56 protein-coding genes and 1 pseudogene (2 of these 57 cut by a window edge) are annotated in these 57,242 nt (G+C 68.0%); 24 read left to right on the forward strand and 33 right to left on the reverse strand.

Annotated features, from left to right (window positions below; genetic code table 11):
* The 4 genes from mptB to AU187_RS09850 all read left to right on the forward strand — a co-directional run.
* Nucleotides 1–1,498, forward strand: partial view of a polyprenol phosphomannose-dependent alpha 1,6 mannosyltransferase MptB gene (mptB, locus tag AU187_RS09835; protein ID WP_059099997.1) — the 3' portion only. The gene continues 197 nt to the left of window position 1, outside the view; only the last 1,498 of its 1,695 coding nucleotides appear in the window; its start codon lies off the left edge, out of view; it ends in the stop codon at nt 1,496–1,498.
* Nucleotides 1,499–1,530: 32 nt separating this feature from the next.
* On the forward strand, nt 1,531–2,439 hold the full coding sequence (locus AU187_RS09840; protein ID WP_059099996.1) for an ABC transporter ATP-binding protein: 909 nt from the start codon (nt 1,531–1,533) through the stop codon (nt 2,437–2,439).
* On the forward strand, nt 2,436–3,206 hold the full coding sequence (locus AU187_RS09845) for an ABC transporter permease (RefSeq protein WP_059099995.1): 771 nt from the start codon (nt 2,436–2,438) through the stop codon (nt 3,204–3,206). Before AU187_RS09840 ends, AU187_RS09845 begins: the two co-directional genes overlap by 4 nt.
* A gap of 82 nt (nt 3,207–3,288) precedes the next feature.
* Nucleotides 3,289–4,218: a COX15/CtaA family protein gene (locus tag AU187_RS09850; RefSeq protein ID WP_172800227.1), complete on the forward strand. Its 930-nt coding sequence runs from the start codon at nt 3,289–3,291 to the stop codon at nt 4,216–4,218.
* Here the strand turns inward: AU187_RS09850 and AU187_RS09855 are convergent.
* Nucleotides 4,168–5,109, reverse strand: coding sequence for an ATP-grasp domain-containing protein (locus AU187_RS09855; protein WP_059099994.1), 942 nt, complete (start codon nt 5,107–5,109; stop codon nt 4,168–4,170). The genes AU187_RS09850 and AU187_RS09855 overlap by 51 nt on opposite strands.
* 29 nt (nt 5,110–5,138) lie before the next feature.
* Between AU187_RS09855 and AU187_RS09860 the strand changes: the two genes are divergently transcribed.
* Nucleotides 5,139–6,110, forward strand: a complete 972-nt coding sequence (locus AU187_RS09860; RefSeq protein WP_059099993.1) for a quinone oxidoreductase family protein — start codon at nt 5,139–5,141, stop codon at nt 6,108–6,110.
* 3 nt (nt 6,111–6,113) lie between these two features.
* Here the strand turns inward: AU187_RS09860 and AU187_RS09865 are convergent, their stop codons facing one another.
* Nucleotides 6,114–7,025, reverse strand: a complete 912-nt coding sequence (locus tag AU187_RS09865) for a heme o synthase (protein WP_172800228.1) — start codon at nt 7,023–7,025, stop codon at nt 6,114–6,116.
* 209 nt (nt 7,026–7,234) lie between these two features.
* Here AU187_RS09865 and tkt point away from each other — a divergent pair, with 209 nt between their 5' ends.
* The 8 genes and pseudogenes from tkt (at nt 7,235) to AU187_RS09900 (ending at nt 15,742) form a co-directional block, all read left to right on the forward strand.
* On the forward strand, nt 7,235–9,328 hold the full coding sequence (tkt, locus tag AU187_RS09870) for a transketolase (protein ID WP_059099991.1): 2,094 nt from the start codon (nt 7,235–7,237) through the stop codon (nt 9,326–9,328).
* Nucleotides 9,329–9,346: 18 nt separating this feature from the next.
* Nucleotides 9,347–10,465 (forward strand): transaldolase, encoded by a 1,119-nt coding sequence (gene tal, locus AU187_RS09875; protein ID WP_059099990.1) that lies wholly within the window; start codon nt 9,347–9,349, stop codon nt 10,463–10,465.
* Nucleotides 10,462–11,988 carry a glucose-6-phosphate dehydrogenase gene (zwf, locus tag AU187_RS09880; protein ID WP_059099989.1) on the forward strand — a complete coding sequence of 509 codons (1,527 nt, stop codon included), beginning with the start codon at nt 10,462–10,464 and terminating at the stop codon, nt 11,986–11,988. Before tal ends, zwf begins: the two co-directional genes overlap by 4 nt.
* Before the next feature lie 25 nt (nt 11,989–12,013).
* Entirely contained in the window at nt 12,014–12,925 is a 912-nt protein-coding gene (gene opcA, locus AU187_RS09885) for a glucose-6-phosphate dehydrogenase assembly protein OpcA (protein WP_059099988.1), read from the forward strand.
* A complete protein-coding gene (gene pgl / locus AU187_RS09890; protein WP_059099987.1) occupies nt 12,922–13,659 on the forward strand; it encodes a 6-phosphogluconolactonase in 738 nt (245 codons plus the stop codon). Before opcA ends, pgl begins: the two co-directional genes overlap by 4 nt.
* Nucleotides 13,660–13,794: 135 nt before the next feature.
* Nucleotides 13,795–14,622: pseudogene (locus AU187_RS25910) on the forward strand (DUF222 domain-containing protein); the annotation flags it as partial.
* A 172-nt stretch (nt 14,623–14,794) separates the two neighbouring features.
* Nucleotides 14,795–15,157, forward strand: coding sequence for a hypothetical protein (locus AU187_RS25915; RefSeq protein WP_286131901.1), 363 nt, complete (start codon nt 14,795–14,797; stop codon nt 15,155–15,157).
* A 213-nt stretch (nt 15,158–15,370) separates the two neighbouring features.
* Nucleotides 15,371–15,742, forward strand: a complete 372-nt coding sequence (locus tag AU187_RS09900; protein ID WP_059100172.1) for a hypothetical protein — start codon at nt 15,371–15,373, stop codon at nt 15,740–15,742.
* A 6-nt stretch (nt 15,743–15,748) separates the two neighbouring features.
* Here AU187_RS09900 and ppc read toward each other — a convergent pair whose 3' ends face one another.
* Nucleotides 15,749–18,547 (reverse strand): phosphoenolpyruvate carboxylase, encoded by a 2,799-nt coding sequence (gene ppc / locus AU187_RS09905; protein ID WP_059099985.1) that lies wholly within the window; start codon nt 18,545–18,547, stop codon nt 15,749–15,751.
* A gap of 128 nt (nt 18,548–18,675) precedes the next feature.
* On the opposite strand from ppc, the gene AU187_RS09910 reads away from it, so the two are divergent.
* The gene (locus AU187_RS09910) at nt 18,676–19,041 is read left to right on the forward strand and encodes a hypothetical protein (protein ID WP_059099984.1); all 366 of its coding nucleotides are present in this window, start codon (nt 18,676–18,678) and stop codon (nt 19,039–19,041) included.
* 12 nt (nt 19,042–19,053) lie between these two features.
* On the opposite strand, the gene secG is transcribed toward AU187_RS09910, so the two are convergent.
* The 5 genes from secG to AU187_RS09935 all read right to left on the reverse strand — a co-directional run bounded on the left by secG (nt 19,054) and on the right by AU187_RS09935 (nt 23,087).
* Nucleotides 19,054–19,287, reverse strand: a complete 234-nt coding sequence (gene secG / locus AU187_RS09915) for a preprotein translocase subunit SecG (protein WP_019348649.1) — start codon at nt 19,285–19,287, stop codon at nt 19,054–19,056.
* A 31-nt stretch (nt 19,288–19,318) separates the two neighbouring features.
* Nucleotides 19,319–20,104 (reverse strand): triose-phosphate isomerase, encoded by a 786-nt coding sequence (gene tpiA / locus AU187_RS09920; RefSeq protein WP_059099983.1) that lies wholly within the window; start codon nt 20,102–20,104, stop codon nt 19,319–19,321.
* 14 nt (nt 20,105–20,118) lie between these two features.
* Complete coding sequence (locus tag AU187_RS09925; protein ID WP_059099982.1) at nt 20,119–21,333, reverse strand: phosphoglycerate kinase; 1,215 nt, start codon at nt 21,331–21,333, stop codon at nt 20,119–20,121.
* Between the two features lie 4 nt (nt 21,334–21,337).
* Nucleotides 21,338–22,360, reverse strand: coding sequence for a type I glyceraldehyde-3-phosphate dehydrogenase (gene gap, locus AU187_RS09930; protein WP_059099981.1), 1,023 nt, complete (start codon nt 22,358–22,360; stop codon nt 21,338–21,340).
* A 79-nt stretch (nt 22,361–22,439) separates the two neighbouring features.
* A complete protein-coding gene (locus AU187_RS09935) occupies nt 22,440–23,087 on the reverse strand; it encodes an ABC transporter substrate-binding protein (RefSeq protein WP_059100171.1) in 648 nt (215 codons plus the stop codon).
* A 49-nt stretch (nt 23,088–23,136) separates the two neighbouring features.
* Between AU187_RS09935 and AU187_RS09940 the strand changes: the two genes are divergently transcribed.
* Complete coding sequence (locus AU187_RS09940; RefSeq protein ID WP_156425372.1) at nt 23,137–23,535, forward strand: hypothetical protein; 399 nt, start codon at nt 23,137–23,139, stop codon at nt 23,533–23,535.
* Here the strand turns inward: AU187_RS09940 and whiA are convergent.
* The 4 genes from whiA to uvrC are packed head-to-tail and all read right to left on the reverse strand — an operon-like array spanning nt 23,532 to nt 28,409.
* A complete protein-coding gene (gene whiA / locus AU187_RS09945; RefSeq protein ID WP_156425383.1) occupies nt 23,532–24,509 on the reverse strand; it encodes a DNA-binding protein WhiA in 978 nt (325 codons plus the stop codon). The two genes, AU187_RS09940 and whiA, sit on opposite strands and share 4 nt — an antisense overlap.
* Entirely contained in the window at nt 24,506–25,519 is a 1,014-nt protein-coding gene (gene yvcK, locus AU187_RS09950) for a uridine diphosphate-N-acetylglucosamine-binding protein YvcK (RefSeq protein ID WP_059156939.1), read from the reverse strand. The genes whiA and yvcK overlap by 4 nt, the downstream gene beginning before the upstream one ends.
* Entirely contained in the window at nt 25,516–26,415 is a 900-nt protein-coding gene (gene rapZ / locus AU187_RS09955) for an RNase adapter RapZ (RefSeq protein ID WP_172799489.1), read from the reverse strand. Before rapZ ends, yvcK begins: the two co-directional genes overlap by 4 nt.
* An 11-nt stretch (nt 26,416–26,426) precedes the next feature.
* Nucleotides 26,427–28,409 carry an excinuclease ABC subunit UvrC gene (uvrC, locus tag AU187_RS09960; RefSeq protein WP_059099976.1) on the reverse strand — a complete coding sequence of 661 codons (1,983 nt, stop codon included), beginning with the start codon at nt 28,407–28,409 and terminating at the stop codon, nt 26,427–26,429.
* 98 nt (nt 28,410–28,507) lie between these two features.
* On the opposite strand from uvrC, the gene AU187_RS09965 reads away from it, so the two are divergent.
* Together AU187_RS09965 and AU187_RS09970 are read left to right on the forward strand one after the other, a co-directional pair.
* Nucleotides 28,508–30,352, forward strand: coding sequence for a gamma-glutamyltransferase family protein (locus AU187_RS09965; RefSeq protein WP_502687751.1), 1,845 nt, complete (start codon nt 28,508–28,510; stop codon nt 30,350–30,352).
* Nucleotides 30,349–30,816, forward strand: coding sequence for a GNAT family N-acetyltransferase (locus AU187_RS09970; RefSeq protein WP_059099975.1), 468 nt, complete (start codon nt 30,349–30,351; stop codon nt 30,814–30,816). Before AU187_RS09965 ends, AU187_RS09970 begins: the two co-directional genes overlap by 4 nt.
* Here AU187_RS09970 and AU187_RS09975 read toward each other — a convergent pair.
* The 5 genes from AU187_RS09975 to AU187_RS09995 form a co-directional block, all read right to left on the reverse strand.
* Nucleotides 30,803–31,252 (reverse strand): PH domain-containing protein, encoded by a 450-nt coding sequence (locus AU187_RS09975; RefSeq protein WP_059099974.1) that lies wholly within the window; start codon nt 31,250–31,252, stop codon nt 30,803–30,805. The two genes, AU187_RS09970 and AU187_RS09975, sit on opposite strands and share 14 nt — an antisense overlap.
* Nucleotides 31,245–31,724: a 6,7-dimethyl-8-ribityllumazine synthase gene (gene ribH / locus AU187_RS09980; protein ID WP_059099973.1), complete on the reverse strand. Its 480-nt coding sequence runs from the start codon at nt 31,722–31,724 to the stop codon at nt 31,245–31,247. Before ribH ends, AU187_RS09975 begins: the two co-directional genes overlap by 8 nt.
* Entirely contained in the window at nt 31,721–33,040 is a 1,320-nt protein-coding gene (locus AU187_RS09985) for a bifunctional 3,4-dihydroxy-2-butanone-4-phosphate synthase/GTP cyclohydrolase II (RefSeq protein ID WP_059164099.1), read from the reverse strand. Before AU187_RS09985 ends, ribH begins: the two co-directional genes overlap by 4 nt.
* A 115-nt stretch (nt 33,041–33,155) precedes the next feature.
* Nucleotides 33,156–33,449: a DUF732 domain-containing protein gene (locus tag AU187_RS09990; RefSeq protein ID WP_082691799.1), complete on the reverse strand. Its 294-nt coding sequence runs from the start codon at nt 33,447–33,449 to the stop codon at nt 33,156–33,158.
* 29 nt (nt 33,450–33,478) lie between these two features.
* A complete protein-coding gene (locus AU187_RS09995; RefSeq protein WP_059099971.1) occupies nt 33,479–34,087 on the reverse strand; it encodes a riboflavin synthase in 609 nt (202 codons plus the stop codon).
* Nucleotides 34,088–34,157: 70 nt separating this feature from the next.
* Here AU187_RS09995 and AU187_RS10000 point away from each other — a divergent pair, with 70 nt between their 5' ends.
* On the forward strand, nt 34,158–34,859 hold the full coding sequence (locus AU187_RS10000; protein ID WP_059099970.1) for an LppX_LprAFG lipoprotein: 702 nt from the start codon (nt 34,158–34,160) through the stop codon (nt 34,857–34,859).
* Nucleotides 34,859–36,466, forward strand: coding sequence for an MFS transporter (locus AU187_RS10005; RefSeq protein WP_059166772.1), 1,608 nt, complete (start codon nt 34,859–34,861; stop codon nt 36,464–36,466). The genes AU187_RS10000 and AU187_RS10005 overlap by 1 nt, the downstream gene beginning before the upstream one ends.
* On the opposite strand, the gene AU187_RS25640 is transcribed toward AU187_RS10005, so the two are convergent.
* On the reverse strand, nt 36,463–36,618 hold the full coding sequence (locus AU187_RS25640; protein WP_172800208.1) for a hypothetical protein: 156 nt from the start codon (nt 36,616–36,618) through the stop codon (nt 36,463–36,465). The two genes, AU187_RS10005 and AU187_RS25640, sit on opposite strands and share 4 nt — an antisense overlap.
* 169 nt (nt 36,619–36,787) lie before the next feature.
* Here AU187_RS25640 and AU187_RS10010 point away from each other — a divergent pair, with 169 nt between their 5' ends.
* From AU187_RS10010 to AU187_RS10020, 3 genes are read left to right on the forward strand one after another with little or no spacing between them, the layout of a single operon-like run.
* Entirely contained in the window at nt 36,788–37,342 is a 555-nt protein-coding gene (locus tag AU187_RS10010) for a type 1 glutamine amidotransferase domain-containing protein (protein WP_172800209.1), read from the forward strand.
* 46 nt (nt 37,343–37,388) lie between these two features.
* Nucleotides 37,389–38,438 carry an ABC transporter permease gene (locus AU187_RS10015; RefSeq protein ID WP_059166661.1) on the forward strand — a complete coding sequence of 350 codons (1,050 nt, stop codon included), beginning with the start codon at nt 37,389–37,391 and terminating at the stop codon, nt 38,436–38,438.
* 3 nt (nt 38,439–38,441) lie between these two features.
* Nucleotides 38,442–39,458, forward strand: coding sequence for an ATP-binding cassette domain-containing protein (locus AU187_RS10020; RefSeq protein WP_059099968.1), 1,017 nt, complete (start codon nt 38,442–38,444; stop codon nt 39,456–39,458).
* Here AU187_RS10020 and ribD read toward each other — a convergent pair.
* The 8 genes from ribD to AU187_RS10060 are packed head-to-tail and all read right to left on the reverse strand — an operon-like array spanning nt 39,439 to nt 48,536.
* Nucleotides 39,439–40,440, reverse strand: a complete 1,002-nt coding sequence (gene ribD, locus AU187_RS10025; protein ID WP_059099967.1) for a bifunctional diaminohydroxyphosphoribosylaminopyrimidine deaminase/5-amino-6-(5-phosphoribosylamino)uracil reductase RibD — start codon at nt 40,438–40,440, stop codon at nt 39,439–39,441. The genes AU187_RS10020 and ribD overlap by 20 nt on opposite strands.
* Nucleotides 40,437–41,114 carry a ribulose-phosphate 3-epimerase gene (gene rpe, locus AU187_RS10030; RefSeq protein WP_059099966.1) on the reverse strand — a complete coding sequence of 226 codons (678 nt, stop codon included), beginning with the start codon at nt 41,112–41,114 and terminating at the stop codon, nt 40,437–40,439. Before rpe ends, ribD begins: the two co-directional genes overlap by 4 nt.
* Nucleotides 41,115–41,118: 4 nt before the next feature.
* Entirely contained in the window at nt 41,119–42,501 is a 1,383-nt protein-coding gene (locus tag AU187_RS10035; RefSeq protein WP_059099965.1) for an RsmB/NOP family class I SAM-dependent RNA methyltransferase, read from the reverse strand.
* Entirely contained in the window at nt 42,498–43,427 is a 930-nt protein-coding gene (gene fmt, locus AU187_RS10040; RefSeq protein ID WP_059099964.1) for a methionyl-tRNA formyltransferase, read from the reverse strand. Before fmt ends, AU187_RS10035 begins: the two co-directional genes overlap by 4 nt.
* A gap of 45 nt (nt 43,428–43,472) precedes the next feature.
* Nucleotides 43,473–44,009 carry a LemA family protein gene (locus AU187_RS10045; RefSeq protein WP_059099963.1) on the reverse strand — a complete coding sequence of 179 codons (537 nt, stop codon included), beginning with the start codon at nt 44,007–44,009 and terminating at the stop codon, nt 43,473–43,475.
* Complete coding sequence (locus AU187_RS10050; protein WP_059166662.1) at nt 44,003–45,763, reverse strand: DUF2207 domain-containing protein; 1,761 nt, start codon at nt 45,761–45,763, stop codon at nt 44,003–44,005. Before AU187_RS10050 ends, AU187_RS10045 begins: the two co-directional genes overlap by 7 nt.
* Before the next feature lie 37 nt (nt 45,764–45,800).
* Nucleotides 45,801–47,747, reverse strand: a complete 1,947-nt coding sequence (locus tag AU187_RS10055; RefSeq protein WP_082683873.1) for a primosomal protein N' — start codon at nt 47,745–47,747, stop codon at nt 45,801–45,803.
* Between the two features lie 54 nt (nt 47,748–47,801).
* Nucleotides 47,802–48,536, reverse strand: coding sequence for a lysoplasmalogenase (locus AU187_RS10060; RefSeq protein ID WP_172800210.1), 735 nt, complete (start codon nt 48,534–48,536; stop codon nt 47,802–47,804).
* On the opposite strand from AU187_RS10060, the gene AU187_RS10065 reads away from it, so the two are divergent.
* Nucleotides 48,535–49,494, forward strand: a complete 960-nt coding sequence (locus AU187_RS10065; RefSeq protein WP_059099960.1) for an alpha/beta hydrolase — start codon at nt 48,535–48,537, stop codon at nt 49,492–49,494. The two genes, AU187_RS10060 and AU187_RS10065, sit on opposite strands and share 2 nt — an antisense overlap.
* Before the next feature lie 86 nt (nt 49,495–49,580).
* Nucleotides 49,581–51,062, forward strand: a complete 1,482-nt coding sequence (locus tag AU187_RS10070; RefSeq protein WP_059166663.1) for a flavin-containing monooxygenase — start codon at nt 49,581–49,583, stop codon at nt 51,060–51,062.
* Between the two features lie 62 nt (nt 51,063–51,124).
* On the opposite strand, the gene metK is transcribed toward AU187_RS10070, so the two are convergent.
* The 7 genes from metK to carB all read right to left on the reverse strand — a co-directional run.
* The gene (metK, locus tag AU187_RS10075) at nt 51,125–52,333 is read right to left on the reverse strand and encodes a methionine adenosyltransferase (RefSeq protein WP_059100165.1); all 1,209 of its coding nucleotides are present in this window, start codon (nt 52,331–52,333) and stop codon (nt 51,125–51,127) included.
* Nucleotides 52,334–52,444: 111 nt separating this feature from the next.
* Nucleotides 52,445–53,692: a bifunctional phosphopantothenoylcysteine decarboxylase/phosphopantothenate--cysteine ligase CoaBC gene (gene coaBC, locus AU187_RS10080; protein ID WP_059099958.1), complete on the reverse strand. Its 1,248-nt coding sequence runs from the start codon at nt 53,690–53,692 to the stop codon at nt 52,445–52,447.
* A gap of 30 nt (nt 53,693–53,722) precedes the next feature.
* On the reverse strand, nt 53,723–54,040 hold the full coding sequence (rpoZ, locus tag AU187_RS10085; protein WP_059099957.1) for a DNA-directed RNA polymerase subunit omega: 318 nt from the start codon (nt 54,038–54,040) through the stop codon (nt 53,723–53,725).
* Between the two features lie 60 nt (nt 54,041–54,100).
* Nucleotides 54,101–54,676, reverse strand: a complete 576-nt coding sequence (gene gmk / locus AU187_RS10090) for a guanylate kinase (RefSeq protein WP_059099956.1) — start codon at nt 54,674–54,676, stop codon at nt 54,101–54,103.
* 9 nt (nt 54,677–54,685) lie between these two features.
* Nucleotides 54,686–55,003, reverse strand: a complete 318-nt coding sequence (gene mihF / locus AU187_RS10095; protein ID WP_003889986.1) for an integration host factor, actinobacterial type — start codon at nt 55,001–55,003, stop codon at nt 54,686–54,688.
* A gap of 440 nt (nt 55,004–55,443) precedes the next feature.
* A complete protein-coding gene (gene pyrF, locus AU187_RS10100; RefSeq protein WP_059099955.1) occupies nt 55,444–56,262 on the reverse strand; it encodes an orotidine-5'-phosphate decarboxylase in 819 nt (272 codons plus the stop codon).
* Nucleotides 56,259–57,242 carry the 3' portion of a carbamoyl-phosphate synthase large subunit gene (gene carB / locus AU187_RS10105; RefSeq protein WP_059099954.1) on the reverse strand. 2,364 nt of this gene lie beyond the right edge of the window, so 984 of the gene's 3,348 nt are visible here — the last part of the coding sequence; its start codon lies off the right edge, out of view — the gene reads right to left on this strand; it ends in the stop codon at nt 56,259–56,261. Before carB ends, pyrF begins: the two co-directional genes overlap by 4 nt.

A 57,242-nucleotide genomic window follows, 5' to 3' on the forward strand; every position in this document is an offset into this window, starting at 1 on the left:
CGGCGTGCGACTGCTCAACCTGCCGTCCCGCATCCAGACGGTGTCGCTGACCATGACCACCACCGGTGCGGTGATGATGGCGTTGGCCTGGCTCATGCTCGGCCGGTTCGCGCTGGGAGACCGGCGCATGTCGCGCAGTCAACTGGACCGTCTGCTGTGGCTGTGGGTGCTTCCGCTGCTGATCGCCCCGCCGATGTACAGCCGCGACGTCTACTCCTACCTGGCACAGAGTGAGATCGGTATCAGCGGCCTGGACCCCTACCGGGTGGGTCCGGCGACCGGTCTCGGCCTGGACCACGTGTTCACGCTGTCCGTTCCGAACATGTGGCGCGAGACGCCGGCCCCGTACGGTCCGCTGTTCCTGTGGATCGGCCAGGGCATCTCGGCGTTGACCGGCGAGAACATCGTGGCCGCGGTGCTGTGTCACCGGCTGGTCGTGCTGTTCGGCGTCGGCCTGATCGTCTGGGCGACGCCTCGCCTGGCCCGTCGCTGCGGTGTTGCGGAGGTGAGCGCGCTGTGGCTCGGCGCCGCGAATCCGCTGTTGATCATGCATCTGGTGGCGGGCATCCACAACGAGGCGTTGATGCTGGGGCTGATGCTCGCCGGCACCGAGTTCGCCCTGCGCGGGGTCAGCAGCATCGGCGCCGCCATGCCCCTGGTTCCCAGGCCGCTGACGTGGCCGCAAGGCCGCGCGCAGTGGGCGCAGTGGTGGCCGCTGGCGATGCTGTTGCTGGGTGTCGTGCTGATCACGCTGTCGTCGCAGGTGAAGCTGCCGTCGTTGCTGGCGCTGGGCTTCGTGGCGATGGCGCTGGCCTGCCGGTGGGGCGGCACGGTCAAGGCGTTTTTCCTGGCCGGGGGGTCACTGACGGCCGTGTCGGTCGCGGTGATGGCGATCATCGGGTGGGCCAGCGGCCTGGGATTCGGCTGGCTCTTCACGTTGGGCACCGCGAACGTCGTGCGCAGTTGGATGTCGCTGCCCACCTTGCTCGCCCTGGGCACCGGACAGGTCGGCATCCTGCTGGGTCTCGGCGACCACACCACCGCGGTGCTGGGCCTGACCCGTGCGATCGGCGTGTTCATCATCGCGATCCTGGTGACCTGGCTGCTGCTGGCGGTGCTGCGGGGCCGCCTGCACCCGGTGGGCGGGCTCGGCGTCGCGCTCGGCGTGACCGTGCTGCTGTTTCCGGTGGTCCAGCCCTGGTATGTGTTGTGGGCCGTGCTGCCCCTCGCGGCGTGGGCCACGCGGCCGGCGTTCCGCAGCACGACGATCGTGGTGACGCTGGCGGTCGGCATTTTCGGCCCCACCGCAAACGGCGACCGGTTCACGCTGTTTCAGATCCTGCTCGCCGTGGCGGCCAGCACCGTGATCGTGGCGGCGTTGATCCTGCTCACTTACAACCGGCTGCCCTGGCGGAGCGTGACGACGCGGCCGTCCGAGCAGCCGTCGCCACCGGAACCACAGCCGGTGAGACCCGACGCCTACGCTGAGTCCCCGTGACCCACCCAGGACCGGGGACCTCCCCCGCCCCCGTGCGCCTGAGCGGGGTCAGCAAGCGCTACGGGTCGACGATCGCGGTCTCAGACCTCGACCTGGAGGTCCAGACCGCCGAGGTGTTCGCCCTGCTCGGGCCGAACGGGGCGGGCAAGACCACCACCGTGGAGATGTGCGAAGGCTTCATCAAGCCCGACGCCGGCACCATCGAGATCCTCGGCCTGGACCCGGTCGGCGACAACGCCCGGGTGCGCGAGCGCATCGGCGTGATGTTGCAGGGCGGCGGCGCATATCCGGCCGCCCGCGCCGGTGAGATGCTCGACCTCGTCGCGTCCTACGCGGCCAACCCGCTCGACCCCGCGTGGCTGATGGACATCCTCGGGCTGACCGAGGCGGCGCGAACCACCTACCGGCGGCTCTCCGGCGGTCAGCAGCAGCGGCTGGCGCTCGCTTGCGCCGTGGTCGGCCGTCCCGAGCTGGTCTTCCTCGACGAACCGACCGCCGGCATGGACGCCCATGCCCGAATCGTGGTGTGGGAGTTGATCGACGGGCTGCGCCGCGACGGCGTCACGGTGGTGCTGACGACCCATCAACTGACCGAGGCCGAGGAGCTCGCCGACCGCATCATGATCATCGACCACGGTGTCGCGGTGGCCACCGGGACACCGGAGGAGTTGATGCGCAGCGGCGCCGAGAACCAGTTGCGGTTCCGCGCACCGCGCATGCTCGATCTGTCGCTGCTGGTCTCGGCACTGCCGGAGAGCTACCGCGCGAGCGAGACGGCGCCGGGCGAGTACCTGGTGGAGGGCGCGATCAACCCGCAGGTGCTGGCCACGGTGACGGCGTGGTGCGCGCGGCTCGACGTGCTGGCCACCGATATGCGCGTCGAACAGCGGAGCCTCGAGGACGTCTTCCTCGACTTGACCGGACGGGAGCTGCGCCCGTGAATCGTTTTGCGCCGGGCACCTTCTCGCCCGACCCCGGGCCGGCCACCGTGGCGAAGATGCTCGCCGCGCAGTTCGGCCTCGAACTGCGGTTGTTGCTGCGCAACGGCGAACAGCTGTTGTTGACGATGTTCATTCCGATCACGCTGTTGATCGGGTTGACGGTGTTGCCGCTCGGTTCGTTCGGACCGAACCGGGCTGCGACCTTCGTGCCGGCGATCATGGCGCTGGCGGTGATCTCCACCGCGTTCACCGGCCAGGCGATCGCCGTGGCGTTCGACCGCCGCTACGGAGCGCTGAAGCGGTTGGGCGCCACGGCGCTTCCGGTCTGGGGCATCATCGCGGGCAAGTCGCTGGCCGTCGTCGCGGTGGTGTTTCTGCAGTCGATTGTGTTGGGCACGATCGGTTTTGCGCTGGGCTGGCGACCGCACATGGCCGGGTTGGCACTCGGCGCCGCGATCATCGCGCTGGGCACCGCGGGGTTCGCCGCACTGGGCCTGCTGCTGGGGGGCACGCTTCGCGCCGAGATCGTGCTGGCGCTGGCGAACCTACTGTGGTTCGTCTTCGCCGGACTCGGCGCGCTGACCTTGGAGGGCGGCATGGTGCCCTCCGCGGCGCAGTGGGTAGCCCGGTTGACTCCGTCGGGAGCGCTCACCGAGGCGCTGTCGCGGGCGATGACGCTGTCGGTCGACTGGTTCGGCCTGCTGGTGCTCGCGGTGTGGGGTGTCGTCGCCGCACTGTGTGCGCTGCGCTGGTTCCGCTTCACCTGAGGCCGCCGCGCGCAGCACCCGCTACTACGGCCTGTAGTTGCGCTGCTCTACCATCGAACCCGTGCGACGCGCCTTCCTGCGGCTGGTCGATCTGCTGCCGCTGCCCAGCCTGCGGGCCCAGCGCGTCATCGCGTTCCTCGTCATCCTGACCCAGGGCGGCATCGCCGTGACCGGCGCGATCGTCCGCGTCACCGCGTCCGGCCTGGGGTGTCCGACCTGGCCGCAGTGCTTCCCGGGCAGCTTCACCCCGATGCCGCACCCCGAGGTGGCCGTCATCCACCAAGCCGTCGAGTTCGGCAACCGCATGGTCACGTTCCTGGTGGTGCTCACCGCCGCGGCCGCGGTCCTGGCGGTGACACGCGCACGCCGACGCCGCGAGGTGCTGATCTATGCCTGGCTGATGCCGGCTTCGACGGTCGTGCAGGCGGTGATCGGAGGGATCACCGTGCTCACGGGCCTGCTGTGGTGGACGGTGGCCATCCACCTGCTGGCGTCGATGACGATGGTCTGGTTGGCGGTGCTGCTGTTCGTCAAGATCGGCGAGCCCGACGATGGCGTGCTCACCCGGCGCGCACCAAAGCCGTTGCGCCAGTTGGCTTTCCTCGGTGGCGTCGCGCTGGCAGCTGTCCTGGTGACCGGTACGTTGGTGACCGGGGCCGGACCGCACGCGGGAGACAAGAGCCTCGACCGCACGATCCCACGCCTCGAGGTCCCCATCCCCACGCTGGTGCACGTGCATTCGTCGCTGCTGGTGGCCTACTTGTCGCTGGTGATCGGCCTGGGCTTCGGCCTGCTGGCGGTCCGCGCAGCCCGGCCGGTGATGGTGCGCCTGGGTGTGCTGCTCGCCTTGGTGGTGGCGCAGGGACTGGTCGGGGTCGTGCAGTTCTACACCGGCGTGCCCGCGGCGCTGGTGGCCGTCCATGTGGCCGGCGCCGCGGCCTGCACGGCAGCCACCGCGGCGCTATGGGCGTCGATGCGAGAGCGGGCCGAGCCCGAACCTCTCGAGCGCTGACTCGACGCCCAGGACGAACGCCCGCTGTTGCCGCTCGCGGGTCGGTGGGTCGAGTTGCATCCAGCCCAGCGACGGTTCGACCAGTTCGACCTCCAGCACCCGCGGCTCGAAGCGTCCGCCGACGACGTCCACCCGCGCGTAGAGCAACTCCTCGGGCGCCAGGTCCAGGTGGGCGGCCGCCGCCGCCAGCGCCGCATGACCGACGTCCCACACCTCGAAGTCGGGCTCGGCCGGGGTGAGCGTCTCGCGCGCGTAGGTGCCCGACTCGTCGAACGGCGGCACCTGGCCGGCGCGCCGCAGTATCGGGCCCTTGGTGAACGCATGCGATTGCGAACCGCCGAGAAACACCAGCGCGGTCTCCCCGTCCTCGATGCGTGCGTCGTAGGGCTGGATCAGCACGGTCCGGCCGGTGGCCAGCAGACGGGCGGCGTGCCGTCGAGCGTCATCGCGATCCGAAAAACGCACCGTATCCACCGATCCCACACCGACAGCGGGTTTGACCACGACCTCGGCGCTGTTCGGCAGCCGCACCGTGGCGCCCGGACCGAAGAACCGGCTCGGCACGATCGGCACCCCCGCGTCGGCAAGGTCGAGGAGATAGCGCTTGTCGGTGTTCCACGGCACCACTCTCGCGGGGTTGAGCAGGTTGCGGACCCGCCCCGCCCAGCCGAGGAACTCGTCGAGCCGATCGATGTAATCCCACGTCGCCCGCAGGATCACCAGGTCCGCCTCCAGCGTCGCCGGGTCGTCCCAGGACAGCCAGCGGGCGTGCAAGCCATGCTTACCCAGCGCGGCGAGCAGGCCGGCGTCGTCCCCGTCTCCCTCCGGCAGTGCAGGGCAGCCGGCCAGCACGATGCGCGGGTGGAAAAGGTCGGGCCGCGCGAGCTTCACAACTGCAAGGATATTGGGAGGATGTGAGCATGCACGCCATCGAAGTCGCCGAGACCGGCGGACCCGAAGTCCTCACCTACGTCGAGAAGCCGCAGCCGACGCCGGGCCCCGGCGAGGTGCTGATCAAGGCCGAGGCGATCGGAGTCAACTTCCTCGACACCTACTTCCGGTCCGGACAGTATCCGCGGGAGACGCCGTTCATCGTCGGCAACGAGGTGTGCGGCACCGTCGAAGCGGTCGGCGACGGCGTCGCCGCGCTGAAGGTCGGCGACCGCGTCGTCACCGCGCAGGCCAACGGCGCCTATGCCGAATACAGTGTCGCCCCAGCAGATTTCGTCGCTTACGTACCCGACGGCGTGAGTCCCGAGGCGGCCGCCGCCGCACTGCTCAAGGGAATGACCGCGCACTACCTGATCAAGTCGCTGTACCCGGTGCAGCAGGGCGACTCGGTGCTCGTGCACGCGGGAGCGGGCGGCGTGGGCCTCATCCTCACCCAGTGGGCGACCAGCATGGCGGTGCGGGTCATCACCACGGTCTCGACGCCGGAGAAGGCCGAGTTGTCGCGCCAGGCCGGCGCGGTGGAAGTGCTCGACTATCCGGACGACCCGGCGGAGTTCGGCGCCACGATCAAGGAGATGACCGACGGCGGCGTCGCCGCGGTGTACGACGGCGTCGGGGCGGCCACGTTCGAAGCCAGCCTCGCCAGCCTGGCGGTGCGGGGCACGCTGGCGCTGTTCGGTGCCTCCAGCGGGCCGGTCCCGCCATTCGATCCGCAACTCCTCAACGCGGCGGGTTCGCTGTTCTTGACCCGGCCCACGCTCGTGCACTACACCCGCACCGCAGACGAGTTCGCTTGGCGGGCAGGCGAACTCCTCGACGCGATCGCATCGGGCACCTTGACCATCACGGTCAGCGAGCGCTACCGGCTCCCCGACGCCGAGCAGGCGCACCGCGACCTGCAGGGCCGCCGGACCGTCGGATCGGTGGTGTTGGTGCCCTAGCGGTCAGAACAGAGTCGGCAGCGCCAGCGCGGAGTCGATCGCCAGTGCGCAGAAGACGACGGCGAGGTAGTTGTTGGACTGAAGGAACAGCCGCAACGGTTTGACGGGTTCGCCGCGACGCACGCCGTTGTAGAGCTGGTGCGCCATCACCAGGAACCATGTCCCGGCCAGCAGCGCGACGGCCGCGTACAACCAGCCGGTCGCGGGCGTCAGCGCCAGCGTGGCGGCCACCGTCAGCCAGGTGTAGATCACGATCTGCTTGGTGACCTGGCGCTCAGTCGCCACCGCGGGCAGCATCGGAACACCGGCCGCGCGGTAGTCCTCCTTGTAGCGCATGGCCAGCGCCCAGGTGTGCGGGGGCGTCCAGAAGAAGATGATCGCGAACATCACCAAGGCCGGCCAGGCGATCGTCCCGGTGACCGCCGACCACCCGATCATCACCGGCATGCAGCCCGCGGCGCCGCCCCACACCACGTTCTGCGAGGTGCGGCGCTTGAGCAGCAGCGTGTAGACGAGAACGTAGAACGCGATCGTCGCGCCCGCTAGGTGGGCCGACAGCATGTTCGTCGTCCACCACAGCCAGAAGAAGGATGCGACGGACAGCGCGAGCCCGAACACCAGCGCGTGGCTGCGCGGAACCGTGGCGCGGGCCAGCGGTCTGCGCTCGGTGCGCTTCATGACCTTGTCGATGTCGGCGTCGGCCACGCAGTTCAGCGCGTTGGCGCCTGCCGCCGCCAGCAGCCCACCGACCAGCGTGTTCAGGATCAGCAGCGGGTCGACGTCGCCGCGGTGGGCCAGCAGCATCGCGGGGATCGTGGTGACCAGGAGCAGTTCGATGACCCGCGGCTTCGTCAGCGAGACGTAGCCCAGGATTTTCTGGCGGATTCGCGTCCGGAGCCGCTCCGGCGGCGACATTCGATCCGGCGCCCCGTCGACGAGGTGGCCTTCGCGAACGCTCACGCAGCTACTCCTGTCGAAATGCGGGGGCTTCTACTACAGACGATGGTAGACCGCGCCGCAACGGCGGCCTAATCGTCCCCCAGCAGCCTGCATCGGATGACCATCCGGCACTAGGGTGTTTAAGCGAGCAGCTGAAAAGCTCAACGCCGACCAGGAGTGCGCCTGTGACCACGCTCGAAGAAATTTCCGCGCTGACCCGTCCGAACCACCCAGACGACTGGACAGAGGTCGACACGCTGGCGGTCGACACCATCCGGGTGCTGGCGGCGGATGCGGTACAGAAGGTGGGCAACGGCCATCCCGGCACCGCGATGAGCCTGGCGCCCCTGGCCTACACGCTCTTCCAGCGCCAGATGCGCCACGACCCCAGCGACGTGCACTGGCTGGGCCGGGACCGCTTCGTGCTGTCCGCCGGGCACTCCAGCCTGACGCTCTACATCCAGCTGTACCTCGGGGGCTTTGGCCTCGAGCTCTCCGACATCGAGTCGCTGCGGACCTGGAAGTCGAAGACGCCGGGACATCCGGAGTTCCGCCACACCAAGGGCGTGGAGATCACCACCGGCCCGCTGGGTCAGGGGCTGGCCTCGGCGGTCGGGATGGCGATGGCATCGCGCTACGAGCGCGGCCTGTTCGACCCCGACACCCCGTGGGGGGAGAGCCCGTTCGACCACTACATCTACGTGATCGCCTCCGACGGCGACATCGAAGAGGGCATCACCAGTGAGGCGTCCTCGCTGGCGGGCACCCAGCAGTTGGCCAACCTGATCGTCTTCTACGACCAGAACCAGATCTCGATCGAACACGACACCAACATCGCGCTGTCCGAAGACGTCGCAGCTCGCTACCGCGCCTACGGCTGGCACGTGCAGGAGGTCGAGGGCGGCGAAAACGTAGTCGGCATAGAAGAAGCCATCGAGGCCGCACGCAAAGTCACCGACAAGCCGTCGTTCATCGCGGTGCGGACGATCATCGGCTATCCGGCGCCCAACAAGATGAACACCGGCAGTGCGCACGGGTCGGCGCTCGGCGAAGACGAGGTCGCCGCGACCAAGAAGATCCTCGGCTTCGACCCGGACAAGACGTTCGAGGTGCGGCCCGAGGTCATCGAGCACACCCGCAAGTTGGTGGAACGCGGGAAGGAAGCACATGCCAAGTGGCAGACCGGTTTCGATGCCTGGGCGGAGCGCGAACCCGACCGTAAGGCGCTGCTGGACCGGCTGCTGGCCCAGGAATTGCCCGACGGTTGGGACTCCGACCTGACCCACTGGGAGCCCGGCTCCAAGCCGTTGGCCACCCGCGCCGCATTCGGTCAGGTGCTCAACGACGTCGCACCGAAGCTGCCCGAGCTGTGGGGCGGTTCGGCGGACCTCGCCGGCAGCAACAACACGACGATCAAGAGCGTGAAATCCTTTGGTCCCCCGTCGATTTCGACTGACGACTTCACGGCGGACTGGTACGGCCGGGTGCTGCATTTCGGTGTCCGCGAGCATGCAATGGGCGCGATCCTGTCCGGCATCGTGCTGCATGGTCCGACGCGTGCGTTCGGCGGCACCTTCCTGCAGTTCTCCGACTACATGCGCCCGGCGGTGCGGCTGGCCTCGCTGATGGACATCGACACCATATACATCTGGACGCATGATTCGATCGGCCTCGGCGAGGACGGACCGACCCACCAGCCGATCGAACACCTCGCGGCGCTGCGGGCGATCCCGAACCTGTCGGTGGTCCGCCCCGGTGACCCCAATGAAACCGCCTACGCGTGGCGCAGCATCCTCGCCCGCGGCAACGGAAGCGGTCCCGTCGGTTTCATCCTCACGCGGCAGGGCATCCCCGTGCTGGAGGGTACGGACGCCGACGGTGTGGCCCGCGGCGGGTACGTGCTCGGCGGCGGAAAACCGGCCGACGACGCCGACGTGATCATCATCGCGACCGGTTCGGAACTGCAGCTGGCGGTGGAAGCCCGCAAGCTGTTGGCGGAGAAGGACATCTCCGCCTACGTGGTGTCGATGCCATGCGTGGAGTGGTTCGAATCGCAGCCGCAGGAGTACCGCGATTCGGTGCTGCCACCAACCGTTTCGGCGCGTGTCGCCGTCGAGGCGGCCGTCGCACAGAGTTGGTACAAGCTCGTCGGTGACACAGGAGAAATCGTCTCCATCGAGCACTACGGCGAGTCCGCCGACGACAAGACGTTGTTCCGCGAGTTCGGGTTCACCCCCGAGGCCGTGGTGGCAGCCGCGGAGCGCTCCATAGACAACTAGTGATCGAAAGGCACAGCAATGGCTCAGAATCCGAATCTCGCAGCCTTGTCCAACGCCGGCGTGTCGGTGTGGCTCGATGACCTGTCGCGCGACCGACTACAGACGGGCAACCTGCAGGAGCTCATCGACACCAGAAGCGTCGTCGGGGTGACGACGAACCCGTCGATCTTCCAGGCCGCCCTGTCGAAGGGGCACGCCTACGACGATCAAGTCAATGAACTGGCCGCGCGCGGCGCCGACGTGGACGCGACGATCCGCACCGTCACCACCGACGACGTGCGCAATGCCTGCGACGTGCTGGCCAAGCAGAACGAACTGTCCGACGGCGTCGACGGCCGGGTGTCGATCGAAGTGGACCCCCGCGTCGCGCACGACACCGACAAGACCATCCTCCAGGCGATCGATCTGTGGAAGACCGTCGACCGGCCCAACCTGCTGATCAAGATCCCCGCCACGATGGCCGGCCTGCCCGCGATCACCGCCGTGATCGCCGAAGGAATCTCGGTCAACGTGACGCTCATCTTCTCCGTCGAGCGCCATCGGCTCGTGATGGATGCCTATCTCGCGGGTTTGGAGAAGGCCAAGGAGGCCGGCCACGACCTGTCCAAGATTCATTCCGTCGCTTCGTTCTTCGTGTCCCGGGTGGACACCGAGATCGACAAGCGGCTGGAGAAGATCGGCTCTGAGGAAGCACTGAGACTGCGTGGCAAGGCCGGGGTGGCCAACGCTCGGCTCGCCTATGCGGCCTACGAAGAAGTGTTCGTCGGCGGCTCGCGCTACGAGGCGTTGAAGGCCGACGGCGCCCGTGTCCAGCGTCCGCTGTGGGCGTCGACCGGCGTGAAGAACCCGGACTACTCCGACACGTTGTATGTCACCGAGTTGGTCGCCCCGAACACGGTGAACACCATGCCGGAGAAGACCATTGACGCGGTCGCCGACCACGGCGTGATCACCGGCGACACGGTGACCGGTACGGCCGACGAATCGCAGGCACTGTTCGACGAGCTCTCATCGGTCGGAATCGATCTGCCCGACGTGTTCCGGCTGCTCGAGGACGAGGGTGTGGAGAAATTCGAGAAGTCGTGGCTCGAGTTGCTCGAGGCGACGCAGGAACAGCTCGACGCCAGCAAGAAATGACGGATTGGGTCAATCCGCTGCGCGACAAGCGCGACAAGCGGATGCCGCGGATCGCGGGGCCGTGCGGAATCGTGATCTTCGGTGTCACCGGCGATCTCTCGCGGAAGAAGTTGATGCCCGCGATCTACGACCTCGCGAACCGCGGCCTGCTGCCTGCGTCGTTCTCGCTCGTCGGATTCGCCCGACGGGACTGGGCGGACGAGGATTTCGGACAGGTCGTCTACGAGGCGGTCAAGAAGCACGCGCGCACGCCGTTCCGCCAGGAGGTGTGGGACCGGCTCGCCGAGGGTTTCCGGTTCGTCCAGGGCACATTCGACGACGACGCGGCGTTCGCCCGACTCGCCGAGACGCTCGAGAAACTCGATGCCGAGCGCGGGACGGGCGGTAATCACGCTTTCTACCTTTCCATTCCACCCAAGGCGTTCCAGCAGGTGTGCGAGCAACTGCAGAAGTCCGGGTTGGCCCGGCCGCAGGAGGGCCGCTGGAGCCGGGTGGTGATCGAGAAGCCGTTCGGCCACGATCTGCAGAGCGCGCGCGAACTCAATGCGGTGGTCAACAGCGTGTTCCCGGAGGAGTCGGTGTTCCGCATCGACCACTACCTCGGCAAGGAGACCGTCCAGAACATCCTCGCGCTGCGCTTTGCCAACGAGTTCTACGAACCCATCTGGAACAACAACTACGTCGACAGCGTGCAGATCACGATGGCCGAGGACATCGGGCTCGGCGGTCGCGCAGGCTATTACGACGGTGTCGGGGCGGCGCGTGACGTCATCCAGAACCATCTGCTGCAGCTGCTGGCGCTGACCGCGATGGAGGAGCCGGTCAACTTCGGACCGCACGAACTGCAGGCCGAAAAGATCAAGGTGCTTTCGGCCACGCAACCCGTTCAGCCGCTCGACCAGACCACGGCGCGCGGACAGTACGCGGCGGGTTGGCAGGGCAGCGAGAAGGTGGTCGGCCTGCTTCAGGAGGAGGGCTTCTCCAAAGATTCGACGACCGAGACCTACGCGGCCATCACGCTGGAGGTCGACACCCGGCGGTGGGCCGGCGTGCCGTTCTTCCTGCGCACCGGAAAGCGGTTGGGCCGCAGGGTGACCGAGATCGCGTTGATCTTCAAGCGGGCGCCGCATCTGCCGTTCGACAAGACCATGACCGAGGAGCTGGGCCAGAACGCGTTGGTGATCCGGGTGCAGCCTGACGAGGGCATCACCACCCGATTCGGCTCGAAGGTGCCGGGCAGTGCCATGGAGGTCCGAGACGTCAACATGGACTTCTCCTACGGTTCGGCGTTCGCCGAGGACTCCCCCGAGGCCTACGAGAGACTCATCCTCGACGTGCTGTTCGGCGAACCGTCGCTGTTCCCGGTGAACAGGGAGGTCGAATTGTCCTGGGAGATCCTCGATCCCGTTCTGGATTACTGGGCGTCACACGGCAAGCCCGAGGCGTACGAGGCGGGCACCTGGGGGCCGGCGTCCGCCGACGAGATGTTGCATCGGGTCGGCCGGGAGTGGAGGCGGCCGTGATCCGCGAAGGCGCAAGGAGGCGGCGGTGATTGTCGATCTGCCGGATACCACGACCAACGACATCAACAAGAAGATCACCGGTCTGCGCGAAGAGGGCGGGGCGATCACGTTGAGCCGCGTCCTCACCCTCGTGATCTCGCTGGATTCCGATGATCTGCTGGAAGATTCGATCGAGGCGGCCAACTTCGCCAGCCGTGAGCATCCCTGCCGGGTGATCGTCGTCGTGCCCGGTGACCGCGGTGCCGCCGATTCCCGGCTCGATGCACAGCTGCGCGTCGGCGGAGACGCCGGCGCTGGCGAAGTCGTCGCGCTGCGCTTGCACGGCGAGCTCGCCGACCACGCGTCCAGTGTGGTGTTGCCGTTCCTGCTTCCCGACACCCCGGTGGTGGCCTGGTGGCCGGCGGGGGGCCCGGATGTTCCCGCGAGGGACCCGTTGGGGCGGTTGGCGATTCGAAGGATCACCAACGCGACGCAGTGCGGAGATCCGATGGCCGCGATCAAGGGCCGCCTGGAGGGCTACACCGCGGGCGACACCGACCTTGCTTGGGCGCGCATCACGTACTGGCGTGCGCTGCTGGCGGCTGCGGTCGATCAGGAACCGCATGAGCCGATCACGTCTGCGTTGGTATCAGGCCTGCGAGAAGAACCGTCGCTCGATGTCCTGGCGGGCTGGCTGGCCGCCAGAATCGACGCTCCGGTGCAGCGAGAGGTCGGCGAGCTGAAAGTGGAGCTGGTGCGCGGCGGCGAGACGATCACGCTGCGACGGCCCCAGACGGGTGTCACCGCGACGCTGAGCCGCACCAGCCGACCCGAAGCGCGAATTCCGTTGGCGCGCCGCGAGACCAAGGAATGCCTGGCCGAGGACTTGCGCAGGCTCGACGCCGACGAGATTTATCACGAGGCTCTGCAGGGCATCGAGAAGGTGCAGTACGCGTGAGTCCGATCATCGAACGGTATCCAGACTCGGCAGCGCTGGTGGCGGCGGCCGGCGACCGGCTTGTCGCCGCGATCGTCGACGCGATCGACAAGCGCGGCGCGGCGCATATCGTGTTGACCGGTGGCGGCACCGGCATCAACATGCTGAAGCGCGTTGCCGAGCACAGTGACGGGATCGACTGGAGCAAGGTCCATCTCTACTGGGGCGACGACCGGTTCGTGCCCGAGGACGACGACGAGCGCAACTACAAGCAGACGCGCGAGGCACTGCTGGACCGGGTGGACATCCCGGTCGACAACGTGCACCCGATGGCCGCCAGTGGAGCGCAGTTCGGCGACGACCTCGATGCGGCCGCGGCCGACTATGAGCGCGTGCTCGCCGCCAACGCCCACGACGGCGAGCCAACGCCCGACTTCGACGTGCACCTACTGGGCATGGGCGGTGAGGGACATGTTAATTCGCTGTTCCCCCATACCCCGGCGGTCCGTGAACGCGATCGACTCGTCGTCGGCGTCGTCGACTCGCCCAAGCCGCCGCCGCGCCGAATCACGTTGACCTTGCCTGCGGTTCGACGGTCACGAGAGGTGTGGCTGGTCGTCTCCGGCGAAGGGAAGGCCGATGCCGTGGCCGCTGCGATCGGCGGTGCCGATCCGGATGACGTACCCGCCGCGGGTGCCGTCGGCCGCGAGGCGACCGTCTGGCTGCTCGACGAGGCGGCGGCGAACAAGCTCTGACCCCTGCGAAAAGATCGCCGCCTGTCAGTGGATCCGGGTAGTATCGAACACATGTTCGACACGCTCTGTGACGCGGCCGTGGCCGAGGCTATCGCCACGGCTTCACGCGAACAGAACGCCGCCTGTGGCCTGGAGATGCAGGCTATTGGGGAGTTGTACGCCCGACGGGCGCCGGCGGATGAGGACGAGCGGGACAACTGGGCCATCGACGGACACGCGAACGTGGTCGCCGAGATCTCTGCGGCATTGAACATCAGCCGCGGTCGAGCGGCAGGGCGGCTCAACTACGCGATCGACCTGCGGGAGCGCCTGCCCGGTGTGGCCGCGGTGTTCGCTGCCGGCGACATCGATTTCCGGATGATGACCGCGCTGGTCAGCCGTAGTCAGAACGTCGAGGACCCCGGTCGACTGGCCCGACTCGATGAGGCTTTTGCGCAATGGGCACCGAAGTGGATGAAATTGTCGGGACCCAAACTGACCGAGCGCATCGACATGTGGGTGGAGAAGTTCGATCCGGCTGGGGTTCGCGAACCCCAGCCGCCCACTGACGACCGCTACGTCGACGTCGGACCGATCAGCCCGGGCATGGTCGGGGTCTGGGCCAAACTCGCCTTCGTCGATGGTGTCGCCTTCGACACCCGCCTCGACGAAATGGCCGCCACGGTCTGCGATGACGACCCGCGCACCAAACGGCAACGCCGGGCCGATGCGCTGATGGCGTTGGCGGCCGGGCAGAGCGCGCTCGAGTGTGGCTGTGGCGCAGAGGATTGCGCCAGCGCCTGCAGGCAGCGTGAACAACCGCCCCTGAGCCAGCTCGTCATCAATGTGATCGCCGATCAGGCGACAATCGACGGTCGATCCGAGTCACCGGGATACCTTCCGGGGTTCGGTGCCGTGCCCTCGACGATGTTGCGCGATCTGGCCGCCGCCGCCCGGTTGCAACCGGTACGGCTACCGGAGCCGTGCGCCGAGCAGGGTTACCGGCCCTCGGCCGCGCTGGCGCGGTTCGTGCGTTGCCGTGACCTGACATGCCGATTCCCAGGCTGCGACGAGCCGGCCGCGGCGTGTCAGATCGACCACACGGTCCCCCTACCCCGGCGGGCCGACACATCCGTCGAATCTCAAACTGCTGTGCGTGTTTCACCATCTGCTGAAGACGTTTTGGTGCGGAGCCGACGGGTGGTCCGACCGTCAAGCCGCAGACGGCACGGTCGTGTGGACGGCGCCCAATGGGCAGACCTACACCACCACTCCAGGTGGTGCGGAGTTCTTCGAACAGCTCGGACAACCCACCGGCGAGGTCGTGCCGGCCCCGCCGACGCGTGGACCGGTCGACAGTCATCGCGGGGCGATGATGCCGATGCGTCGACGCACCCGCGCCGAGGACAAGGCCTACCGCATCGCTCTGGAGCGACAACACAACGCCGCGCGCATCCGTCGCATCCAACTCCTGCTCGCCGAGAGGCTCTCCCGGGACGACGAACCACCGCCGTTCTGACGTGCCGTCACTCGTGAGGGTCCGTCCGAATGTCGCGGCAACCGTCACGGAATCCAGCGTCGTAGTCAACGCTTCCGGTCATCGGTTTCGACAGCAGCGTGAGGTTGCGCAGATCTGCCGTGCATTGCCGGGCCGAGGTTTCTCGTTGGCTCACACCTATTCAGACGACGGGTTCTGCTCAGCGGTTCCACGGCTGCGGTGATAATGAGCGACATGGCAGACAAAGGTGGTAGGCCGGTGCGCACGGGGCCGGAACGGATCAGGAAGCTCGCGCAGGCGGCACTCAACGCCGACGTCACAGTCGAACAGGTCGACACCATCCTCGTGGGGCTCAGCGAAACCCTCGAGGACCTGAACAGTTCCACCGCCAACCTCGATGCCACGCTCGAGCGGTTCAACGAGACGATCAACCAGATCAACCAGCTCGCCCCGCGGCTCAACGCGGTGGTGGACCGCATGGAGGGCATCGTCGACCGGGTGGAGCGGATCGTCGGCCTCGGTGAATCGGTGATCTCGCCGCTGGCCGCCACCGAGCAGGCGGTGCGAGGAGCTGTGAACAAAGTGCGCAAGACCGCCGGATTGTGACGGCGGCTATCCGCTGTTGCGCAATGCGGTCGCCAACCCGCTCATCGTGAGCAGGATTCCCCGCTGGACGAGTTCGTCGTCGTCGCCGGAACGGTAGCGGCGCAACAGCTCGACCTGAAGGTGGTTCAGCGGTTCCAGGTACGGGAAGCGGTTGAACACCGAACGCGCCAGCGCCGGATTGTCGGCCAGCAGGTCGTCCTGGCCGGTGATGAGCTTGTGCATGCGGATCGTGCGGTCGTGCTCGGCGACGATCTTGTCGAAAACCCGGCGCCGCAATTCTTCGTCCTCGACGAGTTCGGAATAGCGGGCGGCCAATCCCAGGTCCGACTTCGCCAACACCTGTGCCATGTTCGACAGCACAGTGCGGAAGAACGGCCACCGCCGGTACAGGTCCTGCAGCACCTCGACCCGAGCTTCCTTCTCCGGGCCCTCACCCACATACTCCTCGAACGCCGAACCGGTGCCGTACCAACCGGGCAGCATGACCCGCGATTGGCTCCATGCCAACACCCATGGAATCGCCCGCAGATCGGCGATCGAGGTCGTGGGCTTGCGCGACGACGGCCTGCTGCCGATGTTGAGTGCGCCGATCTCGCTCACCGGTGTCGATGCCTTGAAGTAGTCGACGAAACCCGGTGTCTCGTGGACCAATTCGGCGTATGCCCGCTGGGCGCGTGCTGCCAGGTCGTCGAGCACCTCGTAGGCGGGGCCGGCGGCGTCGCCGAGGCCTTCCACGTCGAGCAGCGTGGCCTCCAGGGTGGCGGCCACCAATGTCTCGAGGTTGCGGTGCGCGATCTGCGGCTCGGCGTACTTGGCGGCGATCACCTCACCCTGTTCGGTGATCCGTAGCGATCCGTTCACCGCTCCCGGCGGCTGCGCCAAGATGGCGTCGTAGCTCGGGCCGCCACCGCGGCCGACCGTGCCGCCGCGACCGTGGAAGAGGCGCAACCGGATTCCGGTCTTGCGCGCCGACTCCACCAGATCGAGTTCGGCGCGGTACAGCGCCCAGTTCGCCGCCAGATAGCCGCCGTCCTTGTTGGAGTCGGAGTAACCGAGCATCACTTCCTGGCTGTCGTCACGCGCGGACACGATCGATCGGTACACCGGGAGATCCAGCACCGCTTCGAGGATCGACGATCCCCGTTGCAGATCGTCGATCGTCTCGAACAACGGCACGATGCCCACCGGGGCGTACGGCTGCTCAGCCGACACGTCGAGCAGGCCGGCCTCCTTGAGGAGAATGGCGGCCTCCAGCATGTCCGAAACGGACTCGCACATCGAGATGATGTAGTTCGGCACCGCCTGCGGCCCGAAGACCCGCACTGCCCGCGCGGCCGCGTCCACGATGTCGAGTTCCTTGCGGGCCAGTTCGGACAGGGCCGCACCCTCCTTGACCAGCGGCCGCCGAGTCGCCAGCTCCCCGGCCAGCAGTCGGATCCGTTCCTCCTCGGCCAGCGATCGGTAGTCCGGGTGCACACCGGCCCAGGCGAGAAGCTCCGCGATGACCTCCTCGTGCACTTCGGAGTTCTGCCGCATGTCCAGACCGCAGAGGTGGAAACCGAACGTGTGCACGGCTTCTCGCAGCCGTGCCAGCCGGTCGTCGGCCAGCACCGCGCTGCCGTTTGCGCACAGCGACTCGTCGACCACGTTCAGGTCGGCCAGCAGTTCGGCGGACGTCTGATAGCGCTCGAGACCCAGGTCGAGTTCGTGTTCCGGCTGCTGGTCCAGGATCTCCTGCGCCGTCGACGTGAGGCGGGCGTGGATCACGCGCAGCGCTCGCCGGTAGGGTTCGTCGGCGCGCGCGGGCTCGTCGCACCGGGCGGCCAGCGCGGCGAGGTCGTCGCTGATCCGGACCAGCCGCGCCGACATCGACAGCTCCTCTTCCAGCGCGGTGATCTCGGCGAAATAGTGGTCCAGCGCCGTGTACGCGGCGTTGGAGGTGGCAAGGCGCACCACCTCTGCGGTGACATTCGGATTACCGTCGCGATCGCCGCCGATCCACGACCCGGGCCGCACGATCGGCTCGTCGAGTAGCCCAGCATCGGGCCAGCGATCCTGTAGTTCCGCGCGCACGTCGGCGTTCACCTGTGGGATGACTTCGAAGAACGCGGCCGGGTAATAGCGCAGACCGGTCTCGATCTCGTCTTGAATCTTCAACCGGGACAACCGAACCAGCGCGGTCTGCCACAGCGTGAGGATGTGGCGACGCAGTTCGTGCTCGATGTCGCGACCGTCGTCGGTGGCAGCGTGGCCGTGCAGCCGCAGCCGCATCAGTTCGGTGATGCGGTGTTGTGTGTCGAAGATCGTGCGACGCCTGGTCTCGGTCGGGTGAGCCGTGATCACCGGCGACACCAACGCCCCCGCAAGCGCCTCGGCGACGGCGCCAGGCTCCAAATCGACCGAGTCGAGCTTGGCGTAAGTGGCGGCCAGGCTGCTGTCCTGCGGGGGCTCGCCGGCCGCCACGTGCACGGCGCGGCGACGTTCCCGATGAATGTCCTCGGCGACGTTGGCCAGCAGCGCGAAGTGGGTGAACGCGCGGATGATGGGGATCGCCTGGCGGATCTCGATGCCGTCGAACATGCGCGCCAGCGCCCCGCGGTCGATCTCCGAGCGGCGCACCCGAAACGACTCCACGCGGGCGCGCTCGACGAGGTCGAACACCTCCTCGCCGCTCTGCTCGCGCACGGTGTCACCGAGTATCGCGCCGAGCAGCCGGATGTCCTCGCGCATCGGCTCGGTGGCGTCGCGGCCCACCCGGGTGCGCCTGACCGCGCCTATCGGTTCCAGTCCGGCGACGTCAGCCATGACTCAAGTATCGGCGCCGCGGCAGCGGGCCGCAGATCGGGGGAAATTCAGTCCGGATTTGCTCAAACGCCCACCGCCGGCCCGGTTGGGTGCACGCTTTATAGATCACCATCAAGGAGGGCCGACCAATGACATACCACCTCCTGCCGGGCGCCCTCTGCGCTACGGCCATCGCGTTCGTGCTGCCCGGCATCGCCAGCGCCGCCCCGATCGACAACACCTGGGATATCGAGGAGTACGACAATTGCATCCAGAACACGACCAAGCCGCAATGGCAGTGCTGCATCGACTCCGGCGGGGTACCGACGTTGCCGTCAGACCCGAACGGCTGCACCGCGCCGCCCGCCGAGGGCCAGGGTTCGCAGCAGGGGCCGCGCGGCTTGCCGTCGGGGCCGGTCACCGGCGACCTGCCCGAGGTGCAGGGTGACCCCGGCCAGCCGCCGCGCACGCCCCTGCCCACGCCGATAGTGCCGATAGGTCCGGCGATCGGCTGACGCGGAGCCGGATCAGCTGTATTTGATCAGCAGCGCGACGCCGACGATCGAGACCAGCCAGATGCCGGTGACGAACAGCGTCAACCGGTCCAGGTTCTTCTCCACCACCGTCGACCCCGACAGGCTGGACTGGACGCCACCGCCGAACAGCGTGGACAGGCCGCCGCCCTTGGCGCGGTGAAGCAGCACCAGCAGCACGACCAGGACGCTGGTCACCACCAGGGTGATCTGCAGGGCCAATTCCATGGCCGCAAGACTACCTAATCGGCCGGTATGACTACGGCAGGGGCCCACCGGCCGCGATGGCCGACAACGTGGCGAACTGCTCACCGTCCAGCGACGCCCCGCCGACGAGCGCCCCGTCGACGTCCTCCTGCGCGACGATCTCGCCGACGTTCTTCGCGTTCACCGAGCCGCCGTACAGCACGCGAACACCCGCCGCCAGCTGCGGCGTGGCCAGCTTGCCCAGCTCGTCGCGGATCGCCTTGCACACCTCCTGCGCGTCGGCGGCGCTGGCGACCCGGCCGGTTCCGATCGCCCACACCGGCTCGTAGGCGATCACCGCCTGACCGATCTGCTCGGCCGACAGGCCGGCCAGCGAGCCGCGCAGCGACTCGACGTTGTGTTCGACGTGGTTGCCGGCCTCGCGGACCTCGAGCTGCTCACCGATGCAGACGATCGGCACCAGCCCGTGACGGAAGGCGGCCGCCGCCTTGGCCGCCACGATCGCGTCGTCCTCGTGGTGATAGGTGCGCCGCTCGGAGTGGCCGACGACCACGTACGTGCAGCCGAGCTTGGCCAGGAACGCACCGCTGATGTCGCCGGTGTAGGCGCCCGAGTCGTGCTCGGAGAGATCCTGCGCGCCGTAGGTCAGCAGCAGCTTGTCGCCGTCGACGAGGGTTTGCACACTGCGCAGATCGGTGAACGGCGGAATCACGGTGACGTCGACTTTGTCGAAGTACTTCGCCGGCAACGCGAACGCGATCTTCTGCACCAGCGCGATCGCCTCGAAGTGGTTGAGGTTCATCTTCCAGTTGCCGGCGATCAGCGGTTTGCGGCTCACGACTCGAGCACCTCTCACTCTTCTAAGACAGCGATGCCGGGCAGTTTCTTGCCCTCAAGGTATTCCAGCGACGCCCCGCCGCCGGTGGAAATGTGGGAGAAACCGTCCTCGTCGAGGCCGAGCTGCCGCACCGCGGCCGCCGAATCGCCGCCGCCGACGACGCTGAACGCGCCCTTGGCGGTCGCGGAGATGATCGCCTCGGCGACGCCCTTGGTGCCCGCCGCGAACGCCGGGAACTCGAAAACCCCCATCGGACCGTTCCAGAAGACGGTCTTGGCGTTGGACAGCAGCGTGGTGAACCGCTCGATCGAGCCGGGACCGATGTCAAGGCCCATCTTGTCTTCCGGAATCCGGTCGGCCGCGACGATCTCGGCCGTCGCGTCGGCGGCGAACTTGTCGGCCACCACGATGTCGACCGGCACATGGATCACGTCGGCGTAGGTGTCCAACAACTTGCGGCACGTGTCGATCATGCCCTCTTCCAACAGCGAGGTACCCACCGAAACACCTTGGGACGCAAGGAAGGTAAAGCACATCCCGCCGCCGATGAGCAGACTGTCGGCCTTCTCGGCGAGCGATTCGATGACCGCGAGCTTGTCGGACACCTTGGATCCGCCCAGCACGACGGCGTACGGCCGGTCCGTCGAGCTGGTCAGCTGCTCGAGCACCTTCACCTCGGCGGCCACCAGCGTGCCCGCATAGTGCGGCAGCAACTTCGCGACGTCGTACACCGACGCCTGCTTGCGGTGCACCACGCCGAAACCGTCGGAGACGAAAGCGCCGTCATCGCCGACGAGTTCGACCAATGCCTTCGCCAGCGCCAGCCGCTCGGCGTCGTCCTTGCTGGTCTCGCGGGCGTCGAAGCGGATGTTCTCCAGCAGCAGGATGTCGCCCTCGGTCAGGCCTTCGGCGCGGGCCAAAGCGTCGGTTCCGACGACATCACCGGCGAGCTGCACGTGCCGACCGAGCTGCTCGCCCAATGCCTTCGCGACGGGAGCCAACGAGTACTTCGGGTCCGGGCCCCCTTTGGGACGGCCGAGGTGCGCGGTGACGACTACCTTGGCCCCCGCATCGGAGAGCGCCTTCAGTGTCGGCACCGAAGCGGTGATCCGTCCGGGGTCGGTGATGTCGCCGTCATCATCGAGAGGGACGTTGAGGTCCGACCGGACCAGCACGCCCCGTCCCGAAACACCTTCTGCCAGAAGGTCTTCGAGCGTCCTGATCGCCACGGCGTTACAGCGACTTGCCGACCAGCGCGACGAGGTCCACGAGGCGGTTCGAGTAACCCCACTCGTTGTCGTACCACGACACGACCTTGGCCTGGTTGTCGATGACCTTGGTCAGCCCCGCGTCGAAGAGCGAGCTGTGCGGGTCGGTCACGATGTCGCTGGACACGATCGGCGCGTCGTAGTACTTGAGGATGCCCTTGAGCGGACCTTCGGCCGCGGCCTTGAACGCGGCGTTGATCTCGTCGACGCTGGCCGTCTTGGACAGCTCGGCCGTCAGGTCGGTCACCGACCCGGTGGGGATCGGCACCCGCAGCGCGTAGCCGTCGAGCTTGCCCTTCAGTTCGGGCAGCACCAGTCCGATGGCCTTGGCGGCGCCGGTCGAGGTGGGCACGATGTTGATGGCGGCCGCGCGCGCCCGGCGCAGGTCCTTGTGCGGGCCGTCCTGCAGGTTCTGGTCCTGGGTGTAGGCGTGGATGGTGGTCATCAGCCCCTTGACGATGCCGAACTCGTCGTTGAGGACCTTGGCCAGCGGGCCAAGGCAGTTCGTGGTGCACGACGCGTTGGAGATGATCTTCTGGCTGCCGTCGTACTTGTCGTCGTTGACGCCCAGCACGATCGTGATGTCCTCGTCGCTGGCCGGCGCGGAGATGATGACCTTCTTGGCACCCGCGTCCAGGTGGCCCTGCGCCTTGTCGCGCTTGGTGAAGATGCCCGTTGATTCAACTACGACATCGACGCCCAAATCCCCCCACGGCAGCGCCGCCGGGCCCTCCTTGACCGACAGCGCCTTGATCTTGTTATCGCCGACGACGATGGTGTCCTCGCCCTCGAGGCTGATCTCCTTGGGGAACCGGCCCAGGATCGAGTCGAAGCGCAGGAGGTGCGCCAGCGAGGCGTTGTCGGTGAGGTCGTTGACGGCGACCACCTCGATGTCGGTGCTCTTGCCTTCGGCCTTCTGCGCCTCGAGCGCCCGGTAGAAGTTGCGCCCGATGCGGCCGAAGCCGTTAACGCCTACCCGGATGGTCACTGGTCTCTCCCTCAGTCGCCTCAACGTGTGGTGCTCAGAGGCCAGCCTAGTGGTGTGATAGCGGCCACGTGCGACCTGGTCAGTGCACAGTCAAGCTCTGGTCCGTGTACGGGTTGCCGAGCCATTCGCGGCGAATTCGTTGCAGCGTGCCGTCGGCTTCCAACTCGGCCTGCGCCACGGTCAGCCGCCCGAGTAACGCCTGGTCGCCCGGGGCGACGGCAATCGCGATGTCCTCTGTGGAGAGGCCGCGCTGAACCACGTCCACGCCGGGTATCGGCCTGACCAGTTCGGTGAGGACGGGCGCGAGCGCGATGACCGCGTCGCACGCGCCGGTGCCGAGGTCGGTCAGCGCCGAAACGATGGAGTCGTAGCTGCGGACGGCGCCGGCCTTGCCGTCGGCGGCCAATCGGTCGGCGATCGACTGGCCGGTGTCGCCGCGCCGCACGCCGATGGTCAGCCCGACGAGGTCGTCGACGGATCGCACCCGGGGCGAGCGCCGGGCGTCGACGGCCAGCGCCTGGCCGCTGATCACGTACGGCGGAAGCATGTCGGCCTCCGAGGTCACCGTGGTGCCGGTGACGCAGTCGTAGGCTGACCCTGGATCCACGAATTCGGCTGTGGCGCCGAGGTGTTCGCCCAGCGCGTGCATCAGGTCGACGTCGAGGCCGCCCTCGTCGCTGATAAAAGGCGGATACGGGATGGCCGTCGCGACCCTCAGCGTCTCCATGAATCCACCGTATTTGAGGTGGCTACGCATCGGGTGGAAACTTCCGGGTATGGAAGAACCATCAACCTGTGGCCAAGGGTTGGCGGCGCGGGCCGTCATCCCCGGCAAGCTCAGCGAAGCGCTGCACGCGCAAGCACGCGTTCTCGAGGCGCACATGAGGGCGCTCGACCCCGCCGACGCGGATGCGAGAAGGGAACTCGACGCGTACGCGGCGTTGGTGACCGCGCACCGCGACGTCGCCGACCGGTTGTCCGGTATTGCCGTCGAGATGGCCGACTACCGGAGCCTGCCCATGGCGGCACACGACGAAGCCGCGATGTCGGACACGGCGGCGCTTCGCGCATTCGAGACATTCGTCCGCGCCGAGAGCGAACTCGCGAACCTGTTGCAGGAGTTGTCGCAGCAGGATCAGGCGATGCTGAAAACGATGCGCTCGGCGGAAACCTAAGCGTCTTCGAGCAGGTCCGGCGTGACGGCCGACTCGGTGTCGGGGATGCCATCCTGTTTGGCCTTGCGGTCGGCCATCGACAGCAATCGCCGGATGCGACCGGCCACAGCGTCTTTCGTCATCTGTGGATCGGCCAGCCGGCCCAGCTCCTCCAGCGACGCCTGCCGGTGCTCGACGCGCAGCTTGCCCGCCGCGGCCAGATGGTCGGGCACCGTGTCGCCGAGGATCTCCAGCGCCCGCTCCACCCGTGCCGCGGCCGCGACGGCCGCCCGAGCCGAGCGACGCAGGTTCGCGTCGTCGAAGTTGGCCAACCGGTTCGCCGTCGCGCGCACCTCGCGGCGCATCCGGCGCTCCTCCCACGTCAGCCTGGTGTCTTGCGCGCCCATCCGGGTCAGCAACGCGCCGATCGCCTCGCCGTCGCGCACCACGACGCGGTCGGTGCCGCGCACCTCGCGGGCCTTCGCGCTGACCCCCAACCGGCGGGCCGCACCGACCAGCGCCAGCGCCGCCTCCGGGCCCGGGCAACTGACCTCCAGCGCCGACGACCGGCCCGGCTCGGTGAGTGACCCGTGCGCCAAAAACGCTCCCCGCCAGGCGGCTTCGGCGTCGGCCACGCTGCCGCCGACGACCTGGGCGGGTAACCCGCGCACGGGTCGGCCGCGCAGGTCGAGCAAGCCCGTCTGGCGGGCCAGCGCCTCACCGTCGTTCGCCACCCGAACCACATACCGCGTGCTCTTGCGGATGCCGCTGGCCGACAGAACGTGCACCGCCGCGTTGTAGCCGTACAGGTCGTAGATGTCCTTGCGCAGCCGCCTGGCGATGATGCCCAGGTCGACCTCCGCCTCGACGATCACCCGCCCCGAGACGATGTGCAGCCCGCCGGCGAAGCGCAGTAGGGAGGCCACCTCGGCGCGGCGGGCGGTGACCGCATTGACGACCAGCCGGCTCAACTCGTCTTTGACCTCGGCTGTCATCGCCACGGGTCGTCACCTCTCGGTCCGTTCATCGTCGGCGTCGGCACGGTCGGCTCCGGTGGTGCTGCGCCGCGAAGGCGAACCCCGTCCAGAGCCGCGGCCAACCGCGCCGGGTCATGTAAAGGTGTACCAGGTCTGGAGACGTCAGCGAACTCAACTCGGGCATCGAGAATGGTCGCGGTGCGCCGCAATTGCTCGCGTTCGCGTTCACTGGGCACCCGGCTCGCATCGACGATGATGTCGTGCACGGTGAAGGTCGGCGCGTGCTGCGACAGCACGTGGATGTGCCGCTCGACGGAGAAGCCGGCCGTCTCCCCCGGCTCGGCCACCAGGTTGAGCACCAGTGCTCGGCGCGCGGTTGTCGCCTGCAACGCCGCCAGCATGTCGGGCACCAGCACATGCGGGATGACGCTGGTGAACCACGAACCCGGACCGAGGACCACCAGGTCGGCGGCCATGATGGCGTCGATTGCCTGCCGGGTGGCCGGCGGGTCGCCCGGCAGCAGCCGCACCCGACGCACCTTTCCGACGGTCGTGGCGATTGCCACCTGACCGCTGATCACCCGGCTCATCCGCGGATCCGCCTCGAGACCGGCGACGTCGGCCTCGATCCCGAGCCCAACGGGGCACATCGGCAACACCCGGCCTTTGACACCCAGGATGCGGCCCAGCTCGTCGAGCGCGGCGACCGGATCGGCGAGCACTTCGCTGAGCCCGGCCAGTAGGAGGTTGCCGATCGGATGGCCGGCGAGCGCACCGCTGCCGCCGAAGCGATGCTGGATGATCGTGGCCCACAGCCGACCGTGCGGACTGTCGGAAGCCAACGCCGCCAACGCCATTCGTAGGTCACCGGGTGGCACCACGTCGAGTTCGTTGCGCAGCCGTCCCGACGAGCCGCCGTCGTCGGCGACGGTGACGACCGCGGTGACGTGCGGGGTGAGCCGGCGAGCGGCCGACAGCGTGGCGTACAGCCCGTGTCCTCCGCCGAGTGCCACGATGCGGGAACTCATTCGCGGCCCAGATCCCGGTGCAGTACCCGTACCGTCAGGTCCTCACCCGCCTGCAGCCGCGCCGCCAGCGCCTCGGCGATCGCCACGCTTCGATGTTTGCCGCCGGTGCATCCGATGGCGACGGTCATATATCGCTTCCCCTCGCGACGGTATCCGTCAATGACTACGTCGAGCAGCCGATGATAGGTGTCCAGGAACTCCCCCGCACCCGGCTGCCCGAGAACGTAGTCGCGGACCGCGGCATGCTGCCCGGTATGCGGACGCAGGTCGTCGACCCAGTGCGGGTTCGGCAGGAATCGGACGTCCATCACGGTGTCGGCGTCCATCGGCAGCCCGTACTTGTAGCCGAAAGATTCCACCGTGACGTTGGTGTGCGCGACGGTCTCACCGCCGAAGGCGCGTTCGATGCTCTCGCGCAACGCGGGCACCGACAGTGTTGAGGTGTCGATCACCAGATCGGCGGATGCGCGCACCGGGGCCAGCAGCGCCCGCTCAGCCGCAATACCTTCTGCCAGCGTCTGATTGCCCTGCAGCGGATGGCTGCGGCGGTTCTGCTCGTAGCGGCGCACCAGGATGTCGTCGGAGGCCTCCAGGAACACCACCCGCGGCGTGATGTTCCGGGCGGCCAGCTGGTTGCGCACCCAGTCGAGATCGCCGGTGAACCCCCGCGACCGCACGTCCATCACCACGGCCAGTTGGGTGATCCGCGAACCCGCCGCGAGCCCCAACTCGACCATCTGCGCGATCAGCTCCGGCGGAAGGTTGTCCGCGACGTACCAACCGAGATCCTCGAGCACCTTGGCCGCGGTGCCCCTTCCCGCGCCGGACAATCCGGTGACGAGGACCACGTCGATATCCGAGTCGGCGTTCGCCTCGTCGCGGAGGTCCTCGTGCATCCCTTGGTCCGTCATCCCGATACCCTGCTCCGATCATGGCCGATCGCCGCCTCGGGCGCGTCGCTTTCGGGCGGGACGCCGAGTGCGTCCAGTACGGCCCTGGCGGTGGCGACGCCGATACCCGGTACCGCGGTGATCTCCTCGATGGACGCCTCTTTGAGTCGGGCCACCGAGCCGAAATGGGTGACCAGTGCCTTGCGGCGATGCTCGCCGAGACCGCGCACCGAGTCCAGCGCTGAGGCGGTCATCCGCTTGGACCGCTTGCTGCGGTGATAGGCGATCGCGAACCGGTGCGCCTCGTCCCGCACGCGCTGCAGGAGGTAGAGCCCTTCACTGTTGCGCGGCATGATCAGCGGGTCGGGTTCGGACGGAACCCACACCTCCTCCAGCCGCTTGGCCAGTCCGATCACCGCGACATCGGTGATGCCGAGTTCGTCGAGCACCGACTGTGCGGCGTTGACCTGGGGTGCACCCCCGTCGACGACGAACAGGTTGGGTGGATAGGCGAACTTGCGCGATTTTCCTTCCGGCGCAAGCTCGGTCGGGTGCTGGGTATCGTGCAGGTGACGGTAGAACCGCCGCCTCGTCACCTCGGCGATCGACGCCACATCGTCGGAACGGCCCTCGCCCGCGGCTTCCCGGATGGCGTAGTGCCGGTAATCGGACTTACGTGGAAGACCGTCTTCGAACACCACCAGCGAGGCCACCACATCGGTGCCCTGTACATGGCTGATGTCGACGCATTCGATGCGCAGCGGTGCGTCGGCGAGCCCGAGCGCGTCCTGAATACTCTGCAGCGCAGCGGTTCTCGCGGTGAAGTCACCGGCCCGCTTGAGCTTGTGCTGCGTGAGCGCGTCCATGGCGTTGCGGCGGACCGTCTCGGCGAGCGCGCGCTTGTCGCCGCGCTGTGGCACGCGCAGCATCACCCGCGACCCCCGCAACTGCGTGAGCCAGGCCGCCAGCTCGTCGGCGTTGCCCGGCAGGCACGGGACCAGCACTTGGCGCGGCACGGGATTCGTCGACTCGTCGGCGGCGCCGTCCAATTCGGCCTGCTCGCCGTAGAACTGGGTCAAGAACTGTTCCACCAAGTGTTCCTGACTCGTTTCGCCCGGCTCACCCGATTTCTCGACGATCCAGCCGCGCTGGCCGCGCACCCGGCCACCGCGGACGTGGAAGACCTGCACGGCGGCTTCCAGATCGTCGTCGGCGAAGGCCACCACGTCGGCGTCAGTGCCGTCGCCGAACACCACCGCCTGCTTCTCCAGCGCCCGCTTGAGCGCACCGATGTTGTCGCGCAGGCGCGCGGCTCTCTCGAAATCCAATTCCTCGGCGGCCTCGGTCATCTGCTGTTCCATGTCGCGGACCAGCCGGTCGGTCTTGCCCGCCAGGAAGTCGCAGAAATCGAGGACGATCTGGCGATGTTCGTCGGCACCGACCCGGCCGATGCACGGAGCCGAGCACTTGTCGATGTAGCCCAGCAGGCACGGCCGGTCGATTTGCCTGTGCCGCTTGAACACTCCCGCCGAGCAGGTACGAGCTGGAAACACGCGGGTGAGGAGGTCGAGGGTTTCGCGGATCGCCCAGGCGTGCGAGTACGGACCGAAGTAGCGGACACCCTTGCGCCGCGCCCCGCGGTACACCATCAGCCGCGGGTACTCCTCGTTGAGCGTGACCGCGAGCACCGGGTATGACTTGTCGTCCCGGTACCGGATGTTGAATCGCGGATCGAACTCTTTGATCCAGTTGTACTCGAGCTGCAGCGCCTCGACTTCGGTGTTGACCACCGTCCAGTCGACGCTGCCCGCCGACATCACCATCTGCCGTGTGCGGGGGGCCAGGTTCACCAGATCGGCGAAGTAGGAGTTCAGCCGACTGCGCAGACTCTTCGCCTTGCCGACGTAGATGACCCGGCCGTGCGGGTCGCGGAACCGGTAGACGCCCGGCTCGACGGGGATCGACCCGGGGGCGGGTCGGTACGTCGCTGGATCGGGCACGGATTCCAGGTTACTGCCGCGTCACGACGTCCCCGATCCACTACCGTCGAGTGATGCGGATCTCCTCACTGATGAAGGTGATGGCGCCGCTGACGGGGATGAGCATGGTGCTGGCCGGGTGCGCCGCGGAGGACGCCAGGGAACCCGCCGCGGGACCGTGCGAGATCGTCACGAACGGCACGCCGGAGGGGGCCACCGGTTACCGCACCGACATGACGCCGGTACGCACGGCAACGTATTCGGTCGTCACCGCGAACCCACTGGCCACCCAGGCCGCATGCGAGGTGCTACGCGACGGCGGCACCGCAGCGGACGCGCTGGTCACCGCGCAGGCCGTCCTTGGTCTGGTGGAGCCGCAGTCCTCGGGCATCGGCGGCGGTGGTTTCCTGCTGTACCTCGATGCCGCCTCGGGGGCTGTGCAGGCCTACGACGGCCGCGAGACCGCGCCGGCCGCTGCCACGGAGAACTACCTGCGCTGGATCTCCGACGCCGACCGCACCGAACCGAAACCCGACGCCCGGGCCTCCGGCCGCTCCATCGGCGTGCCGGGCATCGTCCGAATGCTCGCCGAGGTCCACGCCGAACACGGCAGAACGGCCTGGCGCGACCTGTTCGGTCCCGCGGTCGCGCTGGCCGACGACGGCTTCGACATCAGCCCACGATTGGCCGCGGCCATCGCCGACGCGGCGCCACGGCTGCAGGTCGATCCGCAGGCCGCCGAGTATTTCCTCAACCCCGACGGCACCCCGAAGGCTGCGGGCACCCGGCTGACGAACCCGGCCTATTCGAAGACGTTGGGCGCCATCGCCGTTGACCCGCAGGCGTTTTACACCGGCACCCTCGCCCGGGACATCGTGGCGGCGGCGGCCGACACCTCCGGTGGTCGGACGCCCAGCGCGATGACGGTCGAGGACCTGGCCGGGTACACCGTCAAGAAGCGGCAGCCGTTGTGCACCCCGTACCGCGGACGCGAGATCTGCGGGATGCCGCCGCCGTCGTCCGGCGGCATCGCCGTTGTCGCCACGCTCGGGATTCTCGAACACTTCCCGATGGCCGATCACAAGCCGACCGACATCGATCTCAACGGCGGCCGACCCTCGGTCATGGGCGTACACCTGGTCGCCGAGGCGGAACGACTGGCCTACGCCGATCGCGACAAGTACGTCGCCGACACCGATTTCGTTCCGTTGCCGGGCAACTCACCCGAAACACTGCTCGGCAGCGACTATCTCGCCGGTCGCGCCGCCTTGATCTCCGAGCAGCACAGCATGGGCACCGCGAAGCCCGGCGAGTTCGGCCCACCGACGGCCCCGGCGCCGCCGACTCCGGAACACGGCACCAGCCATCTCAGCATCGTCGACAAGCAGGGCAACGCCGCGTCGCTGACCACCACGGTGGAATCGGCCTTCGGCTCCTTTCACATGGTCGACGGGTTCATCCTCAACAACCAGCTGACCGACTTCTCGGCCGACCCCACCGGCCCCGACGCAACACCCATCGCCAACCGGGTCCAGCCCGGCAAGAGACCACGCAGCACGATGGCCCCGACGCTGATCTTCGACCATGCGCCGGACCGGCCGGGAGAGCGCGGTCGACTGTACGCGGTCCTCGGTTCGCCCGGCGGTTCGGTGATCATCCAGTTCGTGACGAAAACCATTGTGGGCCTGCTCGACTGGGGTCTCGATCCGCAGCAGGCGGTGTCGATGGTCGACTTCGGTGCGGCGAACACACCGACCACCAACGTCGGCGGCGAGCATCCGGCCATCGACACCTCCGATAACGGGGACCACGACCCCCTGGTGCAGGGACTGCGTGAACTCGGCCATGAGGTCGACCTGGCCGACCAGTCGAGCGGCCTGTCGGCCATCGCCCGGGACGGCACCGGCCTCATCGGCGGCGCGGACCCTCGCCGGGAAGGGTTGGTCATGGGTGACTCCCGATGACGGTGTGCGTCGCCCAACTCGACGAGTCCGATTGGCGGGTGTTCGCCGGCATGCGGCTACGGGCGCTGGCCGACGCGCTGGGTGAAAACGATCCGAGTTACCGGGACGAAGCGGCTTTCACCGCCGCGCAGTGGCGGCGCCGGTTGCGCGAGCATGCGCAGTTCGCCGCGGTGGTCGGCGACCGGCCGGTCGGCCTGATCGCAGCGCAACGGGAGAACCCCGAGACGGTGTATCTCTACTCGCTGTGGCTCGATCCGGCAGCCCGCGGCCGCGGCCTGGCCCGACGTCTGGTCGCGACCGCCGTGGACTGGGCACGCGCCAGCCACGTCCACACGGTCAGGTTGCGCGTGGCCACCGACAATGCCGCGGCACGCGGGGTTTACGAGAGCCTCGGCTTCACCGTCGCCGATGATCAAACAGCTTCCAAGCGCGAGGAACTCGCGATGTCACTCAGCGTGAGTTGACGTCCTTGTAGCGGTCGTGCAGGGCGCGGACGCGGTCCATCGCGTCGACGGCGCGGTCCTTGTCGACGGCCTGAATCGCCATGACCGGAATGTATTCGTCGTCGGGCAGATCGACGCGGGCCCACCGCGCGCCTCGAGGGAACGAGATGTCGACGACGTCCGACCATGGAACCACTTTGTCGCCGAGCAGATTCCGCACCGCTACCCCCGGCGCTCCTACGCGCAGCCGGGGCCGGGCGAACAGCAGCACCACACCGGCGATGACGACGCCCAGCAGTGCGATCGCCACCTGGTCGGCGGTCCGGAAGATCACCCCGGTGGAGCCGATCTTCAACAGTGCACCGACGGTGACGTGTGCGGCGAGGATCAGCGCCGCGGCGGCGTAAGCGAAATACACTGCCAGGCGGGGGCGTATCTCGACGTCCCAGTCATTCATGGGCGCGAAGGCCTCGCAGGGTCAGCGCCGTGGTCAGCGCCGCAGCGGCCGCCTGGGCTCCCTTGTCTTCGGACGAGGAGGGCAGCCCGGCACGGTCCAGGGCCTGCTGCTCGCTGTTGGTCGTCAGCACACCGTTGGCGACTGGTGTCGACGCGTCCAGCGACACCCGGGTCAGGCCCTGGGTGACCGCATCGCAGACGTAGTCGAAATGCGGTGTCTCGCCGCGGATCACCACACCCAACGCCACCACGGCATCGTGTGTGGCCGCCAATGCCTGTGCTACGACCGGGATTTCGATGGCGCCCAGCACCCGCACCACGGTGGGGTCGTCGATGCCGGCGCCCGAGGCGACTTTGCGGGCGCCGCCGAGCAGCGCGTCACAGATGGTCTCGTGCCATGTGCTGGCCACGATGGCCAGCTTCAGCCCCGATCCGTCGATGTTGGGAAGATCGGGTACACCAGTACCACTCACAGGGCTCCACCGAGATCGGTCGGGCGCCGGTCACCAAGCAGGTAGACGCCTTCGTCGTAGTCGGCCATGGTGGTCGCTTCGTGGTAGTCGTCGAGGCCACTCAGGTCGTGACCCATCCGGTCGCGCTTGGTCATCAGGTAGCGGATGTTCTCCTTGTTGGCCCGCACCGGAAGCGGCACGCGTTCGATGATGTGCAGGCCGTAGCCGTCCAGGCCGACCCGCTTGGCGGGGTTGTTGGTGAGCAGCCGCATCGAACGCACCCCGAGATCGACGAGGATCTGTGCGCCGATGCCGTAGTCGCGGGCATCGGCGGGCAGGCCGAGCTTGAGGTTGGCGTCGACGGTGTCGTCGCCGGCGTCCTGCAATTGGTACGCCTGCAGCTTGTGCATGAGCCCGATACCGCGACCTTCGTGCCCGCGCATGTACAGCACGACGCCGCGGCCCTCGCGGGCGACCATCGCCATCGCGGCGTCGAGTTGCGGGCCGCAGTCGCAGCGCTGGGACCCGAACACGTCGCCGGTGAGGCATTCGGAGTGCACCCGCACCAGCACGTCGTGACCGTCGCTGGTCGGCCCGGCAATATCGCCCCTTACCAGGGCGACGTGCTCGACGTCGTCGTAGATGCTGGTGTAGCCGACGGCGCGGAACTCGCCGTGGCGGGTGGGGATGCGCGCCTCGGCGATGCGCTCGATGTGCTTTTCGTGCTTGCGCCGCCACTCGATCAGATCGGCGATCGAGATCAGCGCGAGATCGTGCTCGTCGGCGAAGATGCGCAGCTCGTCGGTCTGCGCCATCGCGCCCTCGTCCTTCTGGCTGACGATTTCGCAGATCGCACCGGCGGGTTGTAGTCCGGCGAGGCGGGCCAGGTCGACGGCCGCCTCGGTGTGACCGGGGCGACGCAACACCCCGCCGTCCTTCGCGCGCAGCGGCACGACGTGTCCCGGCTTGGTGAAGTCGTCGGCGAGACTGGCGGGGTCGGCCAGCAGCCGCATCGTCGTCGCCCGGTCCGAGGCCGAAATTCCCGTTCCCACACCGTTCTTCGCGTCGACGGTGACGGTGTACGCGGTGCCGTGCTTGTCCTGGTTGACCGCGTACATCGGCAGCAGACCGAGCTTGTCGCAGATCGCGCCGTCCAGCGGCACACACAGATAACCCGAGGTGTAGCGGACCATGAACGCGACGAGTTCAGGAGTGGCCTTCTCGGCGGCGAAGATGAGGTCACCTTCGTTCTCGCGGTCCTCATCGTCGATCACGACGACGGCCTTACCCGCGGCGATGTCGGCAACCGCTCGCTCAACAGAGTCCAGCCTCGTCACCACATCAGTATGAACCACCACGGTTCAGAAGTTATTGCCGCTCCCCTGACCTGGGAAGACGGGCTCCCGGCCAGCGGTCATCGGCGGCCCGCGAAAGGGGCAGTAAGCCGTCTGGTCAGCAGCCGAGATGGACTACGGCAGCTCTGACGATGTCACCTGCCGCGGTCAGAGACACCCCAAGATCTCTGTAGACCATCTTGACGGCTTCCGGGGAGTTGGTACCGCTGCGCTCGGCTTGGCACACCCGGTACCCCTCAGCGAGCAATTGCGCAGCAGTGAGATGGGTGTAGCTGGGCAACAACTCTTTCAGATAGGTTGCTTCGTCCGCCTGCGCGGGCGCTGCGCTGATCACCGCGAACGTCGACAAGGCCGCCACTGGAACGATCAGACCGCGATATGTCGTGACCATGACCAGAGCCTACGGGCGCAACCCCACTCTCAGCCGGTGAACGGATTTTCCGGAGCCAGCAACCGCTCGACATACTTCGCGATCACATCCACCTCGAGGTTGACGTGGGTACCGACCTCGGCGCGACCGAGCGTCGTCAGGTCGAGCGTGGTCGGGATCAACGACACCTCGAACCAGTCATGCCCGAGGCCGGACACCGTCAGGGACACCCCGTCGACGGTGATGGAGCCCTTCTCCACCACGTAGCGCGACAGCGCGGTCGGCAGCGCGATACGCACCACCACCCAACGTTCCGACGGTGTGCGCGCGACGACGTGTCCGGTTCCGTCGACGTGTCCCTGGACGATGTGGCCGCCGAGCCGGCTGTTGACCGCCGCCGCACGCTCCAGGTTGACCCGGCTGCCTGTTCCGACGCGGCCGAGGCTGGACCGGTTCAACGTCTCACCGATCACGTCGGTGGTGAACACGCCGTCGGGCCGCACCTCGACGACGGTCAGGCAGACGCCGTTGACCGCGATCGAGTCGCCGTGGCGGGCATCCGATGTCACGAGGGGTCCGCGGATCGCGAGCCGGGCGAAATCGCCGAGCTCCTCCTTGTCGACGACCTCGCCCACCTCTTCGACGATTCCGGTGAACACGCCGCCAGACTATCCAGTCACCACGCCCCGTCGACCGCTTCCACATCGCCGGACCCTCTACGATGCACTCATGCCCAAGCGCCTCATGCTGATCGTCGCAACCCTGGCCGCCGCCGTCGCCTTCCTCGCGGGGTGCTCCAAGTCGGAGGAATCCGCCAAAGACCTTCCGGATGCCGCGACTCTCCTGCAGCAATCCAGCCAAACCACAAAGAACCAGACCAGCGCGCACATGAAGCTGACGATGGAGGGCCCGTCCGAAAAGCTGCCGATCGAGATGCTCGAAGGCGACCTGAGCAACGCTCCGGTTTTCTCCGCCGAAGGCAAGGTCAATCTCCTGATGATGGGCCAGCGCCTCGAAGGCGTGGAGTTCAAGGTCGTTGACGGCGACCTCTACGCCTCGCTGACTCCGGGCGCCGGCTTGTCGAATTTCGGCCCGGCCGCCGAAATCTACGACGCCTCGCTCATCCTCAATCCCGAGACGGGCGTGGCCAACGTGCTCGCCAACTTCTCCGACGCGAAGGCCGAGGGCCGCGAGACGATCAACGGTGTGGAGACCGTCCGCATCACCGGAAACGTCAGCGCCGACGCGGTCAACAAGATCGCGCCGCAGATCGGGGCGACCGGTCCGGTGCCCGGAACCGCGTGGATCGCTGAGGACGGCGACCACAAGCTGGCCCAGGTCAAGCTGCAGACCGCCCCAGACACCAGCATCACCATGACGCTGTCGGAGTGGGGCAAGCCGGTGACCGTCACCAAGCCGCCGGCGGCCTGATGTCGGTTTCAGTAGGAGCCGCTAACGCCGAGACGACGCCAACGACGAGGTCGAATCGCCGGATCGCGATCAGTGCGGGCGGCCTCGCGGTGCTGCTCGGCGCGCTGGACACTTACGTCGTCGTCGCCATCATCAGGGACATCATCGTCGACCTCAGCATCCCGGTGAACCAGCTGCAACGGGTGACTCCGATCATCACCTGTTATCTGCTGGGCTACATCGCGGCCATGCCGCTGCTGGGCCGCGCCTCGGACCGGTTCGGCCGCAAGTTCATCCTGCAGCTGAGCCTGGCAGGGTTCGCGGTCGGTTCCGTCGTCACCGCGATGTCGAACGACCTGGTTCCGATGGTGGTCGGCCGCACGATTCAAGGCGTCGCGAGCGGCGCGCTGCTGCCAGTCACGCTGGCGCTGGCCGCAGACCTGTGGGCCACCCGTAATCGGGCGTCGGTACTGGGCGGGATCGGCGCCGCGCAGGAATTGGGCAGTGTGTTGGGCCCGCTTTACGGCATCGGCGTGGTCGCACTCCTGAACACGTGGCGAGACGTGTTCTGGATCAATGTGCCGCTGGCGCTCGTGGCGATGGTGCTGATTCATTTCAGCCTGCCCGCCCGCCTCAAGTCCGAAGACCCGGAACGGGTGGACGTGGTCGGCGGAGTACTGCTCGCCGTCGCGCTCGGCCTGACGGTGATCGGGCTGTACAACCCCGCTCCCGACGGCAAGAAGATCCTGCCGAGCTACGGGCTGCCGGTGCTCCTGGCCGCGGCGCTCGCCCTGGTGTTGTTCTTCGTTTGGGAGCGGTTCGCCCGCACCCGGCTGATCGATCCGGCCGGCGTCCACTTCCGGCCATTCCTCGCCGCGCTGGGGGCGTCGCTGTGCGCGGGCGCCGCGCTGATGGTGACGCTCGTCAACGTCGAACTGTTCGGGCAGGGCGTGCTCGGTGAGGACCAGAACGGAGCGGTTCTTCTGCTGCTGCGCTTCCTGATCGCGCTGCCGATCGGTGCGGTCATCGGCGGCTGGATCGCCACCCGGATCGGCGATCGCATCGTCGCCTTCGCGGGCCTCATGATCGCCGCGGGCGGGTACTGGCTGATCTCGAACTGGGGGGTCGATGTGCTGACCACCCACCACGACCTCGGCTTTGTCGCCCTACCGGTGCTCGACACCGACCTTGCGATCGCGGGCTTCGGACTGGGCCTGGTGATCGGGCCGCTGACCTCGGCGACACTACGAGTGGTGCCGGCGGCTCAGCACGGCATCGCCTCGGCCGCCGTCGTGGTGGCACGCATGATCGGCATGCTGATCGGCCTGGCCGCGCTGACGGCATGGGGCTTGTACAAGTTCAATCAGTTCCTGGAGGAGCGCCTCGACGCCCTACCGGCCCCAACGGCAGATACCCCCGGCGGGTTGATGGCCGCTCAAGCCGCGCGACTTTCACGGGCGACCGTGGAGGCCTACACCATGCAGTATGGGGTTATTTTTCTGGCAACAGCGGTGGTCTGCGTCGCCGGCGCCTTGCTCGGACTGCTGATCAGCGGCAGGAACGAGCATGCCGACGAACCGGCGGCCGTAGGCGAGAAAGCCGACGCAGACTCGGTCAGCGGCCTCTAGCAGCGCTCGAGGCCGGGGCGCAACAGCGCGGGCTCGGCTGGCCGGGCGGCCTTCTCCTCGGCGGCATCACCCCGCAAGGTGTCGCAGATCAAGGCCGCGAGGCTTCGGGGGTCCATTGGGCGAATGCTGAGCCAGTCCTGCAGTGCAGTCATGGGTCGTCCTTTGTTCGTGCTCACCTGCGCGCAAATCGTCGGTGAAGGCGCGATTACAGCAGGGGCGCTGCGGCCCACTCTGGTACGAGTGTACCGACGAAACGTGCTGATTGGCTCCTTGCCGCGCCGGGTATGCGTGCGGTCACACCCACGTCAACGGAGAAAGCTGATGGCAAGTTCACTGACTGGCAAGAAGATTGCGTTCCTGGTCGCACCCGAAGGCGTCGAGCAGGTGGAGTTGACCGAACCGTGGGAGGCCGTCGAACAGGCCGGCGGCACCCCGGAGCTGGTGTCGACGGAGGTCGGCAAGATTCAGGCGTTCAATCATCTCACCCCGGCCGACACGTTCGAGGCCGAGAAATCCGCCGATTCGGTGTCGGCGTCCGACTACGCGGGCCTGGTGCTGCCGGGAGGCGTCGCCAACCCCGACAACCTCCGCATGAACGCCGCCGCGGTCGCGTTCACGAAAAGTTTCTTCGATGCGGCCAAGCCGGTGGCGGTGATCTGCCACGGACCCTGGACGCTGATCGAGGCGGACGTGGTGCGTGGACGCACCATGACATCGTGGCCGAGCGTGAAGACCGACCTCGTCAACGCGGGAGCCAACTGGGTCGACGACGAAGTGGTCGAATGCTCGCGCGGGCCAAACACTTTGGTGTCCAGCCGCAAACCGGATGATCTGCCTGCGTTCTGCAACACGCTGGTGAGCGCTTTCGCCAAGTAGCCGAAACCCGGCCCACCGACCGACGCCCCTGGGTAACGTCGCGAACATGCTCCTCGCCGCGCTTCGCGACATGCAGTGGAGAAGGCGGCGTTTCGCGATCGCGGTGCTGTCCACCGCGATCATCTTCGGGATGACGCTCGTTCTGACCGGATTGGCCAACGGTTTCCAGACCGAGGCCGAGCGTACGGTCGACTCGCTCGGGGTCGACCAGTTCATCGTCAAAGCCGGCGCATCGGGTCCCTTCGTGGGCGCGACACCGTTCGCGCCCACCGAATTGCGGCGCATCGCCGCGGCACCCGGCGTCGACGCGGCCGCTCCCCTGGCCTATGCCGGTGGCACCGCGACTCTGGACGGTGAGACGCGCAATGTCGACATCTTCGGTGCGCCGGAACGCGGTCCGGGCATGCCGGCCGTGGCGGAAGGGCGCGTGCCCACGGATCCCGACGAAGTGGCGGTGTCGACCACGCTGGGCCGCGGTGTCGGCGATGAAGTCGAGATCGCTTCCCGGACGTTGCGTATCGTCGGCCTCGTTGAGAACTCGACCGCGCTGGCGAACCTGCCCAACGTGTTCCTCACCACACAGGGAGCGCAGCGGCTGATCTACGGCGGTGAGCCGCTGGTCGCGTCCATCGGGGTTCGCGGGTCACTCGAGCGGGTGCCGGACGGCTATCGCGCGGTCGACCGCGCGGGCGCGATCGAGGATCTGCTTCGGCCGCTGAAGGTCGCGGTCAACTCGATCACCATCGTCGCGATCCTGCTGTGGATCGTCGCGGCGTTGATCGTGGGTTCGGTCATCTACCTGTCTGCGCTCGAACGGCTACGAGATTTTGCCGTGTTCAAAGCGATTGGCGTACCGACGCGTTCGGTGATGGCCGGGCTGGCGCTACAAGCGGTGATCGTGGCGTTGCTGGCCGCTTTGGTCGGGGCGGGGCTGTCGCTGTTGCTCGGGCCCCTGTTTCCCATGCAGGTCATCATCCCGACGCAGGCGTTCGTCGCGTTGCCGGTGATCGCGGTCGTGATCGGCCTGATCGCCAGCGCGGCCGGACTGCACCGCGCGGTGTCCGTTGATCCGGCGATGGCATTCGGAGGACCCTGACGCATGGGTGATCTGTCGATTCAGAACCTCGTGGTCGAGTACTCCAGCGGCGGGCACAAGGTGCGGCCGATCGACGGCCTGAACCTCGATGTCGCGGCGGGCTCGCTGGTGATTCTGATGGGACCGAGCGGATGCGGGAAGACGACGCTGTTGTCCTGCCTCGGCGGGATCCTGCAACCCACCGATGGCGCAATCAAGTTCGGCGACGTCGACGTGACATCGTTGAGCGCCAAGGACCTTGGTACATACCGGCGCGAGACTGTGGGGTTCGTCTTTCAGGCGTTCAACCTCGTGCCGAGCCTCACCGCGGTCGAGAACGTGATGGTGCCGCTGCGCGCTTCGGGCATGTCGCGTCGTGCCTCGCGCAAGCGCGCCGAACAGTTGCTGGGCAGGGTTGGTCTGGAGGACCGGCTCAACCACCGGCCCGGCGATCTCAGCGGCGGGCAGCAACAGCGGGTGGCGGTGGCCCGCGCGATCGCATTGGACCCGCCGCTGATCCTGGCCGACGAGCCCACCGCGCACCTGGATTTCATTCAGGTCGAGGAGGTGCTGAAGCTGATCCGCGAGTTGGCCTCCGGCTCCCGGATGGTGGTCGTCGCGACACACGACAGCCGGATCCTGCCGTTGGCCGATCGCGTTGTCGAGATGGTGCCCGACTTCGCGTCGGTGGATCGCCCGCCAGAGAGCGTCGAGTTGGAGGCGGGTCAGGTGCTCTTCGAGCAGGGCACGATGGGCGACCTCATCTACGTCGTGACCGAGGGTGAGATCGAGATCGTGCGTGCGCTTCCCGGCGGCAGCGAGGAGATGCTGAAGCTGGCGACCAAGGGCGACTACTTCGGCGAGATCGGCCCACTGTTCCACCTGCCGCGGTCGGCGACCGCGCAGGCGCGCACCGACGCGACGGTCGTGGGATACACGGTGCAGGCATTCCGAGAACAGCTGGGGGCGGCCGGGGTACGCGAGCTCATCGAGCACCGCCCGCTGGCCGCCGAGGAAGCAGCTACCCCGGAACGAGGCTGAGGAGCACGTCGGGACCGATCGGTTCGATCCCGTCGAACCGCCACCGCTGGGCGTGCGCGATGCTCAGCACCCCGACGTCGTCGACGGCGGTTATCGGGCCGCCCAACAGGATTGGCGCCACGTAGGCCAGGATGCGGTCGATGACCCCCGCGCGCAAGAAGGCTCCCGCCAATGTGGGGCCACCCTCGAGCAGCACGTCGGTGCGGTCGGAAAGCGCCTTGATGACCTCATGCGGGTCGTGGGTGCGGATCACCATCGTGCGCGAATCGTCGTTGAGAACCCTTGCTTCCGAGGAGATTTCACGTTCGCCCACAACGACCCGCAATGGCTGACGGTCGGCCAGCGTACCGTCCGGCAACCGCGCGGTGAGCACCGGGTCGTCGACGAACACCGTGCCGGTGCCCACCACGATCGCATCGGCCACCCGACGCCTGCGGTGTACGTCGGCGCGCGCGGCTTCGCTCGTGATCCACTGGCTGCTGCCGTCCGCCGCCGCGCTGCGACCGTCGACGCTTGTCGCGAACTTCCACGTCACATGCGGTGCAGCGGTGCGTTGCTTGTGCAACCACTCGCGTAACGGACCACCCGCCACGGCGTCGGCGAGCACACCCGCGGCCACTGTCAGCCCCGTGTCGGCAAGTCGTGCCGCTCCCCCGGCGGCGACCGGATTCGGATCGGCCACCGCGTAGACAACTGTCGAAATACCCGCTGCGACAAGGGCGTCGACACACGGCGGGGTCCGGCCGTGGTGATTGCACGGCTCGAGTGTCACGACGGCGGTGCCGCCGACGGCGCGCTCACCCGCCCGGCGCAGCGCGAGCACCTCGGCGTGCGGACCGCCGGGCGGTTCGGTCGCGCCGACCCCTGCCACCTCGTTGTCGCGATCCAGAATGACCGCTCCCACAGGCGGATTGGGGTAGGTGGCGCCCTTGGCCTTGTCGGCCTGTTGGATCGCCAGCCGCATCGCGGCCTCGAGGTTCATAGGCGCAGGTGGTTGGACGCGGCGGCGGCTTGACGGCGCAACGATTCCACCGCCGCCGCGGGGTCCTCTGCGCTGTAGACGGCCGACCCCGCGACGAAGCAGTCCACTCCCGCCTCGGCGGCCTGCTCGATGGTGTCCGCGTTGATGCCGCCGTCGATCTCGACGACGATCGTCAGCTCGCCTGCGTCCACGAGACGCCGGGCCGTGCCGACCTTGACCAGCACCTCGGGGATGAACTTCTGGCCGCCGAAGCCCGGCTCCACCGACATGATCAGCAGGGTGTCGAACTCCGGCAAGATCTCCAGATACGGCTCCAGCGGAGTTCCGGGCTTGACCGAGAGTCCCGCCTTGGCGCCCGCCGCCCGGATGTCGCGGGCGACGCCGACGGGGTTGTCGGTGGCCTCGGCGTGGAAGGTCACGTTGTACGCGCCCGCTTCGGCGTACGGCGGTGCCCACCGATCGGGGTTGTCGATCATCAGATGGCAGTCCATCGGAATGTCGGTCACCTTCAGCAGCGCCTCGACGACCGGCTGACCGATGGTCAGGTTCGGCACGAAGTGGTTGTCCATCACGTCGACGTGCAGCCAGTCGGCACCCGGCACCGCCGCGGCCTCGTCGGCGAGCCGGGCGAAGTCGGCGGCCAGAATCGACGGCGCAATAAGCGGTCCTCGCATGCGCCTACCCTACTTTGAGCGCGGCCGCGAACATGGCGTCGGTGCCGTGCCGGTGCGGCCACAACTGCACATACGGCCCGGCGCCGAGGTTGTCGGCGGCGTCGCCCGCCGGGAAGAACAAGGGCCGGGCGTCCAGGGCGGTCACCGGGTGTCGGCGCAGCGCGTCGGCGACCACACCGACGGTCTCGGGCAGATGCGGTGAACAGGTCGCATACAGCACCACGCCACCCGGGCGCGTCAGGCGAATCGCCGAGGCCAGCAGTTCGCGCTGCAGTTTGGCCAGCGGCGGCACGTCGCCGGGCTGACGCCGCCATCGGGCCTCCGGTCTGCGCCGCAGCGCGCCCAGTCCCGTGCAGGGCGCGTCCACCAGCACCCGGTCGAAGCCGGGTTCGACACCGGGGTCACGGCCGTCGACGCGCAGCACCTCGACCGGGAGGCCGCGGGTGTTCTGCTCGACGAGGTCGGCCCGTGCGGGCGCGGGCTCGACCGCGGTGACGCGTCCGTCGCCGGCCAGCGCGGCGAGCAAGGCGGTCTTACCGCCAGGGCCCGAGCACAGGTCGAGCCAGCGGCCGCCGTCGTCGCCGTCGAGTTCGGCCAGCGTGAGCGCGCGGGCCACGAGCTGGCTGCCCTCGTCTTGCACCAGCGCCGTGCCGTCACGCACGGCCTGAAGCCGGCCCGGGTCGCCACCGGTCAGATACACGGCGTACGGCGAATAGCGGCCGACCGTGCCGCCCACCTGGGCGGCCAGATCCGCGGCGGTCAACGCGCCGGGCCGGGCCGCGAGGTGAACCGCCGGTCGGGCGTTGTCGCTGGCGAGCAGCGCGTCGAGGTCGCCGGCGTCGGCGCCGAGCGCATCGGTGAAGGCCTGGGCGATCCAGCGTGGATGCGCGTGGACGAACGCCGCATGTCCGATCGGATCGGTGGTCGCGTCGGGCGCCAGCTCCTCGACCCAGGACTGCTCGTCCCGCGACGCGATCGTGCGCAGCACGCCGTTGACGAAACCGGCTCGCGCCGAATCGAACTCGATTCCGGCTTGCTCCACGGTGGTCGACACCGCGGCGTGCTGCTCGACCCGGGTGCGCAGCAACTGATAGGTGCCGAGTCGAAGCAGGTCGAGCAGGACAGGATCGATTCTGTCCGGCGGACGGTCGGCGGCGCGGCCGATGACGGCGTCCAGCAGGCCTTTCGTCCGGCAGGCCCCGTAGGCGAGTTCGGTGGCGAAAGCGGCGTCGCGGCCGCCGATCCCGCGATCCTGCAGGATGGCCGGCAGTGCGAGGTTGGCGTAGGCGTCCTTCTCCGAAACCGCCCGCAGGACGTCGAATGCAGCGCGGCGCGCCGGGTCGAGCGGTTGGCGCCGCTGACGTGGCCGCTTGCGGGGCGGGGTCATTCGGCTCGCGCCGTTTCGTCGAGGCGGGCGCCGCGGGCCCAGTCGGCCGCGTTCATCGGCTTCTTACCGGGTGGCTGAACCGTGCCGAGCAGCACGGGGGCGGACGCGGTGCCGATGCGCACGCCGGTGCGATCGGCCCGAATTATGCCGGGCGGCAGGCTTACTGACTGGTCGTCGACGCTGACGGGACCGAGTTTGAACCGTAGGTCGCCGAACATCGTCCAGGCACCGGGGTTCGGTGTGACGGCGCGGATGCGTCGCTCGACGACGTGTGCGGGCAGATCCCATCGCACCCGGGCTTCGTCGACGGTGATCTTCGGCGCGATCGTCACGCCGTCCGAGGGCTGTGGCACCGCGGCGAGCGATCCGTCGGCGATCCCGTCGAGCGTCGTCTCCAGCAACGCCGCACCCGAAATCGACAGCCGCTCAAGCAGTTCACCCGCGGTGTCGGTGGGGCGGATGGTTTCGGTGACCACGCCGTAGACCGGCCCGGAGTCGAGGGCCGGCTCGATCTGGAACGTCGTCGCGCCGGTCACGGTGTCGCCGGCGGCGATCGCGGCCTGCACCGGCGCTGCCCCGCGCCAGGCGGGCAACAGCGAGAAGTGCAGGTTGACCCAGCCGTGGGCGGGCACTGTGAGCAACGTGTCTTTCAGCAGGGCCCCGTAGGCCACGACGGCGCAGCACTCCGGGGCGAGCGCGGCCAGTTCGGCGACGAACTCATCGGAGTTGGGCTTGAGCGGCCGCAGCACGGGGATGTCGTGCTCGAGTGCGAACCGGGCCACCGGCGACGGCGACGGTTTTCCGCGCCGGCCCGAGGCGGCGTCTGGGCGGGTCAGCACCGCGACGACGTCATGACGTGGCGATTCGACGAGCCGACGCAGCGACGGCACGGCGGGCTCGGGCGTCCCGGCGAAGACGATGCGCACCGCGCCAGTGTAGAGAGGGCATTCGGCGCGGATACCGATGCGTGTTCAGCGCGGCGTCTGGTAGTACTCCCGCTCCGCGACACCGGTCAGCGGTGCGACGAACATCCACGGGATCGTGGTGATCAAGCGGTTCAGCGTGGCGACGGAATCGTTGTAGTACTGGCGCGCGAACGCGAGCTTGTTCTCGCTGTCGGTGAGGTTCTCCTGCAAGTTGAGGAAGTTGTTCGACGAGTTCAGTTGCGGATAGTCCTGTCCGAGAGCCAGCAGCGGGGCCAGCGCGGCGTCGAGGTCCTTCTCGGCGGCGCTGCGCTGGGCCACCGACTTACCCGCCGTCGCGGAGGTCAACGCCGCCCGGGCGTTGGTGACGTGGTCGAGGATGCCCTTCTCGTGTGCGGCGAAGGTCTGCACGGTGTGCACGAGGCTTGGGATCAGCGATGCGCGGCGCGTGAGTTCGACGTCGATACCGCTGAGCGCCTCGGCAACTCGCACATCGGCGGCACGCAGCTTGTTGTAGCCGACTACGAACACGACGAACGCCAGTACCGCCAACACCAGCGCACACACCAACAGCAACGTCACCATGATCCGCCGCCGCTGCCGCTGCTGGACGACTGTGACGCGGTGTAGGCGCCGATCGACGACGACAACGCCGACTCGAAGCTGTCGAAGCTCGCCCCTCGGGAGCCACCGACGAAGCCCACGCCGCTGGTCGACGACGAGTTGTACCAATCAGGTTGCGGTGCAGGTGCGCCCGTGGCCGCCTCGTACTTCTTGGCCCACAGGGCCGCGGCGCCCGCGGCGACCGCGAACGGGACATAGGCCGAGTAGAGATCCTTGCGCGCCCCGAAATCGAACCGCGCCTCAGCCGAATCCGTGGTCAGCAACCGGTGGAAACCGCCTGCGCGCGACCATAGTTCGCGGCCCGTCTCCGTTCGGCGGGTCCCCACGCCCGCGGACCACGATCGGACCGACAGCAGGAAGAAGGCCGCGAACGGCAGCGCCCACATCGTGGTCGGGAAGACCCATCGGAAGACGCCGAACAGCATGAACAGGAACGCGATCGCGTTCGCGGTCCGCACCCACAGCTCCTTCTTGCGCTTGGCGAGCAGCTTGTTATCGAAGGCCCACTTCTCGACGGCTTTGGCCATGTCGGTCTTGGCCTTGGTGAGTTTCTGCCCCGATTTGACGGTCTTCTTGGCTTCGAACTCGGTGCCCGGGCCCATCACTTTCAACGCCGACCCGACGGCCACGCCGACCGGGTCGACGTCGAGCCACGCGCTGCGCTCGGCGATCCCCCGGACACGCCAATGCTGGTCGCTCATCTGACGCAGCTCGATCAGCCCGCGCTCGGCGAGGTAGAACAGCGTGGCGGTGAGGCCGTTCTTGGGAACCGCTTCGGTGCGGATGTACTCGGTCTGGACCGGGCCGAGACCGGGCGGCGGCGCGTACTGCAGCGGAAAGCCCGGCGACGGTTCCACCGTGGTGCGATACCACAGCAGCGCGGCCGCGCCGGCTGCCACGGTCAGGGCCGCGACCCACAGCACTCCGGTCAGCGACGAGCCGAGCACCCGGTCCCATTTGTTGGTCCACGGCAGTTCGGCGCGCGACGGGGTGGGGACGTCGACACCCGCGCGCACCGTCACGGGTGTGCGCGGCGCGAGGTACTGCGCGGAGAGCTCGACTTGGTTTCCCGTGACTGTCAGGTCCCGGCACGGCGCGCCGGTGCCGTAGCCGACCGAGCACTGGACTTGGGCGACGTTGCCGGGCAGCCGGATCGAGACATCCGCCCGCTGGATGCGGTTGTTCCAGGCCGGTGCGATCACATTCCAGAAGAACACCGAGTCCGAGGCCGCGGGTTCGCCGGTCGATGAGGCGAATCTTCGGTCGGCGCCGACGTTTCCGGGATCGAGAACGCCTTCGATGGAGTAACGGATCTCGAACACGTGCTCGCCGTATCTGAGGTATTCGTCGGGATCGCCGATTTTGGCGACCCGGAACCGCTCCCCGTCCTCCCACAGCATCTGATACGACACCGACTCGCCGTCGAGCAGGATCGATTTGATTTTCGGCGTCTGCCGGACGTGAGGGCTGTTGGGATTGGTCACATCCCAGTACCGGAAGATCCCGTGCCTGCCGCCGGGGAAGTCCGCCGTGATGGTTTCCACCGCGTCGAGACGTCCGTTGCCGTCGACGACGATGTCCATGTTGTAGTCGGTGATGACGACCGGGTCGTCGACGGGGGCCGCGTCCGAGCCGCCGCCGGTGAAGATGACCGGCCACAGCAGCCCGAAGGCGAGCAGCAGCACCGTGATCGACCACGCGAACAAGCGGCGCATGCGGACCTCCTGTCCTGCCCGTTGCCGGGTGTCCGACTCACCCTATGTGCAGCGGGTCGATCTGGATGCGAACCGGCTGCTGATCGTGACGTGCGCTGAGCACCGCAGCCGCCCGTCGCAGGGCAGAGGACAGCGCCAGTCCGGTGTCGCGGGGCACCCGGACGAGCATCCGGATCACCGTGCCGTCGGCAGGGATTCCGGGCGGCCGGCGCGCACCGGCCGGGAGATCGACCGGCCCCAACCGCTCGGCGCCGTCGGGCAGTGGTGCGGTGTCGAGCAGCGCGTGCACCGCCTCGGGCAGGCCGTCGATCGCGGCCATGTGCACGGCCGGGGGCAGGCCGACGTCGGTACGGGAGTTCAGCTCAATGTCCGCGTGGCCGACCGGATCCCAGCGGATCAGCGCCTGCACGGTGGGTATCGCGGACTCGGCGACCACCGCGACCACCCCACCGTCCGCCCGATTGCGGACCCGAGCGCCTGCGGCCATCCAACGGCGCAGGGCATCCTCCGCGGCACGCAAGTCCTGGCGGCCGAGAAGCGCCCAGCTGTCCAGCAGCAGCGCGGCGCCGTAGCCGCCCGAAACGGCGGGCTCCGCACCGGGTGTAGCGACCACGACCGCCGGATGTGGCGGCACTTCGGCCACCATCGCGTCACCGCCGGAGGTGATGACCGTCGTCCCGGGGAAGGCCCGGCCGAGCTCCTCGGCGGTGCGACGGGCCCCGACGACGACCGCGCGCACCGCGTCCGAGCCGCATCGGACGCAGCGCAAAGCGGTATGGGTTCGACCACACCATCGGCACACCGCGCCTGCGGCATCCCGGTCGGGCAGCGACAGCGGGCCGGTGCAGTGCCTGCACCGGGCGATGGTCCGACACCGCGCACACGCCAACGCCGGCACATATCCGCGGCGTGGTACCTGAACCAGCACCGGCGCGCCGGCCTGCAACGCCTTGCGCGCCGCCTGCAGTGCCATCGACGGTAGCCGGGCGGTCCGGGCGGCCGGATCGCGTTCCTGCTCGAAACCACTGTCGTCGAGGGCGATCACGCGCGGGGAGGCCGCGCGCACCACCGGTCGAAGCGCGACCAGATCATGCGCCCAGCCGCTGCGCACGAGCGCCTGCGCCTCGGCGGTCCTGGCGTAGCCGCCGATCAGTGCGGCGCACCGGAGTTGGTGGGCGCGCAGCATCGCGCCCTCCCGCGCATGCGGGTACGGCGCCCGCGGCTCGGCGAGCGTGTCGTCGCCGTCGTCCCACACCATCACCAGGCCGAGGTCGGTGACGGGCGCGAAAACCGCGCTGCGGGTGCCGATGACGAGCCGGGCAGCGCCGCGCAATACCGACAACCACCGTCGGTAACGTTGCGCGGGGCCAAGTCCGGCCGACAGCGCCACCACGCGCGTGTCGTCGACGAGGCGCACGGCTGCGGCGTGCAGCGCGTCGATGTCACGCTGATCCGGGACGATCACCAACACACCGCGACCGGAGTTCACCGCGACCGCCGCCGCTTCGGCCAGTCGGTCCGGCCACGCGTCCCCGGGCAGCGCCTGCCAGACCGCGCGCGCCGCGCGACCGTCGGCCAGCGCCGCGAGGAACTGTGCACCGCGGCCATAGGCGGACCACGCGGCGGTGTTGACCGAGCCGGCGGTGAACGTCACCGACTCCGGCGGGTCCTGCTTCTCGACCCGGGCGTGGCGCGGTGGGATCGCCAGCCGCAGCACGTCCGCGCGGGTGCCCGCATAGCGCGCCGCGACGGCGTCGGCCAGCCTGCGGATCTCCGGTGTCAGCACCGGCTCCGGCGACACCACCCGGTCCAACCAGCCGAGCTTGCCGACATGGTCTGTGTCGGAACGTCTTTCGAGGATGAAAGCGTCGACCAGCCGGCCGTGGAACCGCACCCGCACCCGGACGCCGGGCTGCGCGTCGTCGGACTGCTCGGCCGACACCAGATAGTCGAATTCGCGGTCGAGATGAGGCACGGTCAGCATGGGCAGCACGCGCGCGATCGGCTCGTGCTCAGCCTGCTGCCGTGGGCTTTTCACCTACGAAGTGGTAGCAGACCGCGCGGACACCACTGTCCGGCCGAAGAAGAACCCCGCCGTGATCAGCAGCAGTGACGCCGCATACACCGACCAGATCGGAATCGCCAGCGCCTCTGCGTCCGTTGGCGCCAGGACGAACTTGCCGATGCCGATCATCGCGTCGGACACCGCGAAGCACACCGCGCCGATGGCGGTCCACGGCGTCGGCAGGCGCGCCAGCAGTGCGGCGCACACCATCGCGCCGAGCACCGCGATGTACAACGTGACCGGTAGCGCCATCCCCTCCTCGATCAGCCGCGGCCAGAACCACACCAGCAAGGCCAGACAGGCGGCGACGATGATCGCCGCAGCGGCCAGCCGCGGCGTCGACCGGGCGGCCAGCGGCCACAGCGCCGCCAAGAAGCACAGGTGCGCGACGAGAAAGGCGCCCAGCCCCAGCACGAATGACGGCTCCCACCACGGCAGTGCCAACAGGAAGTCGCCCGCCGCCGAGAACAGCAGGGCGGCCACCAGCCAGCGTCGTTCGCGGCGGACCGGGTGGGTCAGCGCGGCCGCCGCGAGAAGCACCGCCGCGGCCGCCTTGACCGCGGGCTGCAGCGCGAACTGGCCGGTGAGTGCTGCGCCCTCGGGGAGCCGCTGCGCGGTCACGCTCAGAAATACGGTGTAGCAGGCGCCGACTACCGCCGCCGCCACCCACAGAAGCCTGGTCCGCCGGTGAACGTACGGTGTCCCCATGTCAGTCTCAGAAGTAGGGCCGGCCAGCCCGGAGCCCATAGACGCCATCCTGCTGAAGGTACTAGAGAAGGTCCCGTTCCAATTGACAACCGACGGTGGGGCGCAGGCGGCGCGGCAGCGGTTCAACGCGCTGCCCCGCGTCGAGACGAATCCCGAGATTCGGGCGGAGAACCTCGAGGTCGACGGGCCCGGCGGTCCCATCCCGGTGCGGGTGTACCGCCCGGCGACCGGAAGCGACACCTCGCCGCCCGTCGTGCTGTTCGTCCACGGCGGCGGCTGGTCGGTCGGCGACCTCGACAGCTACGACAGCACCGCACGTCGGCATGCGGCCTCCGCCGACGCCGTGGTGGTCTCCGTCGACTACCGGCTCGCGCCCGAGCACCCCTACCCCGCCGCCGTCGACGACGTGTGGGCGGTGACGCAGTGGGTCGGCACACACGCCGACGAGTTGCAGGTCGACGCGGATCGATTCGCAGTGGCCGGTGATTCGGCGGGCGGCAATCTCGCCGCGGTGGTTTCTCAGCTGGCGCGCGACGCGGGCGGACCGCCGATCCGCTTCCAGCTGCTGTGGTATCCGGCGACGACGTGGGACGTGTCGCTGCCGTCGTTCAAGGAGAACGCCGACGCGCCGATCCTCAACTTTGCTGCGGTGACCGGCTTTTCACGGTGGTACGTGGCGGACATGGATCTGTCGGACATGCCCGCGACGCTGGCGCCCGCCCGCGCAAAGGACCTCACCGGTCTGCCGCCCGCCTACATCGCCGTCGCGGGTCACGATCCGCTGCGCGACGACGGTGCCCGCTACGCCGAGTTGCTGGCCGCCGCGGGCGTCCCCGTCGAACTGCACAACGCCGAAACGCTGATCCATGGCTATCTCGGTTATGCGGGTGTGGTGCCCGCCGCGACCGAGGCCACCGAGCGGGGATTGTCGGCGTTGCGTCGCGCACTGCACGGGTGATGCGGTCGAGTGTGGCCTGATGTCTTCATGACGCAGCGCTGGGCCGGTACCGTGGGCGCAACGTCTTCGCATCGACGGGAGGCCCTATGACAGCGCCAGATCACGACACCGTCATCGTCGGCGCCGGATTTTCCGGCATCGGTACTGCGATCAAGCTCGACAAGGCGGGGATGGGTGACTACCTGGTCGTCGAGGCCGGGGAGGGACCGGGCGGCACGTGGTACTGGAACACCTATCCCGGTATCGCCGTTGATATTCCGTCGTTCTCCTATCAGTTCTCCTTCGAGAAGAGCCCGAACTGGACGCGGAGTTACGCGCCCGGCAAGGAACTGAAGGCCTACGCCGAGCACTGCGTCGACAAGTACGGTCTGCGGCCGAAGATCCGGTTCAACACCAAGGTGACCGGCGCGACGTTCGACGACGAGGACAACTCGTGGCGCGTCGAACTCGATACCGGCGAACAGGTCACGTCCCGGTTCCTGGTGAACGCCAGCGGGGTGCTGATCACTCCGAACCTGCCCGATATCGACGGCGTCGATTCGTTCGCCGGCGTCACCATGCACACCGCGCGCTGGGACCACGGACAAGACCTGACCGGCAAGCGGGTCGCGATCATCGGGACGGGCGCCTCAGCAGTGCAGGTCATTCCGGAGATCGCGCCAATCGTCAAGCAGCTCACTGTTTTTCAGCGCACTCCGATCTGGTGCTTCCCCAAGCCCGACGTGCCGCTCTCGCCGATGATGCGGCGGTTGATGCGGCTCCCGGGCGGGCACACGGTGCAGCGGCTGCTCAGCCAGGCATACGTCGAGCTGACGTTCACGCTGCCCGCGCAGTACTTCACCCTCAACCCGATGGCCAAGAACATGTCCAAGGTCGGTGAGGCGTATCTGCGCAAGCAGGTACAGGACCCGCAGGTGCGCGACAAGCTCACGCCGCGCTACGCCGTCGGCTGCAAGCGACCCGGCTTCCACAACACGTATCTGTCGACGTACAACCGCGACAATGTCGAGTTGGTCACCGAACCGATCGACAAGATCACCGGATCCGGGGTCGCGACTGTCGACGGGGTGACGCGCGACGTGGACGTGCTGATCCTGGCGACCGGGTTCAAGGTGATGGACGTCGACGAGATGCCGACCTATCCACTGACCGGGTCGGGCGGGCTGACGTGGAGCCAGCTCTGGAACGAGCAGCGGCTGCAGGCCTACGAGGGCGTCAGCGTGCCGGGGTTTCCGAACTTTTTCTCGGTGTTCGGCCCGTACGGCTACGTCGGGAATTCCTACTTCACGCTCATCGAGACACAGACGCACCACATCGTGCGCTGCCTGAAGCAGGCCCGGCGCAAGCACGCGAAGCGCGTCGAGGTGAAGCAGGAGGCCAACGACCGCTATTTCGCCGAGATGATGCGCAAGCGGCACCGCCAGATCTTCTGGCAGGACAGCTGCCAACTCGCTCGCAGCTACTACTTCGACAAGAACGGCGACGTTCCGCTGCGGCCGGCCAGCACACCCGAGACCTACTGGCGCAGCCGCCGCTTCCCGCTTTCGGACTACGCGTTCACTTCCTGAGCGATTTGTGGAGTGTTAGCGGCGCTCACCGCCGCTGCGGCTCCACAAAACGCCAGAGGAACTCAGACGGCGGCCTTCAGCTCCTCGACCTTGTTGAGCTGTTCCCACGGCAGGTCGACGTCGGTGCGGCCGAAGTGGCCGTAGGCGGCGGTCTGCGCGTAGATCGGGCGCAGCAGGTCCAGGTCGCGAACGATCGCGCCGGGCCGCAGGTCGAACACCGACGTGATGGCCTTCTCGATGCGGGCCGGGTCGACGGTCTCGCTGCCGAAGGTCTCGACGAACAGCCCGACCGGGGCCGCCTTGCCGATCGCATAAGCGACCTGCACCTCGACGCGTTCGGCCAGTCCGGCTGCGACCACGTTCTTGGCCACCCAGCGCATCGCGTACGCCGCGGACCGGTCCACCTTGGACGGATCCTTGCCCGAGAACGCGCCACCGCCGTGGCGGGCCCAGCCGCCGTAGGTGTCGACGATGATCTTTCGACCCGTCAGGCCGGCGTCGCCCATCGGGCCGCCGAGCACGAATTTGCCGGTCGGGTTGACCAGCAGCCGGAAGTCGGAGGTGTCCATCGTGTCGTGGTTCAGGTCGGCCAGCACCGTGTTGACGACCTTCTCGCGGATGTCCGGCGTCAGCGTCGCCTCCAGGTCGATACCCGCGGCGTGCTGCGTCGAGAGCACCACGGTGTCCAGGCGCACCGGGGTGGTGCCGTCGTACTGCACGGTGACCTGGGTCTTACCGTCGGGCCGCAGGTAGCCGAGCACGCCGTTCTTGCGCACCTCGGTCAGCCGGCGCGACAGCCGGTGTGCGATTGCGATCGGCAGCGGCATCAGCTCCGGGGTGTCCTTGATGGCATAGCCGAACATCAGGCCCTGGTCGCCGGCGCCCTGCAGGTCCAGCGGGTCGCCCGCACCTTCGACCCGGGTCTCGTGGGCGGTGTCGACGCCCATCGCGATGTCGGGTGACTGCTTACCGATGCCGATGTTGACGCCGCAGGTCTCGCCGTCAAAACCCTTCTCCGACGAGTCGTAGCCGATCGAGAGGATGCGCGCCCGCACGGTGTTTGTGATATCGGCGAACGCCTCCTTGGCTGCCGTCGTCACCTCGCCGACGACGTGCACCTGCCCGGTGGTGACCAGCGTCTCCACCGCAACGCGCGACTTGGGATCGCCCGCGAGCAACGCGTCGAGCACCGAATCGCTGATGGCGTCGCAGATCTTGTCGGGGTGCCCCTCGGTTACCGACTCACTGGTGAACAGCCGAGCTTCACTCACGGTGTGATCCTCCAAAACTTAGTTCATCGAATTATATCTGTGCCCTGTTGCACATAAGCGTGTGCGCCGGTTGCGTGCAAGCCTTACACGCAGCCAGATGCGTGATTCCAGCTACCCGCCGCCCTGCAGGAACGCCACGATCGCGTCCACGATACGGCTGGACATCAGAGTTTTCGAACCATGTTCCAGCGCGGACTCCGTGCCGTCGGCCGCCAGCAGCCAGCCGTCGTTGTTGTCCACTTCGAACGCTCGATTCTCGCCCACGGCATTGACGACGAGCAAATCGCACCCCTTGCGCCGCAACTTCGCGCGGGCGTGGTGAAGCACGTCACCGTTCGCATCACCGGTCTCCGCAGCGAATCCCACGATCGCGCGCATGTTGGGTAGCTGGCCCTCGGCGCGCGCCCGCACGGCGCCCGCCAGCACGTCCTCGGTGCGGGTCAACTCGATGACCGGGGCCGCCGCGTTCGAGTCGGCCGATTTCTTGATCTTGCTGGTCTGCATCTGCGTCGGCCGGAAATCGGCGACCGCGGCCGCCATCACCAGCACGTGGGCGTCCGGTGCGTGTTTGGACACCGCGTCCTTCAACTGGGCCGCCGACCCGATGTGGACGACGTCGACGCCTGCCGGGTCGATCAAGCCGGCGGTGTTGCCCGCGATCAGCGTGACCTCGGCGCCCCGTTGGGCCATCACGCGCGCCATGGCGTATCCCTGCTTGCCCGAACTGCGGTTGCCGATGAACCGCACCGGATCGATCGGCTCACGCGTGCCGCCCGCCGAAACCAGCACCTTGACGCCGGCCAGGTCGTACGGCAGCGCATCCGGCCGGGTCAGCAGGAGTTGGGCCAGCGTGGTGATCTCCTCGGCTTCGGGCAGCCGGCCGGCGCCGCTGTCGGAACCGGTCAGCCGGCCGGACGCCGGTTCGAGCACGATGGCGCCGCGGCGCCGCAGCGTGGCGACGTTCTCGACGGTCGCGGGGTGAAACCACATCTCGGTGTGCATCGCCGGCGCGAACAGCACCGGACATCGGGCGGTCAGCAGCGTGGCGGTCAGCAGGTCGTCCGCCCGTCCCGCCACAGCGCGTGCCAGCAGATCGGCAGTGGCGGGTGCGACGACGACGAGGTCGGCTTCCTGGCCGAAGCGGACGTGCGGCACCTCATGGACGTCATCCCAGACGCCGGTGTGGACCGGGTTACCGGAGAGGGCTTCGAAGGTGGCGGCGCCGATGAACCGCAGGGCTGACTCGGTGGGGACGACGCGGACACTGTGGCCGGCTTCGGTGAGCTGCCTGACCACGGTCGCTGCCTTGTAGGCGGCGATACCACCGGCGACGCCGACGATGATCCGCTTGGGCTCCATGCGGCGGCTCCCCTACGACTCGCTGTGCTGCTACTCGCCTTCGGTGTGCTCGAGCAGGTCCGCGTGGATCTCGCGCAGCGCGATCGACAGCGGCTTCTCCTGCAGCCCGGGCTCGACCAGCGGGCCGACGTATTCGAGGATGCCGTCGCCGAGCTGGTTGTAGTAGTCGTTGATCTGGCGTGCGCGCTTGGCGGCATAGATCACCAGCGCATACTTGCTCGACGCGCGGTCCAGCAACTCGTCGATGGGCGGATTGGTGATGCCCAGCGGCGTGTCGTAGGCGCCGGCGCCGGACGTGTCGATGTCGTCCACTGCGGCCAGCTGCGCGTCGGCGTGCGGGGTGCTCACGTAGAAAATCTCCTGAAGTTCAGATGCTTTGGGCCGGTCCGCGCGTGTCGTGCGCCTTAACTAAGTCCGGTTCACCAGCAAGGATACCAATTCGGCGCAGGCAGACTCCAATTGGCTGTTCACGACGACCGTGTCGAAGTCGTTCTGGGCGGCCAGCTCGGCCCGCGCGGTCGCCAGGCGGCGTTCCATCGCCTCTGGGGACTCGGTGCCGCGCCCGGTCAGCCGACTCTCGAGTTCTTCCCAGCTGGGCGGGGCGAGGAACACGGTGAGCACTTCGGGCATGGCCTTCTTGACCGCCCGCGCCCCGGCGAGGTCCACCTCGATCAGAACGGGCCGCCCGGCGGCAATGGCCTCCCGGATGGGCTGGGCGGGAGTGCCAGAGAGGTGCAGTCCGCCGTGGATCTGCGCCCATTCGAGCAGGGCGCCCTCGGCGATCAGCTCACGAAATCGGTCAGCTGTGACAAAGGTGTAGTCGACGCCGTCGACCTCACCGGGGCGTGGGGCCCTGGTGGTCACGGACACGCTGAAGTGCAGGTCGGGAATGCGTTCGCGCAGACAGCGGACGACGGTCGACTTCCCGACGGCTGAGGGGCCGGACAGCACAACTACCCGGCCGGCCCCTCGGCCGGCGCTCAACTTCTGCGCCTAGGACTGGTCGAACTTTTCCAGCAGCGCCTTGCGCTGACGATCGCCGAGGCCGCGCAACCGGCGGGTCGGCGCGATCTCGAGTTCGGTCATGATTTCCTGCGCCTTGACCTTGCCCACCTTCGGCAACGCCTCCAGCAGCGCGGAAACCTTCATCTTGCCCAAGACCTCATCGGTCTCGGCGTCCTTGAGCACCTGCTTGAGGTTGGTGCCGCCGCGCTTGAGCCGATCCTTCAACTCGGCTCGGGCTCGACGTGCGGCGGCAGCCTTCTCCAACGCGGCCGCGCGCTGTTCGTCGGTCAACTGGGGAAGGGCCACGGGTTCCTCCGTCTCATCGCCATCGATTGTTAATGCCTCGGCTGATAGGGAAAATCCAGAACAGCCAGCGACGACGACCGTACCCACGCGGGCTGACGAAAGCGAACGCCACCCCCTGGTTACGGCGTCAAAAGCCCAGCGTGTAGGGCGGTCGCGCGCACCACACGGGACGCGCGTTACGACGCCGGGAGCGCCGATATCCCGCTTCCGGCCGCCGGAATCTCCTGCAATTCAAGGCAATTCGCGTCCCAGAACCGGCGATTTCGCCCACTCGGCACGTGACCTGCGCCACAACGGCGGACCGTCGGAGGGCCAAAAAAGAAAATTCTCGCTGGTCATGCGGTTTGGGCGTGTCGCGAAGAGGCGAATCAACGGTGCTCTGTGGCCGGTGTTGCAGATGTTACTGAAGTTGCATATGTGGTGGTCGCGCCCGGTAAGGCTCAGGCGAGGTAGGCGACCGCGTCGCGCATCGCCTCCGCGGCGGACCGCAGCGCGACGACGCCCGGACCGGCACGGAGCACCTCTCGGGAGACGGCAGGAAGCAACTGGCCGGGCTTGGCCCCGCCGAGGCCGCCGAGCGCCTCCGGACGTCCGCCCTGCGCTCCGACCCCGGGGACGAGGACAGGTCCGCCGAGCGCGCTGACGTCGGGCGGGTCGGCCAGGGTGGCCCCGACGACCACGCCGATCGGGCCGGGGTCTTGGGACACCGCCCGGTTGACCTCCGCGGCGGCGTCCACGATCGACTGCGCGACGGTCCGGCCGCCGGCGTCGGCGCGTTGTACGGCCGCGCCTTCGGGGTTCGAGGTGGCCGCGAGCACGAACAGCCCGCGGCCGTTGGCCACAGCGGTGTCGATCATCGGCTGCAGGCTCCCGAAGCCCAGATACGGCGATGCGGTCACGGCGTCGGCCGCCAACGGCGAATCGCCGGCCCATGCGGCGGCGTAGGCGGCCATCGTGGACCCGATGTCCCCTCGTTTGGCGTCGGCGAGCACCAGCACTCCAGCGTCGCGCAGCGCGGCGATGGTGTGTTCGAGCACCGCGAAGCCGGCGGCACCGTGCGCCTCGAAGAACGCGACCTGCGGTTTGACGATCGCAAAGCCGGCGAAAGCCGCCACGCACGCGTCACAGAACCGGCGCAAACCGTCGGCGTCCGCGGACAATTCCCACGCGCGCATCAACTCCGGATGGGGATCGATTCCCAGGCACAGCGGCCCGCGGCGGGCCACCGCGTCGGCCAACCGCGGCCCGAAACCGGTCACTGGCCCAGGACGCTGTGCAGTTCCTGCAGCGACATCACGCCGATGTCGCCGCGGATCCCTGCCTCGATGCCCTGCACCGCCGCGGACGCGCCCTGCACGGTCGTCACGCACGGAATGCTGTGGGCCACCGCCGCGGATCGGATCTCGTATCCGTCGACGCGGGGACCGGAGTTGCCGTACGGGGTGTTGATCACCATATCGACCTCCCCGCTCTTGATGAGGTCGACGGCCGAGGCCGCGGGTCTGCCCTCGCTCGGTTCCTGGAAGTGCTTGCGCACCTCTTCACACGGAATTCCGTTGCGCCGCAGCATCTCTGCGGTGCCCTCGGTGGCCAGCACACGGAAGCCGAGGTCGGCGAGCCGCTTGACGGGGAAGACCAGCGAACGCTTGTCGCGGTTGGCCACCGACACGAAAACCGTGCCCTGTGCGGGCAGCGATCCGTAGGCGGCGGTCTGGCTCTTGGCGAACGCGCTACCGAAGTCGTGGTCGATGCCCATCACCTCGCCCGTCGACTTCATCTCCGGTCCCAGCAGCGAGTCGATCTGCGAGCCATCGTGTTTGCGGAACCGGTTGAACGGCAACACCGCCTCCTTGACGGCCACCGGCGCGTTGCGGGCGGTCGTCGCACCGTCGCCGGTGGGGGCCAGTACGCCCTCTTCACGCAGCTGGGCGATGGTCGCCCCCAGCATGATTCGAGCGCACGCCTTGGCCAGGGGCACCGCGGTGGCTTTCGAGACGAATGGCACGGTGCGACTGGCGCGCGGATTGGCCTCCAGCACGTAGAGCACGTCGTCCTTGAGCGCGTACTGCACGTTGAGCAGGCCGACGACGCCGATGCCATGGGCGATCGCCTCGGTGGCGCGCCGCACCGCGTCGATGTCGCTGCGCCCCAACGTCACCGGAGGGAGAGCGCACGCCGAGTCGCCAGAGTGGATACCGGCCTCCTCGATGTGCTCCATCACGCCGCCGATGTAGACTTC

The organism is Mycobacterium sp. IS-1556, from assembly GCF_001499985.1.
Taxonomy (GTDB): domain Bacteria; phylum Actinomycetota; class Actinomycetes; order Mycobacteriales; family Mycobacteriaceae; genus Mycobacterium.

Bases quoted from the DNA above. Each gene is read 5' to 3' on its own strand.
- secG (WP_019348649.1), bottom strand. From the start codon at position 19,287: ATGGAATTGGCCCTGCAGATCACCCTGGTGGTGACCAGCGTCCTGGTC.
- whiA (WP_156425383.1), bottom strand. From the start codon at position 24,509: ATGACAGCCGAGGTCAAAGACGAGTTGAGCCGGCTGGTCGTCAATGCG.
- AU187_RS09970 (WP_059099975.1), top strand. From the start codon at position 30,349: ATGACGGTGTGCGTCGCCCAACTCGACGAGTCCGATTGGCGGGTGTTC.
- AU187_RS09935 (WP_059100171.1), bottom strand. From the start codon at position 23,087: ATGGAGACGCTGAGGGTCGCGACGGCCATCCCGTATCCGCCTTTTATC.
- AU187_RS10000 (WP_059099970.1), top strand. From the start codon at position 34,158: ATGCCCAAGCGCCTCATGCTGATCGTCGCAACCCTGGCCGCCGCCGTC.
- ppc (WP_059099985.1), bottom strand. From the start codon at position 18,547: ATGGCTGACGTCGCCGGACTGGAACCGATAGGCGCGGTCAGGCGCACC.
- AU187_RS09940 (WP_156425372.1), top strand. From the start codon at position 23,137: ATGGAAGAACCATCAACCTGTGGCCAAGGGTTGGCGGCGCGGGCCGTC.
- AU187_RS10005 (WP_059166772.1), top strand. From the start codon at position 34,859: ATGTCGGTTTCAGTAGGAGCCGCTAACGCCGAGACGACGCCAACGACG.
- AU187_RS09965 (WP_502687751.1), top strand. From the start codon at position 28,508: ATGAGCATGGTGCTGGCCGGGTGCGCCGCGGAGGACGCCAGGGAACCC.
- AU187_RS25640 (WP_172800208.1), bottom strand. From the start codon at position 36,618: ATGACTGCACTGCAGGACTGGCTCAGCATTCGCCCAATGGACCCCCGA.
- ribD (WP_059099967.1), bottom strand. From the start codon at position 40,440: ATGAACCTCGAGGCCGCGATGCGGCTGGCGATCCAACAGGCCGACAAG.
- tal (WP_059099990.1), top strand. From the start codon at position 9,347: ATGGCTCAGAATCCGAATCTCGCAGCCTTGTCCAACGCCGGCGTGTCG.
- AU187_RS10050 (WP_059166662.1), bottom strand. From the start codon at position 45,763: ATGCGCCGCTTGTTCGCGTGGTCGATCACGGTGCTGCTGCTCGCCTTC.
- rapZ (WP_172799489.1), bottom strand. From the start codon at position 26,415: ATGCACGAGGACCTCCGCGACGAGGCGAACGCCGACTCGGATATCGAC.
- AU187_RS10065 (WP_059099960.1), top strand. From the start codon at position 48,535: ATGTCAGTCTCAGAAGTAGGGCCGGCCAGCCCGGAGCCCATAGACGCC.
- zwf (WP_059099989.1), top strand. From the start codon at position 10,462: ATGACGGATTGGGTCAATCCGCTGCGCGACAAGCGCGACAAGCGGATG.
- AU187_RS10070 (WP_059166663.1), top strand. From the start codon at position 49,581: ATGACAGCGCCAGATCACGACACCGTCATCGTCGGCGCCGGATTTTCC.
- coaBC (WP_059099958.1), bottom strand. From the start codon at position 53,692: ATGGAGCCCAAGCGGATCATCGTCGGCGTCGCCGGTGGTATCGCCGCC.
- AU187_RS09900 (WP_059100172.1), top strand. From the start codon at position 15,371: ATGGCAGACAAAGGTGGTAGGCCGGTGCGCACGGGGCCGGAACGGATC.
- AU187_RS10015 (WP_059166661.1), top strand. From the start codon at position 37,389: ATGCTCCTCGCCGCGCTTCGCGACATGCAGTGGAGAAGGCGGCGTTTC.
- AU187_RS10045 (WP_059099963.1), bottom strand. From the start codon at position 44,009: ATGGTGACGTTGCTGTTGGTGTGTGCGCTGGTGTTGGCGGTACTGGCG.
- AU187_RS09990 (WP_082691799.1), bottom strand. From the start codon at position 33,449: ATGGTCACGACATATCGCGGTCTGATCGTTCCAGTGGCGGCCTTGTCG.
- yvcK (WP_059156939.1), bottom strand. From the start codon at position 25,519: ATGAGTTCCCGCATCGTGGCACTCGGCGGAGGACACGGGCTGTACGCC.
- AU187_RS10060 (WP_172800210.1), bottom strand. From the start codon at position 48,536: ATGGGGACACCGTACGTTCACCGGCGGACCAGGCTTCTGTGGGTGGCG.
- AU187_RS10020 (WP_059099968.1), top strand. From the start codon at position 38,442: ATGGGTGATCTGTCGATTCAGAACCTCGTGGTCGAGTACTCCAGCGGC.
- AU187_RS09975 (WP_059099974.1), bottom strand. From the start codon at position 31,252: ATGAATGACTGGGACGTCGAGATACGCCCCCGCCTGGCAGTGTATTTC.
- AU187_RS10010 (WP_172800209.1), top strand. From the start codon at position 36,788: ATGGCAAGTTCACTGACTGGCAAGAAGATTGCGTTCCTGGTCGCACCC.
- AU187_RS09910 (WP_059099984.1), top strand. From the start codon at position 18,676: ATGACATACCACCTCCTGCCGGGCGCCCTCTGCGCTACGGCCATCGCG.
- AU187_RS09865 (WP_172800228.1), bottom strand. From the start codon at position 7,025: ATGTCGCCGCCGGAGCGGCTCCGGACGCGAATCCGCCAGAAAATCCTG.
- AU187_RS10035 (WP_059099965.1), bottom strand. From the start codon at position 42,501: ATGACCCCGCCCCGCAAGCGGCCACGTCAGCGGCGCCAACCGCTCGAC.
- AU187_RS09860 (WP_059099993.1), top strand. From the start codon at position 5,139: ATGCACGCCATCGAAGTCGCCGAGACCGGCGGACCCGAAGTCCTCACC.
- rpe (WP_059099966.1), bottom strand. From the start codon at position 41,114: ATGCGAGGACCGCTTATTGCGCCGTCGATTCTGGCCGCCGACTTCGCC.
- AU187_RS10055 (WP_082683873.1), bottom strand. From the start codon at position 47,747: ATGCTGACCGTGCCTCATCTCGACCGCGAATTCGACTATCTGGTGTCG.